This is a genomic window from Pelomonas sp. CA6, assembly GCF_022549225.1.
Lineage (GTDB): Bacteria > Pseudomonadota > Gammaproteobacteria > Burkholderiales > Burkholderiaceae_C > Roseateles.
The window spans coordinates 169,523-227,193 of sequence record NZ_JAKZFD010000007.1; the positions used below are offsets into that span (position 1 = coordinate 169,523).

32 protein-coding genes and 1 pseudogene (1 of these 33 cut by a window edge) are annotated in these 57,671 nt (G+C 68.6%); 27 read left to right on the forward strand and 6 right to left on the reverse strand.

All coding sequences use genetic code 11. The features are described from left to right. Positions 1-131 precede the first annotated feature (131 nt). The 3 genes from LZ017_RS13455 (at position 132) to LZ017_RS13465 (ending at position 24,743) form a co-directional block, all read left to right on the forward strand. Positions 132-7,604: a hypothetical protein gene (locus tag LZ017_RS13455; RefSeq protein ID WP_241397357.1), complete on the forward strand. Its 7,473-nt coding sequence runs from the start codon at positions 132-134 to the stop codon at positions 7,602-7,604. A 16-nt stretch (positions 7,605-7,620) separates the two neighbouring features. Next, complete coding sequence (locus LZ017_RS13460) at positions 7,621-23,823, forward strand: autotransporter-associated beta strand repeat-containing protein (protein ID WP_241397359.1); 16,203 nt, start codon at positions 7,621-7,623, stop codon at positions 23,821-23,823. Between the two features lie 98 nt (positions 23,824-23,921). Then, positions 23,922-24,743: a hypothetical protein gene (locus LZ017_RS13465; protein ID WP_241397360.1), complete on the forward strand. Its 822-nt coding sequence runs from the start codon at positions 23,922-23,924 to the stop codon at positions 24,741-24,743. Positions 24,744-24,758: 15 nt separating this feature from the next. Here the strand turns inward: LZ017_RS13465 and LZ017_RS13470 are convergent, their stop codons facing one another. Continuing rightward, the gene (locus LZ017_RS13470) at positions 24,759-25,208 is read right to left on the reverse strand and encodes a hypothetical protein (RefSeq protein WP_241397361.1); all 450 of its coding nucleotides are present in this window, start codon (positions 25,206-25,208) and stop codon (positions 24,759-24,761) included. A 325-nt stretch (positions 25,209-25,533) separates the two neighbouring features. Here LZ017_RS13470 and LZ017_RS13475 point away from each other — a divergent pair, with 325 nt between their 5' ends. The 5 genes from LZ017_RS13475 to LZ017_RS13495 all read left to right on the forward strand — a co-directional run bounded on the left by LZ017_RS13475 (position 25,534) and on the right by LZ017_RS13495 (position 31,938). Continuing rightward, complete coding sequence (locus LZ017_RS13475; protein ID WP_241397362.1) at positions 25,534-27,579, forward strand: HAMP domain-containing sensor histidine kinase; 2,046 nt, start codon at positions 25,534-25,536, stop codon at positions 27,577-27,579. A 265-nt stretch (positions 27,580-27,844) separates the two neighbouring features. Then, a complete protein-coding gene (gene earP / locus LZ017_RS13480) occupies positions 27,845-28,999 on the forward strand; it encodes an elongation factor P maturation arginine rhamnosyltransferase EarP (RefSeq protein WP_241397363.1) in 1,155 nt (384 codons plus the stop codon). Positions 29,000-29,005: 6 nt separating this feature from the next. Beyond that, entirely contained in the window at positions 29,006-29,383 is a 378-nt protein-coding gene (locus LZ017_RS13485) for a hypothetical protein (RefSeq protein WP_241397364.1), read from the forward strand. A gap of 82 nt (positions 29,384-29,465) precedes the next feature. After that, positions 29,466-30,182, forward strand: a complete 717-nt coding sequence (locus LZ017_RS13490) for an HD-GYP domain-containing protein (RefSeq protein ID WP_241397365.1) — start codon at positions 29,466-29,468, stop codon at positions 30,180-30,182. A 34-nt stretch (positions 30,183-30,216) separates the two neighbouring features. Then, positions 30,217-31,938 carry a hybrid sensor histidine kinase/response regulator gene (locus tag LZ017_RS13495; RefSeq protein WP_241397366.1) on the forward strand — a complete coding sequence of 574 codons (1,722 nt, stop codon included), beginning with the start codon at positions 30,217-30,219 and terminating at the stop codon, positions 31,936-31,938. 106 nt (positions 31,939-32,044) lie between these two features. Here the strand turns inward: LZ017_RS13495 and LZ017_RS13500 are convergent, their stop codons facing one another. Beyond that, positions 32,045-32,668, reverse strand: coding sequence for a hypothetical protein (locus LZ017_RS13500; protein WP_241397367.1), 624 nt, complete (start codon positions 32,666-32,668; stop codon positions 32,045-32,047). 574 nt (positions 32,669-33,242) lie between these two features. Here LZ017_RS13500 and LZ017_RS22275 point away from each other — a divergent pair. Further along, positions 33,243-34,010, forward strand: coding sequence for a LytTR family DNA-binding domain-containing protein (locus LZ017_RS22275; protein WP_241397368.1), 768 nt, complete (start codon positions 33,243-33,245; stop codon positions 34,008-34,010). 114 nt (positions 34,011-34,124) lie between these two features. Further along, complete coding sequence (locus LZ017_RS13510; protein WP_241397369.1) at positions 34,125-36,179, forward strand: HAMP domain-containing sensor histidine kinase; 2,055 nt, start codon at positions 34,125-34,127, stop codon at positions 36,177-36,179. Positions 36,180-36,195: 16 nt separating this feature from the next. Here the strand turns inward: LZ017_RS13510 and LZ017_RS13515 are convergent, their stop codons facing one another. Together LZ017_RS13515 and ychF are read right to left on the reverse strand one after the other, a co-directional pair. Next, positions 36,196-36,591 (reverse strand): response regulator, encoded by a 396-nt coding sequence (locus tag LZ017_RS13515; RefSeq protein ID WP_277604686.1) that lies wholly within the window; start codon positions 36,589-36,591, stop codon positions 36,196-36,198. A 19-nt stretch (positions 36,592-36,610) separates the two neighbouring features. After that, entirely contained in the window at positions 36,611-37,705 is a 1,095-nt protein-coding gene (gene ychF, locus LZ017_RS13520) for a redox-regulated ATPase YchF (RefSeq protein WP_241397371.1), read from the reverse strand. A gap of 164 nt (positions 37,706-37,869) precedes the next feature. Between ychF and LZ017_RS13525 the strand changes: the two genes are divergently transcribed. The 7 genes from LZ017_RS13525 (at position 37,870) to LZ017_RS13555 (ending at position 44,557) form a co-directional block, all read left to right on the forward strand. Beyond that, positions 37,870-38,988, forward strand: a complete 1,119-nt coding sequence (locus tag LZ017_RS13525; RefSeq protein ID WP_241397372.1) for an FAD-dependent monooxygenase — start codon at positions 37,870-37,872, stop codon at positions 38,986-38,988. A gap of 31 nt (positions 38,989-39,019) precedes the next feature. Further along, entirely contained in the window at positions 39,020-39,736 is a 717-nt protein-coding gene (locus tag LZ017_RS13530; RefSeq protein WP_241397446.1) for a DsbC family protein, read from the forward strand. A 25-nt stretch (positions 39,737-39,761) separates the two neighbouring features. Beyond that, a complete protein-coding gene (locus tag LZ017_RS13535; RefSeq protein ID WP_241397373.1) occupies positions 39,762-40,181 on the forward strand; it encodes a DUF3429 domain-containing protein in 420 nt (139 codons plus the stop codon). Between the two features lie 31 nt (positions 40,182-40,212). Next, positions 40,213-41,952 (forward strand): M61 family metallopeptidase, encoded by a 1,740-nt coding sequence (locus LZ017_RS13540; protein ID WP_241397374.1) that lies wholly within the window; start codon positions 40,213-40,215, stop codon positions 41,950-41,952. Further along, positions 41,949-43,091, forward strand: coding sequence for a DUF3108 domain-containing protein (locus tag LZ017_RS13545; RefSeq protein WP_241397375.1), 1,143 nt, complete (start codon positions 41,949-41,951; stop codon positions 43,089-43,091). Before LZ017_RS13540 ends, LZ017_RS13545 begins: the two co-directional genes overlap by 4 nt. A gap of 75 nt (positions 43,092-43,166) precedes the next feature. Beyond that, the gene (locus LZ017_RS13550; RefSeq protein ID WP_241397376.1) at positions 43,167-43,961 is read left to right on the forward strand and encodes an enoyl-CoA hydratase; all 795 of its coding nucleotides are present in this window, start codon (positions 43,167-43,169) and stop codon (positions 43,959-43,961) included. Positions 43,962-44,137: 176 nt separating this feature from the next. Next, complete coding sequence (locus LZ017_RS13555; protein ID WP_241397377.1) at positions 44,138-44,557, forward strand: DUF4148 domain-containing protein; 420 nt, start codon at positions 44,138-44,140, stop codon at positions 44,555-44,557. An 89-nt stretch (positions 44,558-44,646) separates the two neighbouring features. Here the strand turns inward: LZ017_RS13555 and lysS are convergent, their stop codons facing one another. Beyond that, positions 44,647-46,194 (reverse strand): lysine--tRNA ligase, encoded by a 1,548-nt coding sequence (gene lysS / locus LZ017_RS13560; protein ID WP_241397378.1) that lies wholly within the window; start codon positions 46,192-46,194, stop codon positions 44,647-44,649. 121 nt (positions 46,195-46,315) lie between these two features. Between lysS and LZ017_RS13565 the strand changes: the two genes are divergently transcribed. The 10 genes and pseudogenes from LZ017_RS13565 to LZ017_RS13610 form a co-directional block, all read left to right on the forward strand. Further along, positions 46,316-47,386, forward strand: a complete 1,071-nt coding sequence (locus LZ017_RS13565; RefSeq protein ID WP_241397379.1) for a Gfo/Idh/MocA family protein — start codon at positions 46,316-46,318, stop codon at positions 47,384-47,386. Positions 47,387-47,388: 2 nt separating this feature from the next. After that, complete coding sequence (locus LZ017_RS13570; RefSeq protein WP_241397380.1) at positions 47,389-47,976, forward strand: acetyltransferase; 588 nt, start codon at positions 47,389-47,391, stop codon at positions 47,974-47,976. 14 nt (positions 47,977-47,990) lie between these two features. Next, a complete protein-coding gene (locus LZ017_RS13575; protein WP_241397447.1) occupies positions 47,991-49,103 on the forward strand; it encodes a DegT/DnrJ/EryC1/StrS aminotransferase family protein in 1,113 nt (370 codons plus the stop codon). Between the two features lie 8 nt (positions 49,104-49,111). Next, the gene (locus LZ017_RS13580) at positions 49,112-50,362 is read left to right on the forward strand and encodes a lipopolysaccharide biosynthesis protein (protein ID WP_241397381.1); all 1,251 of its coding nucleotides are present in this window, start codon (positions 49,112-49,114) and stop codon (positions 50,360-50,362) included. Further along, positions 50,359-51,003 carry an acyltransferase gene (locus LZ017_RS13585; RefSeq protein ID WP_241397382.1) on the forward strand — a complete coding sequence of 215 codons (645 nt, stop codon included), beginning with the start codon at positions 50,359-50,361 and terminating at the stop codon, positions 51,001-51,003. The genes LZ017_RS13580 and LZ017_RS13585 overlap by 4 nt, the downstream gene beginning before the upstream one ends. Beyond that, positions 51,000-52,121, forward strand: a complete 1,122-nt coding sequence (locus LZ017_RS13590; RefSeq protein WP_241397383.1) for a glycosyltransferase — start codon at positions 51,000-51,002, stop codon at positions 52,119-52,121. The genes LZ017_RS13585 and LZ017_RS13590 overlap by 4 nt, the downstream gene beginning before the upstream one ends. Beyond that, entirely contained in the window at positions 52,118-53,356 is a 1,239-nt protein-coding gene (locus LZ017_RS13595) for a glycosyltransferase family 4 protein (protein WP_241397384.1), read from the forward strand. Before LZ017_RS13590 ends, LZ017_RS13595 begins: the two co-directional genes overlap by 4 nt. 12 nt (positions 53,357-53,368) lie before the next feature. Further along, complete coding sequence (locus LZ017_RS13600) at positions 53,369-53,926, forward strand: hypothetical protein (RefSeq protein ID WP_241397385.1); 558 nt, start codon at positions 53,369-53,371, stop codon at positions 53,924-53,926. Next, the gene (locus LZ017_RS13605) at positions 53,923-55,101 is read left to right on the forward strand and encodes a DegT/DnrJ/EryC1/StrS aminotransferase family protein (RefSeq protein ID WP_241397386.1); all 1,179 of its coding nucleotides are present in this window, start codon (positions 53,923-53,925) and stop codon (positions 55,099-55,101) included. Before LZ017_RS13600 ends, LZ017_RS13605 begins: the two co-directional genes overlap by 4 nt. 4 nt (positions 55,102-55,105) lie before the next feature. Further along, positions 55,106-55,693: pseudogene (locus LZ017_RS13610) on the forward strand (sugar transferase); the annotation flags it as partial. Positions 55,694-56,579: 886 nt separating this feature from the next. Here the strand turns inward: LZ017_RS13610 and LZ017_RS13615 are convergent. Beyond that, positions 56,580-57,671, reverse strand: partial view of a nucleoside-diphosphate sugar epimerase/dehydratase gene (locus LZ017_RS13615; RefSeq protein ID WP_241397387.1) — the 3' portion only. The gene runs 810 nt beyond the window's last position; only the last 1,092 of its 1,902 coding nucleotides appear in the window; its start codon lies off the right edge, out of view; the stop codon is at positions 56,580-56,582.

A 57,671-nucleotide genomic window follows, 5' to 3' on the forward strand; every position in this document is an offset into this window, starting at 1 on the left:
CGGCGGGCCAGGTCCTCCCTGCGGGGAGGGCACCCCAGCCGGCGCGAGGGGGCGGACGCCCCCTCCCTTCCCAAGGCGGCCCGAGCGCCGGCCGTCTCGGGAAGGGCCGTGCCCAAACGAGACGACGTGCCGTGACTTCTGCGACCACCTTCCCGTTCCCCCCGCAAGGCCGCCAGCCCTGGCGCCTGGGTGCCGCCTGGCTGATGGCGGGTCTGCTGAGCCTGAGCGCCGCGGCGCACGCGGCCATGCCCGCGGCCGGCACCGTGCTGCGCGTGCAGGCGCGTGCCAGCTATGCACCGCAGGGCTGGTCGCAGACCGAAAGTGTGCTCAGCAACGTGGCCGAGGCGCGCGTGCAGGCCGTGGACGCGCTGCAGCTCTCGGGCGATGCCTGGGTGGCGCGCCCCCCGGGCGTGCACGCCACCGTGCCCTATCGCGTGCTCAACACCGGCAACACCGTGCTGAGCCTGGTGCAGGCCGTGGCCAATGCCGGCAGCTGCAGCAATGGCAGCGACAGCACCGACCTGCTCAACCTGCGCGTCGTCTGGGACGTCAACAGCAATGGCGTGGCCGACCCCGCCGAGCTGGCCAGCAGCGCCGCGCCGCGGCTGCGCCCCGGCGAAAGCGCGTCCCTGCTGGTGCTGGGCGGCGTGCCGATGAGCAACGTCGGTGGCGCCTGCCTGCAGCTCAGCGTCGGCAGCAGCGCGCAGCCGCAGATGCGCACGCTGAGCACCTTCGTCAGCATCGCCGACAACCCCGTGGTGCAACTGGGCAAGACCGTGCGCTACGCCCAGGCGCTGCGCCCGGGCAGCGCCGACAGCGCGCACTACACGCTGACCGCCTCCAACATCGGCACCCGCATCGCCAGCCAGACGGCCCAGTCCGCCAGCGGCGAGGCCATCACCGTCAATGGCGTCGCGCAGCGCTTCCTGCTGCTGCGCGACGTGCTGCCCGCGGGCTCGCTGTACCGTGTCGGCAGCCTGCAGGCCAGCCATGCCGGCGCACGCAAGCTCTACCGCGTCGCCAACGATCCGGCCTTCGCCTACCGCGAGGGCGAGGACCAGGCCGCCGTCGAGATCGCCGTGGCCTACCCCTTCGACCTGGCGGTGGGCCAGACCATCAACGCTCAGTTTGACCTCGCCACCCAGGCCAGCGTGGGGCGCGAGCTGCTCAATGTCGCGCAGCTGCATTTCGGCAATGTGGCCGGCGCGGGGGCGGGCGTGGGCGGCGTTGCCGCCGTGCAGTCCAACGACGCCGTGGCGCCCGTGGCCGGGCAGCGCCTGGGCCTGGCGCATTGGGTGGTCGGCAGCAAGATCAACTACACCGCGGCCAACGCCCCCGACGGTACCGTCACCTACACGCTGGCGCTGCGCGTGCGCAACTACGGCGATGCACCGCTGTACAACCTGCGCCTGCCGCATCTGCTGGCCGCCCTGGGGTTGGGCAGCTACACCACGGCCGAGCTGCCGGCCGCGGGCCAGTACACCGTGGTGGCCGGCTCGCTGCAGGTCGTGGACCGCATCAGCAGTGACACCGTGCTCACGCCCAACGATGCCTTCACGGGGCAGGGCGGTCAGACCCTGCTGGCCAAGGACGGCGCCGTGCTGCCCGTGGGCGGCGACGTGACCCTGCGCTATGCCGTGCGCGTCAACGTCAGCGGTCGCGCCAACACCTCGTTGCCCAGCCAGATCACCGGTCAGGGCTCGCTGCATGCGTACGACAGCCTGAGCGTCGACGCCAGCGACGTTTCCACCAACGGCAGCGACCCGGACCCCGACCAGGACTTCAACCCCAACAACAACAGCGTCCCGACGCCCATCGTCTTTCCCGACGTCGCCGCGCTGGACCGCCTGGCCAAGGGCTTGGTCATCAGCAAGACCTCCGCCGATCCGGTGCGCGTGAGCCAGGGCGTCTACCAGCTCACCTACACCGTGCGCGTCAGCAACACCAGCGACGTCAGCGCTCCCTATGTGCGCGTGGTCGACAACCTGGCCTGCGCTTTTGACCCGAGCGATGCCGCGTTGAACATCGCCAGCTGGAAACTCGTCAAGCCGCCCGTGGCGCGCTACGGCGTCATGCCCGTCTCGCCGGCCTACACCGGCGAGGCCCTGTGCGACGACGCGCAGGCCAGCGCCAATGCCGAGGGGCTGTACCTGCCGCACGACCCGCGCATCATCCTCAACGACAGCAGCAAGACCCTGGCCCCGGGCGCCACCGAGGAGTACAGCTTCACCGTGCAGATCACCCAGCGCACGCTGGGGCTGCGCTCGCAGATCACCAACAAGGCCTGGCTGGCGGCGATGCAGGACAACGCGCTGGTCAATGCCGGCGTGCAGTTCGTCGCCACCTCGGCACTCACCAGCCTGCTGGTCGATCCGCAGGGCTACGTCTATGACAGCGTCAGCCGCCTGCCCGTGCCCGGTGCGCTGGTCACGCTGCGGCGCACGGCCTGCGACGGCGGCGGCACGCCACCGCCCATCGTGGCGGCGGAAGTCTTCGACGCCGAGAAGTTCAGCTTCAACAGCGATGGCAGCGTCAGCCTGCGCACCGGCGCCGACGGCCAGTACCAGTTCTTCTGGCGCGTGCCGCCGGTGTCCGACATCTGCACCTACGTCCTCAGTGTCACGCCGCCGGCCAGCCACAAGCTCAGCACCCAGATCCAGGGCCGTGCCAGCACCTACGCGGGCTGCGGCTTCGTCGTGCCCGACAACGGCATTCCCACCGGCAGCGCGCCCACCACCTGGTTCCCGCAGTTCCGCAGTGGCTACAAGGCCGGTGCGAGCCCGGCGAGCTGCGAGGCGCTGCACAACAACATCCCGCTGGACCCGGCCACGCTGAACTCGGCGCTGCTGCTGAACAAGAAGGCCAGCAAGTCGCAGGTAGAGCTGGGTGACTTCGTCGACTACCAGCTCACGCTGAGCAACCAGAGCGGCGCCACCCTGAGCCAGCTGCAGATCGCCGACGCGCTGCCCAGCGGCTTCCGCTACGTGCCCGGCAGCGCCTGGGTGGGCGGCACGCGCGTGGCCGAGCCGGTACGCGCGGGGGCCGATGCGCCCACCGCCTCCACCACCGCGTCGCCCGCGCTGCTGTTCCGGCTCGGCGAACTGACGCTGGCGGACAAGGGCGAGCTCACGCTGCGCTACCGCCTGGCCGTCGGCGTGGGGGCCGTCAGCGAAAGCGACGCGGTCAACAGCGCGCGCGCCTCGGCCGTTTCCGCCGCCGCGGCGCTCATGCTGCAGTCCAACCTCGCGCAGGCCAAGGTGCGTGTCAGCGGTGGCGTGCTGGGCAACCAGGCCTTTGCGATCGGCAAGGTCTATGCCGACTGCAACCGCAACAAGACCCAAGACGGCGCGGACGAGCCCGGCATCCCCGGCGTGCGCCTCTATCTGGAAGACGGCAGCAGCGTCATCACCGACCAGCAGGGGCGCTGGAGCCTGTATGGCCTCAAGCCCATCACCCACGTGCTGCGCGTGGACCGCTCCACGCTGCCCGTGGGCGCTCAGTTGGCGCTGCTGGACAACCGCCAGTCCGGGCAGAGCGACAGCCGCTTCCTGGACCTCAAGAACGGCGGCCTGATGCGCGCGGACTTCGCGTTGGACGGTTGCGAGGTGCCGGGGCTGCTGGCCGAGATCGAACAGCGCCGGGCCGCGTTCGCCAAGTCCGTGGACCAACAGCTGCAGGCCCTGGTCAACGCGCGCTTGCCCACCGAATCTCGAGTGGCCATCACCGGCGATGTGCGCTCGCTGCCGGCCAGCGGCAGCATCGAAGGCAGTGGCGCCGCCATCGGTTCCGCGCAGGCCCAGGTGGACGCCCAGCCCGTGCCGCTGATCGCGCTGCCCAGCGGGCTCAGCGGCCTGGGCGCGGGCGCGTCCGGCACGCCGGTGGTGCCGGCCGCGGCGAAGCCGGCACTGCCCCAGCCGGCGTCCTCCGCACCGTCCGCTGCACCGGCCGCCGCACCTGCTGCGTCCGCTGCACCTTCTTACGCACCTTCTTACGCACCTTCTGACGCGACCGAGGCGGCCGCGGCAAGCGCCGACCCTGCGGCCTCGGCGCCGGCTGCCGTTGCCTCACCCGCGGCCGCCACCCCTGTCCCGCCGCCGCCGCCCGCGCTGCCCGTGGTGCCGGCCAGCCCGGTGCAGGAGCAGGCGTGGGCGCAGCAGCGGGCCGTCGACCGGTTGCTGGGCCCCTTGCTGCCACGCCCGGCGGTCGACCCGGCACCGCTGGAGGCCCTCATCGAGTCGCTGGAGCCCCGGGCCGCCTTCCTGGGATTGCAAGACGGTGACGCGCTGGACAGCGACCAGATCCGTGTGCGCATCACCGGTCCGCAGCAATCCACGCTGCGCCTGTACGTCAACGAGGCCCTGGTGCCCGACACCCGCGTGGGCAAGAAGGCCGTGGTCACCACCACCGGGCTGGTGGCCTATGAGTACATCGGCGTCGAACTCAAGGCCGGCCTCAACACGCTGCGCATGGAGGCGCTGGACGAGTTCGGCAACGTGCGCCAGACCCAGTCCGTCACCGTGCGCGCCGTGGGGGCGCTGGCCCGGCTGCAGCTGACCACGCCCGAGCGGCTGGCCGCCGACCCGCTGCGCCCGGCGCGGCTGCGCCTGCGCCTGAGCGATGCCCAGGGCCTGCCCGTCATCGCGCGCACCGCCGTCACGCTGGAGGCACAGGGCGCGCGCTGGGTCAACGAAGACCTCAATGCCGGCGAGCCCGGCGTGCAGATCTTCGTCGAAGGCGGCGAAGCCGAGCTGCTGCTGCAGCCTCCCGCGCAGCAGGGCGTGGTGGGCGTGCGCATCACGGCCGGCCCGGTCGCGCTCAACCAGAGTCTCAGCTTCCTGCCGGCGCTCACCCCGCTGCAGGGCATCGGCATCGTCGAGGGCGTGCTGGACTTCAGCCGTGGCGGCCGCCTGGCGCTGAGCCAGCCCCAGGCCGCCAACGCCTTCGAGCAGCAGCTCAGCGGCCTGGCCCACGGCGACGACGCCGCGACCCGCGTCTCCGCGCGCGCCGCCTTCTACGTCAAGGGCGCCATCCGCGGCGACACCCTGCTCACCGCCGCCTATGACAGCGACAAGTCCAGCAAGGAGCGGCTGTTCCGCGACATCCGCCCCGATGAGTTCTATCCCGTCTATGGCGACGGCTCCGTGCGCGGCTTCGACGCGCAAAGCAGCGGCAAGCTCTATGTGCGCATCGACAAGAACCGCAGCTTCCTGCTGCTGGGCGACTTCGTCAGCGCCAGCAGTGCCGAGGTGCGTCAGCTCAGCCAGTACAGCCGCGCGCTGACCGGGTTGCAGCACCGCTACCAGGACGAGAACCTGCGCGTCACCAGCTTCTTCGCGCAGACCAACGCCGTGCAGCAGGTCGAGGAGCTGCCCGCCACCGGGCTGTCCTTCTACACGCTCTCCAACGTGGCCGGCGACATCAAGGCCGGCAGCGAGAAGATCGAGATCCTCACCCGCGACCGCTTCCAGCCCCAGATCGTGCTGGCCGCCCGCGCGCTTACCCGTGGCAGCGACTACAGCTTCGAGCCGCTGACGCGCCGCCTCTACCTGGTGCAGCCCGTTGCCAGCGTGGATGCCGACCTCAACCCGCAGTCCATCCGCGTCAGCTACGAGCTCGACGCCGGCGGCCCGCGCTACAAGGTCATGGGCACCGATGTGCAGGTGAAGGTGGGCGAGCGCGTGCAGCTGGGCGCGATCGCCGTGCGCGACGACAACCCGCAGAACGCGCGCACGCTGACCGCCGCCACCGCGCTGGTGCGCGCCGGCGAGCACACCGTGGTCAGTGCCGAGGCGGTGCAGACCCACACCGACCAGAAGGGCCGCGGCCAGGCCGCACGCCTCACCGTGCAGCACGACAGCGGCGCGCTCAAGGCGCAGGCCCAGCTGGTCAAGACCGGCGCCAACTTTGACAACCTCTCGGCCACCGCCGGCGCCGGCCGCACCGAACTCACCGCCAGCGCCGACTACGCGCTCAGCGAAGCCACCACGCTGCGCGCCCAGGCCCAGCTCTCGCGCACCGAGACCGGCACGGCCAATACCGGCACGACCGGCACCCCGACCACCGGCGGCGATACGCGCAGCAACCTCGCGCTGTCCGTGCTGCACAAGCTCGGCCCCCACACTGTGGTGGAAGCCGGCGTGCGCAGCGGCAACAGCAGCGGCACCGTCACCACGGCCAGCGACGCCGGCGTGGGCACGGGCGCTGGCACGGGCGTGGGCAGCGGTGCCGGCAGCGTGGGCCTGGCCGGCGGCGCCACGGCTTCCACCACGGCGCAAACCCCCGACAACAGCACCACCGTGCGCGCGCGCATCACCCACCGGCCCGAGGCCGTGGCTGGCCTGCAGGTCTTTGCCGAGGCCGAGCAGGACGTGCAGGACGGTCACCGCCACGCGCTGGTGCTGGGCGGCAGCTACGCGCTCACCGCCAAGACCCGCCTCTATGCCCAGCATGCCCCCGTGTCCACGCTGGCCGACCTGGCCAGCACCACCGGGCAGAACCTGCGCGGCGCCACGCTGATCGGCATCGACAGCGCATACATGGAGGGCGGTCGCCTCTACAACGAGTACCGCGCCGCCAGCAGCGGCGCCCCGGTGCTGGCGGCCGGCGTGCGCAACACCTACGCGATCAACGAGCAATGGCGCGTCAACGGCGCGCTGGAGCGCGTGCAGACCGTGGGTGGCGGCGGCAACACGGCCGCGACGACCACCGGCGCCAGCGCCGGGAGCAGCACCCCAAGCAGCAACACCGCCACCGCCGTGGCGCTGGGCGCGGACTATGCCGCCGGCCCCTGGCGCATGAGCGGCGCCGTGGAGCGGCGCCACGCCGCCAGCGGCGACAGCGGCCTGTACAGCCTGGCCGGCGCCTGGCGGCTGGGCGACGACCTCACGCTGCTGGGCCGCGCCATCCTGACCGAGACCGACGCCAGCGGCGCCAGCCGCCGCATCCAGCGCCAGCAGCTGGGCCTGGCCTGGCGCCCCGCGCTGGCCGACCGCTGGAACATCCTGGCCAGCTACGAGCACCGCACCGAGTCCGCCTCGGGCGGCAGCGACAGCGCCACCGGCGGCGCCCTCGGCGGCGCCAGCGGCTCCACGCTGGTGGGCAACGGCCGCCAGCAGACCCACATCCTCAGCGCCCACGCCAACTGGCAGATGGCGCCGGGGCAACAGCTGGCCCTGCGCTGGGCCGGCAAGCTCAGCCGGCTCGACGACAGCCTGGCCAATGGCAGCACCTGGGCCCAGCTCGTGCATGCCCGCTACACCCGCGACCTCACGGCCGACTGGGACCTCGGCGTGCAGGGCGGGCTGATGTGGGGCCGCGGCGCCGCGCGCCAGAGCACGCTGGGACTCGAGCTGGGCTACCAAGCCATGCCGGGCCTGTGGGTGTCTGCGGGCTACAACGTGCTGGGCCTGCGCGACCCCGACCTCACCGGCCAGAACATCACCAGCCGCGGCGTCTACCTGCGCCTGCGCTGGAAGTTCGACGAATCCGTGCTGCGCTTCGGCCGCGTCGCGGCGACGCCGGAGTCCTCCGCCACGCCCGTGGGCGCCTCGCCGGCGATGGCGCCCGTCACGGGCGCCACGGCCGCCTCGGGCGAGCAGCCCTGATGCCGATGCCGCGCCCATGAACACCTCCGCCCAGGTCCACCCCATGAAGCCCCAAGCCCGCAGGCCCAGTCCCTTCTCCCGAGACCATTGGTGGCAGCGCGCGCGAAGGGTCGCGCTGGGGCTGGTGGCAGGTCTTGCCTGCGGCTTTCTGGTGCCGCTGCCGACGCAGGCCCAGACCATCTACTGGAACGGTGCCACCACCAGCGCCACCGGTTCGGTGCTGGGCGGCACCGGCACCTGGGATGCGGCCACCACCAACTGGGTCAATAGCGCCGGCCTGCTCGCCGGCATCTGGCCTGGCAGCACCAGCATTGCGGTCTTCCAGGGGACCGCCGGGACCGTGACGGTCAGCGGTACGCAGAGCGCCGGCGGGCTGAGCTTCAATGTGGGCGGCTACAGCGTCAGTGGTGGCACGCTGAGCCTGGCCGCCGTGACCAACCCGCTCACCGTGGGCAGCGGGCTCTCGGTGTCCATCGGCAGCGCCATCACCGGCGCCAATCCGCTGACCAAGGAGGGCGCGGGCAGTGCCACGCTGTCGGGCTCCATCGGAAGCCGGGCCTTGACGGTCAACGGTGGCACGCTGACGCTGGGGGGCAGCAACTCCCTGGTGTCGGCCGCCGTGGCCGGCGGCAGCAGCGGCGCCACGCTGGTCAACAGCGCGGCCAACACCTTCACCAGCACCACGGCCGGCCTGATCGTCGGCAACGCGGGCACCGACACCGCCAGCAGCGTGCAAATCTCTGCCGACCTGACGACGCCCGTCGTCCTGATCGGCAATGCGAGCGGTGCGTCGGGCACGGTCACGCAGACCGCGGGCACGGTCACGACCAGCGCGGGAGGGGTGGCCACCGGTGGGTTCAATCTGAACATCGGCTATGCGGCCGGATCCACCGGGGTCTACAACTTCAGCGGAGGGGCGATCGGCAACGTCAGCGGCAATTTCATGGCTACTGGCACCTATGGCAACGGCACCTTCAACCAGACCGGCGGTACATTGACCGGCAATAGTTGGACCATCGTCGGCCGCTACCCAGGCAGCACCGGCAACTACAACATCAGTGCCGGCACGTTGATCCAGACCGGCGCCACCAGCACCGGCATCATCGTCGGCGAAGAAGGCACCGGCGTGATGACGATCAGCGGCAGCGCGCTGGTCGATGCCCAGGGCACCTTCTGGTTCGGGCACAACGGTGCCACCGGCACGGTGAACCTCAATGGCGGCACGCTGGCCGCCAACTATGTGTCCATGTACGGCAATGCCGCGGCGACCACGGGCACCACCGGCACCTTCAACTTCAATGGCGGCACGCTGCGCGCCAAGTCGGCCAATGCCACCTTCATGTGGGGCCTGGCCGCGGCCAATCTGCAAAGCGGCGGCGGCACCATCGACGACGGCGGCTTCGCGATCACCGTGCCGCAGGTGCTGGCCGGCAGCGGCGCGCTGAGCAAGAGCGGCGCGGGCACGCTGACGCTGAGCGGCGTCAACACCTTCAGCGGCGGCCTCAACATCAACGCCGGCACGCTGGCCATCGGCGGCAGCGGCCAGCTGGGCTCGGGCAGCTATGCCGGCGCGATCGCCAATGCGGCGGCCTTCCAGTACAACTCCAGCGCGGCCCAAACGCTGTCGGGTGTGATCTCCGGCACCGGCACGCTGAGCAAGAGCACCGGCACCGGCACGCTGATCCTGACCGGCGCCAACACCTACACCGGCTCGACCACGGTCAACGCCGGCACGCTGCAGGTCGGCGCGGGCGCGACGGCCGGCGACATCACCAGCAGCAGCGGCGTCAGCGTGGCCAGCGGGGCCACCCTGGCCTTCAACCGCAGCGACGCCTACAGCTTCGGCAAGGTGATCAGCGGCGCGGGCGGCGTGACCCAGGCCGGCGCGGGGGTGACCACGCTGTCGGCCACCAACACCTACACCGGCGCGACCACCGTCAACGCCGGCACGCTGACGATAGACACAGCGGGCTCGCTGGGAAGTGGCAACTACGCCGGCACATTGACCGTTGCGTCGGGTGCCACCTTGAATCACATCTCGGGTGTCAGCCAGACCTACAGCAACCTGGCGGGCGCCGGCACCATCAACCTCAACGGCACGGGGGGCAGCGCGGCCCCGGTGACCGTCAGCGGCAACCAGAATTTCACCGGCACATTGAACATTGGTGGCTACACCAAGTTCATCAATGGCACGAACGCGACCGGCGCCGGCGTGGGGAAGGCGGCGGCCGTGGTGGTCAACAACGGAGGCACGGCAGACCTGACGGCATCCGGCGGCAATGGCTTCATCGGCTGGCCCAGCCCCACAACCGTGGTCACCCTCAATGCCGGCGGCACGCTGCTGGCCGGGTCGCAGGTGATTGACCTGAGCACCCTGAATCTCAATGGAGGCACGCTGGCGAGTTCGGGCACTCCGGACCCCACGAACGGTAGCTACTTTCTGTTCGGCACCGTGAACGTCACCGCCAGTTCGACCCTCAGCGCCCAAAGCGTGGTGATGGGTGTCAGTGGCGGCGTCAACTTCAATGTCAGCAGTGGTGCGGTGCTGACCGTGTCCGGCACCATTGTTCGCCCGGGCAATGGCACCGACAACGGCTTCATCAAGAGTGGTGCCGGCACCATGGTCCTGGGCGCTGCCAATACCTACACCGCGGCCACTACTGTCAACGCCGGCACCCTGATCGTGACCGGTAGCACCGGTACCGGCGCGGTGAGCATCAACTCGGGAGCCACGCTCAAGGGCACAGGCTCGGTCAAGGGGGCGGCCACCATCGCCTCGGGCGGCACACTGAGTCCCGGCATGAGCCCGGGCACGATCAGCTTCACCAGCGGCCTGACGCTCAGCAGCGGCTCGACCAGCAGCTTCGAACTGGCGCAGCCCGGCACCGCCGGCGGCAGCTGCAACGACCTGGTGCAGGTCACCGGCAACCTGACGCTGGGCGGCACGCTGGTGGTGACCAAGGCCGACGGCGCGGCCGGCTGCGCCAGCAGCTTCGACGTGGGCACCTACACGCTGTTCACCTACACCGGCACGCTGGCCGGGAGCTTCAGCAGCATCACCATGCCCTCGGGCTATGTGGGCCGCATCGACACCGGCACGGCCGGCCAGGTCAAGCTGATCGTGGACACGTCGACCGACATGACCTTCTGGGACGTCACCGGCAACAACAACGCCATCAACGGCGGTACCGGCACCTGGGACGCCAGCACCGCCAACTGGACCAATGCCAGCGGCGGCGTGAACGGCGCCTGGGCCGGTGGCACCAGCGTGGCGAGCTTCCAGGGCACGGCCGGCACGGTGACGGTGAGCGGCACGCAGAGCATCGGAGGCTTGAGCTTCGGCGTCACCGGCTACACGCTCACCGGCAGCGGCACGCTCAATGGCGCGGCCGCGAGCAACCCGATCTCCGTCACCACGGGCACCGCGACGATCGGCGCCCACCTGTCCGGCGGCCCTTTGGTCAAGACCGGTTCGGGCACGGCGATCTCGACCGTCTCCAACACCTTCAGCAGCCTGCAGGTCAGCCAGGGCACGATGCAGTTTGGTACGGGCACTTCGGGCGGCGGCCAGGCGCAGGAGGCGCTGTCCTTCCCCGCCAGCATCCCCGTCACGGTGGACAGCGGTGCCACGCTGGCGATCAACGTCGCCTTCAACCCGAATTACACGCCGACCCAGCTGTCCGGCAGCGGCACCATCAGCCTGCAGTCTGGCGTCATGCTGAGCATCCTGGCCGACGTCGACTTCAGCGGCACGCTGAGCATGCCCGGCGGCACGCTGACCCTCGGCAATCCCAGCGACGCGACGGGCACCACCGGCACGATGAACAACCTGAGCCAGGTCAGCTGCTCCGGCAGCTCCGGCGTGCAGTTCTGGCGTGCGGGCAGCTACACCTTCCCGGCGGCAATGACCGGCACCTGCAGCATCTGGACCTATTCCACCTCGCCCGGCCCCATCCTCACCGGCAACAGCAGCTTCACCGGATCGGTCTACATGAACGCCGGCACGCTGCAGATCGGCAACGGCGGCACCACCGGCGACATCGGCAGCACCAGCGGCGTGGGGTCGAGCAGCGGCGCCATCCTGTCCTTCAAGCGCAGCGACGCCTACAGCTTTGGCAAGGTCTACTCCGGCGGCGGCGGTTTCTCGCAGGACGGCACCGGCAGCAGCACGCTCACCGCGGTCAACACCTACACCGGGCCCACCAGCGTCAATGCCGGCAGCCTGGTCATCGGCGGCACGGGCAGCCTGGGCAGCGGCAGCTATGCCGGCGCAATCAGCATCGCCAGCGGCGCGAACCTCAGCTATGCCTCCAGCGCGGCGCAGACCTTCTCCGGCGTGATCTCCGGCGCCGGCAGCCTGAGCAAGACCACCAGCGCCGCGAGCACGCTGACCCTCAGCGGCGTGAACACCTTCAGCGGCGACATCACGATCAGCGCCGGCACGCTGGCCATCACCGGCAGCGGGCAGCTGGGCGCGGGGAGCCACGCCGGCAACATCGCCAACAGCGGCGCACTGCAATACAACTCCAGCGCAACGCAGACGCTGTCGGGCGTGATCTCGGGCACCGGCAGCCTGAGCAAGGCCACGGGCACCGGCACGCTGACGCTCGCTGGCGTCAACACCTACACCGGTGCCACGACGGTCAGCGCGGGCAAGCTCAGCATCACCGGCAGCACCGCCAGCGGCAGCGCTGTCACCGTCGCCAGCGGCGGCACGCTGGGAGGCACCGGCACGGTCGGTGGCGCCACCACGGTGCAGTCCGGCGGCGCGCTGAGCCCGGGCCTGAGCCCGGGCACGCTCAGCTTCGGCAGTGGCCTGACGCTCAACAGCGGCTCCACCAGCAACTTCGAGCTGGGCCAGGCCGGCACCGCCGGCGGCAGCTGCAACGATCTGGTCCAGGTCACCGGCAACCTCACGCTGGGCGGCACGCTGGCGGTCACCGCCACCAGCGGTGCGGCGGGCTGCGCCAGCAGCTTCGGCCCCGGCACCTACACCCTGTTCACCTACACCGGCACGCTGAGCGGCAGCTTCGGCACGGTCACCATGCCCTCGGGCTACAGCGCGCGGGTGGATACCAGCACGGCGGGCCAGGTCAACCTGATCGTCGTCAACGCCAGCTCGCTGACCTACTGGGATACCACGGCGGGCAACAACCTGGTCAATGGTGGCACCGGCACCTGGGACGGGGTGACGTCCAACTGGACCGACGCCAATGGCATCGTCAACGGCGTCTGGCCCGGCAGCACCAGCCTGGCGACCTTCCAAGGCACGGCGGGCACGGTGACGGTCAGCGGCACGCAAAGCACCGGCGGCCTGACCTTCAACACCACCGGCTACACCGTCACCGGCGGCACGCTGAACCTGGCCAGCGCGAACACGCCGCTGACCGTGAGCAGCGGCACGGCCACGCTGAACAGCAGCATCACCGGCACCCAGGGCTGGCTCAAGAGCGGCAGCGGCACGCTCAACGTCGGCGCGGGCAACACCGGCATCACCGGCGGCCTCACGATCAGCCAGGGCAGCTTCGTCAGCAATGCGCTCACGGCAGCCGGCCCGACCAACTCGACGATCACACTGGGCGACGCCAGCACCGGCAGCAACGACGTGGCCTGGCGCTTCTCGGGGGGCATGACCAGCAACGGCGTCTACCTGTACCACAACGTCACCGTGGCCAACCAGGGCAGCGGCACGGTGACCCTCGGTCCCAATTCGGCCGGCCAGTTCAACGAGGTGCGCGGAACGCTGACCGTCAACCGGGCGCTGACCATCAACGACAGCTCGGGCGACCGCTTCAGTTGGGTCGGCAAGATCTCCGGCAGCGCGCCCATGACCTTGACCGGCACGCGCTTCCTGCCCTATCAGAACGCCTCGACCTCGGACTACACCGGCACCATCACGGTCAGCTCGGGCACCACGCTGCAGATCGGCGACTCGGTCGTGCCCAACAGCGATGTGGTGAACAACGGCACGCTGTGGCTCAACGGCGGCACGCCGGTGATCGGCGCGCTCAGCGGCGCCGGCAACGGCACGGCGATCAACGCGGCCTCCACCTTCTCGATTGGCAACAACAACGGTTCCGCCACCTACAGCGGCGCACTGAGCAACGGCACCGGGCTGAACCTGGTGAAGCTGGGCAGCGGCACGCAGATCTTCACCGGCGCCAACACCTATGCCGGCACGACGACCATCAACGCCGGCACGCTGCAGATCGGCAACGGCGGCAGCTCGGGTGACCTGAGCAGCAGCAGTGTCACCGTGGCCAGTGGCGCCAGCTTCGCCTTCAACCGCAGCGATGCCTCCTACAGCTTCGTCAACGTGATCGGTGGGGCCGGCACGGTGCTGCAGACCGGAACCGGGACCACCACGCTGACCCGCGTCAACACCTACACCGGCCCGACCACGGTGAGCGCGGGCACGCTGGTGGTGGGCGGGGCCGGCAGCCTGGGCAGTGGCAGCTATGCCGGCGCGATCAGCATCGCCAGTGGCGCCAGCTTCAGCTACGCGTCCAGCGCGGCGCAGACCTTGTCCGGCGTGATCTCCGGCGCCGGAAGCCTCGCCAAGACCACCAGCGCGACCAGCACGCTGACGCTCAGCGGCGTGAACACCTTCAGCGGTGACGTCACAATCAGCGCCGGCACGCTGGCCATCGCCGGCAGCGGCCAGCTGGGCAGCGGCAGCTATGCGGGCAACATCAGCAACGCCGGCACGCTGCAGTACAACTCCAGCGCCGACCAGATCCTGTCCGGCGTGATCTCGGGCACGGGGGCGCTGTCCAAGAGCACCGGCAGTGGCACGCTGACGCTCAGCGGCAGCAACACTTACAGCGGCACGACCACCGTCAGCGCCGGCAGCCTCAGCGTGACCGGTGCCACCGGCACCGGCGCGGTCACCATCGCCAGCGGCGGCACGCTCAAGGGCACCGGCACCGTCGGCGGGACCACCACGGTGCAGTCGGGTGGCGCGCTGAGTCCGGGGCTGAGCCCCGGCACGCTGAGCTTCGGCAGCGGCCTGACGCTGAACAGCGGCTCCACGACCAACTTCGAGCTGGCCCAGGCCGGCAGCGCCGGCGGCAGCTGCAACGACCTGATCGTGGTCACCGGCAACCTCACGCTGGGCGGCACGCTGGCCGTGACCAAGGCCGATGGCGCGGCCGGCTGCGGCAGCAACTTCAGCACCGGCACCTACACGCTGTTCACCTACACCGGCACGCTGAGTGGCAGCTTCAGCACGGTGACAATGCCCGCGGGCTTCAGCGCGCGGGTGGACACCAGCACCGCCGGCCAGGTCAACCTGATCGTTGTCAACGCCAGCTCGCTGACCTACTGGGACACCACCGCCGGCAATAACGCGGTCAATGGCGGCACGGGCACCTGGGACGGCGCGACCACGAACTGGAGCGACTCGGGCGGCACCGTCAACGGGGTCTGGCCCGGCGGCACCAGCATTGCAACCTTCCAAGGCACGGCGGGCACGGTGACGGTGAGCGGCACGCAGAGCATGGGCGGGCTCACGTTCAACACCAACGGCTACACCCTGACCGGCGGCACGCTGACCCTGGCCAACGCCAGCGGCAACCCCTTCACGGTGAGCAATGCGGGCGACACGGCCACCATCGCCAGCGCGCTGTCCGGCAGCAATGCCCTCAGCAAGGCCGGCGCCGGCACGTTGAGCCTGACCGGCAGCAACACCAGCAGCCTGACCGGCGCGATCACGGTCGGCGCCGGCACGCTGAAGGCCCAGATCAATGGCAGCTCCGGCCTCAACGCGCTGGGCACCGGGGCGGTCAGCGTGCCTGGTGGGAGCACGCTCTACCTGGACAACACGGCCACCGCGTTGAATGCGGTCATCTCGGTGAACAACACCATCACCGGCACCGGCACCATCACGCTGAACTTCGCCACCGATGCGAGCAACAACGCACGCAACACCTACCTCAACGGCATCAGCGGTTTCACTGGCACGCTGTCGCTGACCACGGCCAGCAGCACGGCCGACAAGTTCAACAACAGCGCGGGTGGAAGCTTTGCTGGCACCTTGATCGTGGGCAATGCCACCACGCTGTACACCAACACCGCCGCCAGCTTCACGGTCAGCGGCGGCATCCAGGTCACCGGGGTGGGCAACCTCGAAAACCGTGGCGCGCTGCGTGTCAGCAATACGCTCAACAGCAGCAGCATGGTGCTGCTGGGCAACACCACCGTCGCGACCGAGGGCGGCACCATCAATGCGCCGATCTCGGCGGGCAGCGCGGGCCTGAAGACGCTGACCTTGGGCGCCTCGACCTCGGCGTCCACGCTGACCCTGCCGGGTGTGATCAGCGACGGCAGCGGCCAGCTGGGCCTGAGCACCGCCTATGGCACCAGCACGCTCAGCGGCGTGAACACCTACACCGGCGCCACCAGCATCGCCTCGGGCAGCACGCTGATCCTCAGCGGCAGCGGGGTGCTGGGCAATGGCAGCTACGCCGGCGCCATCAGCAATGCCGGCGCGCTGCAGCTCAACACCAGTGCCGACCAGACCCTGTCCGGCGTGATCTCCGGTACCGGTACGCTGAGCAAGAGCACCGGCACCGGCACGCTGACCTTGAGTGGCGCCAACACCTACACCGGTGCCACCACGATCAATGCCGGCAAGCTGAGCGTCACTGGCAGCACCGCCAGCGGCAGCACGGTCAGCATCGCCAGCGGGGCCACGCTGATGGGCACGGGCACGGTGGGCGGAGCGACCACGGTGCAGGCCGGCGGCGCCCTGAGCCCGGGCCTGAGCCCCGGTACGCTCAGCTTCGGCAGCGGGCTGACGCTGAGCAGCAGCTCCACCAGCAACTTCGAACTGGCCCAGGCCGGCACGGTGGGTGGCAGCTGCAACGACCTGGTCGCCGTCACCGGCAACCTGACGCTGGGCGGCACGCTCGCGGTCACCGCCGCCGACGGCGCGGCCGGCTGCACCAGCAGCTTCGGTACCGGCGTCTACACACTGTTCACCTACACCGGCACGCTGGCCGGGAGCTTCACCACGGTGACGCTGCCCTCGGGCTATACCGGCCGGGTGGACACCACGGTGGCTGGCAAGGTGCGCCTGATCGTCTATGTGCCCGCCGCGATGACCTACTGGGACGAGGCCACGACCACCACGGCCAATGGCAACAACAGTGTGGTCAACGGCGGCACCGGAACCTGGGATGCGACCAGCAACAACTGGACCGACAGCGGCGGTGCGCTGAACGGTCCCTGGGCCGGCGGGACCAGCCTCGCGACCTTCCAGGGCACGGCCGGCACGGTGACGGTCAGCGGGACGCAGAGCACCGGCGGCCTGACGTTCAACACCACCGGCTACACGGTCAGCGGCGGCACGCTCACGCTGGCCGCCGCGAGCAACCCCCTCACCGTGGGCTCGGGACTGTCGGCCACGGTCAGCAGCGTGCTGGCGGGCAGCTCGGGGATGTCCAAGTCCGGCACCGGCACGCTGACGCTGTCGGGCAGCAATACCTTCACCGGTACGTTGAGCGTGGACCAGGGCACGCTGGCGGCCGCCAGTCTGGCCGCGATGGGCAACAGCGCGACCACGCGCAGCATCGCCGCCGGGGCCAAGCTGTCGTTCACCCAGGCGGGCACCAACACCTTCACCAGCGGCACCTACAACGTCAGCGGCACGCTGTCGCTGGATTCGTCGTCGAACAACGCCCACAACTTCGGCGGCACGATCAACCTGCTCAATGGCGGCACGCTGACCAGCGTCAACGGGCTGGCCGGTCCCGCCAATGACGGCGGCTTCGGCAACCTGCTGCTGAACGCGGGCACGATCAATGCGACCGGCAGCGGCAACGTGATCTCGATGACGACGATCAACTTCCGCACCGAGACCGCGATGACGCTGAACGTCAACAGCGGCGCGGACCTGGACATCCAGTCGAAGATCGTCAACTCGTCCGGCAGCAGCAGCGGCCTGACCAAGTCCGGCGCCGGCCTGCTGAAGCTCAGCGGCGCCAACACCTACACCGGCCCGACCACGGTGAACGCGGGCACGCTGCAGCTCTATGGCGGTGGCGGCCTGCTGTATCCCTACACCGGGACCGTCAGCATTGCCGCGGGTGCGACGCTGCGCAACAGCTCGTCGGCCAACTTCCAGATGAATGGTGCGCTGTCTGGCTCGGGCACGTTGCAGACCGATACCGATGCCAACGCCTACACCGTGGTCAGTGCGGCCAGCAGCTTCACCGGGCCAATCGTCGTGCAGGCGGGCATCTTCCAGCTGGCCTACACCGGCACGCTGGGCAGCGCGGGCACCTATGCGGGCGCGATCTCGGCCTCCAGTGGCACGCAGGTGCGTTTGTGGTCCAACACGGCGCTGACCTTCTCCGGCGTGCTGTCCGGCGCGGGCCAGTTCAATCTGGGCGGTGGCAATGGCACGGTCACGCTGACCGGCACCAACACCTACACCGGCGACACCGTGATCAGCACCAGCAACCTGCTCATCAGCGGCACCGGCGTGCTGGGCAGCGGCAACTACGCCGGGCAGATCACACTGTGTCCGACCCTGGTGTACAGCTCCAGCACGGACCAGGTGCTTTCCGGCGCCATCATCGGAGGCTTTTGCACCTCAGGCGCGATCTCCAAGAGCGGCAGCAGCACGCTGACGCTGAGCGGCACCAACACCTATGGCGGCACCACCACCGTCAGCGGCGGCCGGCTCAACATCAACGGCAACCAGAGCGCCGCGACCGGCGCGGTCACGGTGGCCAGCGGCGGCACGCTGGGCGGCACGGGCACGGTGGGCGGCGCCACCACGGTGCAGTCGGGCGGTACGCTGAGCCCGGGCATGAGTCCCGGCACGCTGACCTTTGCCAGCGGGCTGACGCTGAGCACCGGCTCCACGAGCAACTTCGAGCTGGCCCAGGCTGGCACCGCCGGCGGCAGCTGCAACGACCTGGTGGCCGTGACCGGCAACCTGACGCTGGCCGGTACGCTGGCCGTGACCAAGGCCGACGGCGCCAGCGGCTGTGCCAGCAACTTCGGCAACGGCACCTACACCCTGTTTACTTACACCGGCACCCTGAGCGGCAGCTTCGGCACGGTGACGCTGCCCTCGGGCTATGTCGGCCGCGTGGACACCAGTGTGGCCGGCCAGGTTCGGCTGATCGTCAGCAGCCTGAGCTCGCTGACCTACTGGGACATCGCCGCGAACGCGAACAACGGCGCGGTCAATGGCGGTACCGGCACCTGGGACGGCGTCACCAGCAACTGGACCGACAGCGCCGGCAACAACAACGGCGTTTGGGCCGGGGGTAGCAACGTGGCCGTGTTCCAGGGCACGGCCGGCACGGTGACGGTCAGCGGCACGCAGAGCATGGGCGGGCTGAGCTTCAATACCACCGGCTACACGCTGACCGGCGGCACGCTGTCGGCCGCGGCCAGCGCCGGCAACCCCATCACCGTGGCCAGCGGCCTGAGCGCCACCATGACCACGCTGATCAGCGGCAGCAACCCGGTGAGCAAGGAGGGCGCCGGTACGCTGAACATCAACGCCGAGAACACCGGCCTCACGGGCGCGTTCACGGTCAACGCGGGCACCGTGGTCATCGGTCCCAACGCGGCGGCCGGCTCGGTCATCCCGGGCGCGTACACGGTGAACAGCGGCGCCACGCTGGAGATGACCAAGCGCAATATCTGGGCCGTTCCGACCTCGACCTCGTCGGCGGTGATCACGGTGAACGGCGGCACGCTGAAGGCCACCAACTCCAGCAACACGATGTTCAACCCGGTGTTCACCAACGCCACGCTGATCTCCAATGGCGGCCATCCGGCGCTGAGCGTGCTGGGCACCTTCACGCTGCAGGGCACGGTCACCGTCAGCGGCACGACGGTGGTCCAGCAGCTCAGCGCCTTCCAGCCGTGGATCGCCATCGGCAATGGCTCGGTGCCGGGCAGCACGACCTTCAACGTGACCGACGGCAGCTTCACCGTCGGCGTGCCGATCTACAACATGGGCACGGGTTCCAGCACCTACCTGCAGTCCAGCCTGGTCAAGTCCGGCGCGGGCTCGATGATCCTGACGGCCGCCAGCGCCTACACCGGCAGCACCACGATCAACGGCGGCACCGTGCAGATCGGCGGGGGCTCGACCACCGGGGATCTGTCCACCACCAGCGGCATCAGCGTGGCCAGTGGCGCGCTGCTGTCCTTCAACCGCAGCAATGCCTACAGCCTGGGCGTGGTGATCTCGGGGGCGGGCGCGGTGTCGCAGATCGGCAGCGGTACCACGACGCTGACGGGCGTGAACACCTACAGCGGCGACACCAGTGTTACCGCCGGCGGGCTGACGGTGGGCAGCGCCGGTTCGCTGGGCAATGGCAGCTATGCGGGGGCGATCACCGTGGCCTCGGGCGCGACCTTCACCCATGGGTCCTCGGTCAACCAGACCCTGTCCGGCGTGATCTCGGGCGCGGGCAGCCTGAGCAAGACCACCAGCACGACCAGCACGCTGACCCTGACCGGCGCCAGCACCTACACCGGCGCGACCACGGTCAGCGCCGGCACGTTGCAGGTGGGCGCGGGCTCGACCACCGGTGACATCGCCAGCACCAGCGGCGTGGGCGTGTCCAGCGGCGCGCTGCTTGTCTTCAACCGCAGCAACGCCTACAGCTTTGGCCCGGTGGTCAGCGGCGCGGGGGGGCTGACCCAGGCGGGCAGCGGCACGACCACGCTGACGGGAGCCAACACGTATACCGGTGCCACGACCATCAGCGCCGGCACGCTGCAGGTGGGCGCGGGCGCGACCAGTGGCGACATCGCCAGCACCAGCGGCGCCAGCGTGGCCAGCGGCGCCACGCTCGCCTTCAACCGCAGCGATGCCTACAGCTTTGGCAAGGTGGTCAGCGGTGCTGGCGCGGTGTCCCAGATCGGCAGCGGCGTGACGACCTTGAGCGGCGCCAACACCTACACCGGCGCGACCACGGTCAGCGCCGGCACCCTGCGCATCAACGGCAATCAGAGTGCGGCCACGGGCGCGGTCACGGTGGCCAGCGGCGCCAAGCTGGGCGGCACGGGCACGGTAGGTGGGGCGACCACCGTGCAGAGCGGGGGCACGTTGGATCCGGGCATGAGCCCGGGCACGCTCACGTTCAGCAGCGGCCTCACGCTGAACAGCGGCTCGACCAGCAACTTCGAGCTGGCGCAGGCGGGCACGGCGGGCGGCAGCTGCAACGACCTGGTCGCCGTCACCGGCAACCTGGTGCTGGGCGGCACGCTCAACGTCACCAAGGCCGACGGGGCCGGCGGCTGCGCCAGCAGTTTTGGCGCCGGCGTCTACACGCTGTTCACCTACACCGGCAGCCTGAGCGGCAGCTTCGGCACCGTGACGCTGCCTTCGGGCTACATCGGCCGCGTGGACACCAGCGTCGCCGGTCAGGTGCGGCTGGTCATCAGCGCCAACAGTGGCCTGACCTACTGGGATGAAGCGACCACCACCCCGGCCAACGCCAACAACAACGGGGTCGATGGCGGCACGGGCACCTGGGACGCCAGCAACAGCAACTGGACCGACAGCAACGGCGCCAACAACGGAGCCTGGCCGGGCGCCAGCAGCGTGGCCGTCTTCCAGGGCACGGCCGGCACGGTGACGGTGAGCGGCACGCAAAGCGTGGGCGGGCTGACCTTCAATGTCGGCGGCTATGTGCTGCAGGGCAGTGGCAGCCTGGTGGGGGCGGCGACCGACAACGTACTGACGGTCAATGCCAGTGGGTCCGCGCCGTGGATCGCGGTGCCGCTGACCGGCAGCAACGGCTTCAGCAAGGCGGGCACGGGCGCGCTGATCCTCATCGCCGCCAACACCTACACCGGCCCCACCGCGGTGAATGCCGGGACCCTGGTGCTCTACCAGAGCGGCGACCTGGCCAACACCTCGGGCATCTCGCTGGCCAGCGGCAGCACGCTGCGCTTCAACAAGACCACGGCCTACACGCCGTACACCTTGGCCAAGGTGATCTCGGGTGCCGGCACGGTGGACCAGGGCAACAACGGCACGGTGACGCTGGGGGGCGTCAATACCTACACCGGTGGCACCACGGTGTCGGCCGGAACGCTGCAGGCTGGCGTCAATGGCGCACTGCCCGCGGGCACGGCGGTGACGGTCGCGCCCGGTGCGACGCTGGACCTCAACGGCACGACCCAGAGCCTTGGCACCCTCAGCAGCAGCGGCACGCTGGCGCTGGGCACGGGCGGGCAGCTGACGCTGACCAGCGGCGCGAGCAGCATCGGCGCGGTGACCGGCAGCGGCACGATCACGGTCAGCACCGGCGCCACGCTGACGCTGACGCAATCGCTGGTGAACTCGGGCCTGAACATCGTGCTCAATGGCGGCACCCTGCAACTGGGCGCGGGGCTCACGCACAGCCTGGGAGCCTTCACCGTGACCGCGTCGGGCAGCACGCTGGACTTCGCCTCGGGCGGCAATGCGCAGCTCACCGTCAGCAGCCTGGACCTGTCCACCGGCGCCACGCTGGCGGTGACGAACTGGAGCAATGGCAGCGACCTGTTCTCGGCCACCGCGGTGGCGGGCAACCCGGCGCGCATCACCGCCAACCTGGTGCCGCTGAACCGCATCACCTTCAGCGGCTACAGCGCGAGCAACACCAACTGGCGCAGTACGCTGGACGAGGTCACGCCCATCCTGCCGGTGCCGCAGGTCCGCGTGGCGGTGGTGAGCAACAACGGCACCGGCAGCTTCGTCTACGCGCTGGGCAGCCTGAGCAGCGCCAGCCTGACGCTGAGCACGACCACCGCCGGCACGGCCGTCACCTCCAGCACCTTGACCGGTAGCACCGGCGTGGCGGCGACGATCACGCAGACGGGCGTGCCCTCGGGCTGGCCCGGCACGCCGGCCAGCGCCAGCTGCGTGGACAACAACGGCAGCACCGATGGCAATGGCACGGGAAGCTTCGGCACGCTGGCCAGTGGCGCCTTGACGGTGCCGGCAGGCAAGATGGTGGCCGGCAGCGACATCGTCTGCACCTTCACCAACAGCCTGGGCGTCAGCGCCAGCGGCAAGGTGTTCAACGACGGCGGTGCGCCCAGCGGCGGCAGCAACACCGGCACGCCCAACAACGGCGTGCAGGACGGCGCGGAGGCCGGGGTGTCGGGCGTCACGGTGAGCCTGACCAACTGCGCGTCGACCACCTACGCCAGCACCAGCACCGATGGCACGGGGGCCTACAGCCTGAGCATCCCGTCGGCGCAGAGCGGGCAGACGGTGTGCGTGGCGGTGAGCCTGCCCAGCGGGACCTTGGCCACCGGCGCGAACGCGGCCGGCACGGCCACGCCGGACGGCGCGGCGACCACCGTGGGCGGCGTGGCCTACAGCTACAGCCGCGGCAGCCAGCGCCAGAGCTTCACGGCGCCGGCCAGCGGCGCGCTGACGCTGAACTTCGGCCAGGTGCCGGTGAGCACGCTGGTGAGCAACAGCAGCGCCAGCGCGGCGCCGGGCGGGGTGGCCACGCACAGCCACCGCTTCACGGCGGGCACGGGGGGCAGCCTGAGCCTCTCGACGCTGGCGGGCACGGCCTCGCCGACGACGCTGACCGGCTGGAGCGAGATCGTGTACGTGGACACGGGCTGCACCGGCACCTACCAGGCCGGGGCGACCAAGCTGGCGCCGCCCAGCACGCCGGTGACGGTGCTGCAGGGCGATGTGCTGTGCTTCGTGGTGCGCGAGATCGTGCCGGGCACGGCGATCACGGGCAACAGCTACAGCCTGCCGGTGCAGGCCCAGCTGGACCTGAGCAACGCGAGCCCCAGCCTGAGCGTGAGCTACAGCGTGACCGACACGACGACGGTGTCCAACGCGGCGGTGACGCTGCTCAAGCAGGTGCGCAACATCACCACGGGCGGCGCCAGCGGCGCCTGGTCGACCGGCAACAACGCCAAGTCGGGCGACGTGCTGGAGTACCAGATCAGCTTCACCAACACCAGCGCGGCGCCGGTGACGGAGGTGGTGATCCAGGACGGGACGACGAACTGGACGACCTGGACCAGCGCGACGGTGGGGACGCTGCCCAGCGGGCTGAGCTGCGCGCTGAACACGCCGGCCAACCCGGCGCCGGCGGCGGCCCAGGCCTGCACGCCGGCGGTGACGGGCAGCGGCAAGGGCAACCTGACCTGGACCTTCAGCGGATCGCTGCAGCCGGGCGCCTCGGGCACGGTGAGCTTCAAGGTCACGGTGGATTGACATAGGAGAAGACGATGCGGTTGATGTCCGATTTCCTTCGGGCCCGCCCTTGGCTCTGGCCGGGCCCTCTCTTTGCGACAGCGTTCGCAGGCCCAGCCTTGGCGCAGATGAAGGTGGGGAGCAACCCGACCACGCTGACCAGCGATGTGAACCTCCAAGCCGAGGCCACCGATGGTTCACAGGTGGTGGTGCGCAAGAGCACGGCACAAGTGGGTATCGGCACCACGTCGCCGGCCAACAGATTGGAGGTCAACAGTGGCACGGCAAGCGCCAGCGGAGTACGGCTGACCCAGCTGCCCAGTGCCAGCTTCCTGGGCACCAATGCCAGCGGCGACATCGTCAAGAGCACCGCCAGCGGCAACTGCACCTGCGGCCAGGTGACTGCTGCCGTGGTCGCGAGCCTTGGGGGCGACTGGAAACTGATGAACGGCAGCTACAGCGGGGGCAGCTGCAATGCTCCCGTGGTCAATGCCAGCAACGCCGTGCTCGTGATGGGCGGCACAGCGGGCACGACCGCATCCGCCACCACGATCGCCCGGAACCAGCTGCCCAGCGTGGTGCTGAGCGGGTCGACCAGCAGCGACAGCGCGGGAACGCCCAGCGGTTCCATCAGCACGAACAGCGCGACCACGGTTCAGACTTATGGCGTCACGATCCGGCCCTACGGTGCCAATCAGGGCAACGAAGTGATGACCAACAAGTGGAACAACATCGCCAATGGCGGCAGCTATGACGAGTATGGCTACGGCTATCGGAACGTGACCATCCCCAGCCACGGGCACACCTTCACGGGCAACGCCCTGTCCAATCACGCCCATACCTACAGCACGCCGGACATCAACGGCGGCGTGACACAGCAGGCTCTCAGCACGGCGAACCTGCCCAGCCTGGCTGTCAACTGGTTCATCTGCATCAACTGACGGAGGCGGCTCGCCTCACCTCCAGAACCAGAGCAGCTCCGAGCACGTCCTGTCGTGGTCGATGCCGATGGCGTAGCCGCCACGGCCGCCGGGAATGTCAGCGATGCCGGCCCTCAGCCGGGTGATCCACGCGCAGCCGAAGCTGAGCAGGGCCGGGTCCAGATCCGCGGGGAATGACCACTCGTCCGGGGCAGCCAGGAGTCGGATTCGCAGGGTCTCGGGCGCCACCCAGCGGGCCCGGTTGCCACGGTTGTTGGGCACAGCCAGCAGGCCTGGGGACGGGGGTGCGAGGGTGAGCGTTCTGCCGCCGGCGCCGTCCGTGGCCAGGGCCTCCATGAGCGAGAGCAACGAGGCGCAGCCCGGGGCATCGGCATGCAGATGCCAGCCCGGGTGGTGGTGCAGGGGTTCGGTGTAGCGCCAGAGCGAGATGCGTCCGGAGGGCTTCCAGGAGTTGACGTGCTGCATTGCTGAACACCTCCTGCTCATGCGGGGTCGCACAGAGTCTTGCGGAACAGGCAGTGTGTTGGAAATTGACGCTGCGACAACGGCTTCTTGTGTCGAAACAGGGCATCCGTCGCTGACAACGATGACGTTGGGCCCGCCATGGGCTGACGCGTGCCTGACGCCCCTGGCGAGACTCTCGACCATTGCGCCCGGCTTCATTCCCCGCTGATAGATTGAGGTCCAACACTTACCAAGCCGCCATCTGCGTTGAGTCGGTAGCCGCTGGCGGCCCACAAGGAGGGGCGGGTCTCCGCGGCGTGCCGGGGAATGAACTGAGGATCTCGACATGGCCATGAACGAGCACGGACCTCAGCAGGTCGGCCATTCGGCGTCGCAGGCGATGCAGGACTTGGAAGCCGCGCTGGGTCGCGCGTTGTCCATGCGTGGCAATGACGACGAGGCCGAGGCCCGTGTGATCGCGGAGGCCGTGCGTCGCTGTGACCGATGCGGCGAGCCCCGAGGCGCCTTGCTGTTCACTGCCTACCGGACCCTGCTGAGCGGCACGGGCTTGCCGGCCTCTGGCGGGGTGGTGCCCGTGCCGCCATGGTTCGTGATTCGCCTGGGTGGGCCCCTGCCCGCGGACGCGGAGGCTTCGGCATTGAAGGAGATCCAGGCGTCCTCCGATCAGCGGGCCATCTGGATAGCCCAGTTGAGCGCGAGCCATCAGAAGACCCGGACCGACGCGCAAACACCGAACATCGGCGAATGGATCCGCTTGCACCGGGCGCGTCAGCCGGATGATGTCAGTCCGCAGGAGCGCTTGCTGGCGGAGAAGCGCTACACGTTGATGCTCGCGCTGGACAGCCAGTTCGGCCCAGCGCTCGGACAGGCGGTGCGCTGGCGCAACATGGCGGTCCGCCAGGAAGACCCGCAATCCGAACTGCAAGCGGACAACACGATCAGCGCCTCGCTGATGAGCCTGGGCGATGTCGATGGCGCATTGCCCTTGCTGCTGCGGCTGCTGGACTCCCCCCTGATTGAGTCGGAGAGAGCACGGCAGGCCCTGTACTACAACGCCATGCTCTGCCATGTGCTGCGTCGCGAGTATGACCAGGCCTTGCATCTTGCTCGGCAGGCCCAGAAGCGCCTGCCCGCGACCGTCTTGGCCGGCGGGCCCGGTCTGCCCGTGCTGATGGGGTTCGTGTTCGTCCAGACCGGGCACCCGCAGGAGGCGGCGGACATGTTGCGCGGCCAAGCCGACTGGGTCGATGCCGTCGGGCCGACGATGGCGGGCAACCGTGCCTGGCTTCTTGCCCGGATTCTGCTCCGCCAAGGCCGGGCGAGCGACGCGCGGGCGCTGTGCCAAACGGCGCTGGACAAGTTCGCGGAGCGCGGCTGGTCGCTGTCGCCCTTGAACGGAACGCAGCTGCACGCAACCTTGGCGGATGCCTGTGAAGCGCTTGAGGCGCACGGCGATGCGCTGAGGGCCTTGCGCGAATCCCGGTCCTACTGCTTCAACTGGATCGTGGACAGCGTGACCATGCGTCTGCGCACATTGCTGGTCGATGGGGCGGATGGGGATGAGCAAAAGCTGAACCGCCGCCTCGAAGCCCTGGTGGCACTGGGCCACGAAAGCACGGCCGCAGCCAAGCCCGAAGCCGCGCCGCCCCACTATGTGGCTTATCTGGCGCATGAGATCCGCAACCCACTCAACGGGCTGGTCATGATGACCGAGTTGCTGCAGCAGACCCGGCTGAGTCGTCGCCAGAGCCAGTACGTGAACATGGCCAGTTCGTCGGCGCTGGCCCTGATGCACTTGTGCGACGACCTGCTGGACCTGGCGCGGCTGGACGCGGGCCGCTTTGACATGCATCAGGACGCCGTCGACCTTGGCGCGCTGGTGCGTTCGCTGGTTGGGGCGTTCCAGTTGCAGACGGCCGGCCGGCCCATTGTCCTGTCGGCCTCGATCGATGCCCGGCTGCCGCCGTTGCTCCGCTCGGACGAGCGGCGGCTTCGCCAGGTGCTGATGAACCTGCTGGGGAATGCCGCGAAGTTCACCGAGCGAGGGCGCATCGACGTGGAGGTCCTGTGGGAACAGCCTTCCTCGGAGGGCGGCGATGCGGGGACCCTCTGCGTGTCCGTGCGGGACACGGGTATCGGCTTCCCGGCCGAGGTGAAGGCGCAGCTGTTCGAGGAATTCTTCCAGGCCGCCGAGGCCCCCGAGTCCAGCCGCGCCGCAGGGACGGGACTGGGCCTGGCGCTGTGCCGCTCCATCGTCCAGCAAATGGGCGGTGCCATCGATGCGTCCAGTGTGCCTGGGCAAGGGAGCCGGTTCTGGTTCACCCTGCCCGTGGCCCGGTGGCAGGGCTTGCCTGAGGCCACCCCGGCCTGAATCGCTCCCAGGGTGCCGGTCCCCGAGACGCGCGCCGTGACGCGCCGAGAGAGGGGAAGCCCCAGGCCCCTTTCTCGACATGAGCGCGAGGGCATCGCGCCCGACCACTGACGTGGCGCTTGCTGCCGTTCGCTCCGCTGAGGCGACCGGTCGTGACAAGTGCGGAAAGAAGGGACGCCTGCGCCCGAACATCACCCACGTCATACAGGGATTGGTTGATGAATCCGTCACCCCCTGCCGTGCTTGCATCGAGGAAGCAATCACCATGGATCAGCAACGCTGGGACATCTTTTGCAGCAAGAACCACGCGGGTTCTATCTGGGCGGGCGTCTCGCTGGCGCTGGGCATAGGCAAACGCGGCCTCAATGTCCGGTTGTTCTGCGATGACGTCAAGGAACTGAGCATCGCGCTGGGCCAGATCGAGCCGGACCTGTGGATCCAGACCTATTGCAACGTGCTGGTGCTGGACGCCCGGCTGGCGCCCTGGTGCTCGCCGTCGTCGCAGATCGTGCAGGTCTTCGACACACCTTTGAACAAGTCGTATCTGTCGCGCTTTGTCTCACAGCCTCCGCATGCGCACTGGATCCAGCTGCAGGAGCCCTGGGCGGCGCAGGCGTCGGAGTCGCCGTTGCGCGTGGCCGAGCAGAACTCCACCTATACCCGCTATACGACCAAGCTGGGCAAGCTGGTGCCGGGCGCCGGCTTCCTGCGCCCGCCCGGGGGCTCCGCCGAGGAGTATCCGGACCGCATGGCCAAGCGCCACATGCTGATGGCCCTGCTGGACCTGTTCGGGCTGGAGCGCCAGCACTTCGACCATGCGGTCAACGTGCTGGCCAGCGGCGTGCGCGACGCGCCGATCGAGAACTGGCTGCGCCACATGGTGGACGACGAGGCCACCACCTGCCTGTTCGTTCCCTTCGGCCCGCTGCAGAGCCGCTTGTCGCGAATCTTCGCGCTGACACCGGGCGTTCAGGGCTTGTGCACCGTGGGTTCACTCACCATCGCCTTTCTGCCGCCGCTGAACTGGACCCTGGTCGACCAGCTGATCGCCTGCTGCACCGCCGTGGTGACCGAAGACGCCGACATGCTGTTGCGCGCCTCCATCGCCGCGGTGCCCGTGCTGTGGACGGCGCAGGCGCCGGCGATGCTGAACTGGTATCTGCAGGACACCGATTCCGAAACGGCCAAGATCATCCGCGACGTCTGCGAATCCATCGCCACGGCGGACGGCAGCATGCGCCCCTGGCGCACCTTCATGTCGCATCCGCAACGCACCATGAAGTTCACCTGTGCCTTTGCCGAGCAGATCCGCCGGGCGCCGCAGATCGATGAGGTCCTGGTTCAGGCCATCCACGGCAAGACGGAGCACTCGCTGGAGACTCTGTTCGCGCCCACGCAGCCCAGCGAACTGTTGGAGTGATGCGCCATGAACCCTCCGGCATCGCGCCCCCGCGTCCTGGCCAGCACCGATTCGTCGCGCATCGCCCGGGTGCTGCAGAAGTCCTTTCTGGGCGCCGAGATCGATTTCCTGGTTTCGCTGAGTCCGCAGGACTTGCTGGATTACGCGCGCTGGTCCGACCCGGACATCGTGATCCTCGCCTATCTGGACCATACCCAGAGCGCGGAGACCTATGAACTGCTGCGAGGGCAGGCCGCCCTTGCCAACAAGCCCACGATCATCGCCGTCGAGGACAGAGATGAGGTGAGCGCGGAAACGCTGGCTGGCCTGCAGGGCGCCAGCGTGGTGGACCTTCACCAGGGGAACGTCTATGGCCTGGCTCGACGGATTCAGTACGGCTGGTAATTGGCGCCAGTCCATGCGCTTGGCGCTGGGAGGAATGAGCATGCTTGCCCCGATCAAACTCACGGAACACGGGATGGACTCGATGAACAGCATCGCAACCGATGATGGCGCGACGCCACGAACGGTGGATACGGGCGCCGCCTCCGCCATCTTTCTGCTGCAAAAGCTGGCCGTCATTGCCAAGTTCCGCGATGTCGAAACCACCGCGCACATGTTCCGCGTGGGACAGATTGCGGGCCTGCTGGCCTGGCATCACACCCGCGACAGCCTGTATGCGCGGCTGGTGTGCCGCGCCGCGCCTTTCCACGACATCGGCAAGATCTGCATTCCCGACAGCATCCTGATGAAGCCCGGCCTTCTGTCCGGTGCCGAATGGGAAATGATGAAAAAGCATCCGGTGATGGGCGGCAAGCTGTTGCACTGTCCCGGCAGCCCGCTGTTGACGGTGGCCGAGGAGATCGCGTTGGGGCACCACGAGAAGTTCGACGGGTCGGGCTATCCGTCCGGTCAGGTGGCCGACCGCATCCCGCTGAGCGCACGCATCGCGGCGATTGCCGACTATTACGACGCGCTGGCTTCCGACCGCGTGTATCGCTCGGCCTGGCAGCGCGAGCGGGTGCTGGCCAGCATCCGCTCGCTGTCCGGCCAGGCCTTCGACCCCCAGTTGGTCGAGGTGGTGTTCCGCCGCCACGACGACATCGTCCAGGTCTGCGAACTCACCAACCAGCGCTGGGCCCAGGCGGACCAGGGGCCGTTCAAGTGGTCGGACTTCGAGCCGCTGATCGCCTACGAGGATTGATGCGTCGCGCCGTCGGCATTGCTGAAGCTTGGCCATGCATTCACGACTGACCCTGGCGCTGTTCCTGCTGTTCCTCTGCATGGCCGCGGCCGTGGCTGGCGGAGGCGCCGAACAGCCCTATCTGGGCGCGGGGCTGACGCTGCTGCAGGCCCTGCCCATCGTCTTCCTGGTTCAGGGACGCGCCGCGGATGCGCGCCGGTTCCGCTGGAGCGAGCAGGTGCTGGGTCGTTGGGCGCCGGTATGCCAGGCACTGTTGTGCCTGGGGGTGGCGGCGTTCCAGATTCGATGGCTGGATGATGCCTACTGGCCGGCCTATGTGCTGTCGCTGCTAGGCGGTTGTGTGTCGGTGGCGGTCGGCGCGGGCTGGGCGTTGGCCGTCATCGCCGTGGGGGCGGCCTGTCTGCTGGCCGCCTTCGCGGGGATGGCTATCTATGTCGGCTGGGGTGTGGCGATGCCGCTGCTCGCGGCGGCGGCGGCCGCCAGTGTGCTGGCCATACTGGCGGTGCTGATGTCCCGTGGCGGCGAGTTCACCGCCTGGCGATTCAGTCGCTTCGACTCCAACAACGAGCTGGCCACGGCACTGGGTCTGCGCAACCGTATGTTGCGCGAGGCGCATGAAGTCAAGGCCCGCGCCCTGAACGTGGCCAGCCACGAGATCCGCCAGCCCATTCACGCCATCGGGCTGCTGATCGAACGCATGCGGGTCGACGCCAGCAGCCCCGCGCTGCGCGAGCAGATCGACGCGGTGTCTGACATCGTGCATTCGGTCTCCGACGCGCTGGAGTTGCTGCTCGACATCGCGCGCCTGGACTCTGGAACGGTGCGCATCAGCCGCTCGCGCTTCGACCTGGCCGATCTGCTGCGCAAGGTGGCGCGCGAGCATGAGGCGGCGGCGGTGCAGAAAGGACTGAAGCTGCAGGTATCCGACAGCGATGATCTGCCCGTCTACACCGATCGCGTGCATCTGCAGCGCATTCTCAGCAACCTGTTGGCCAACGCGATCCGCTATACCGACCGCGGGGAGGTGCGTATCTCCTGCACACGGCCGAACGCCGACCTCGTCGCCGTCCATGTGGCCGATACGGGCAGTGGCATCCCGCAGGACAGCCTGGACAAGATCTTCAACGACTTCTACCGCGTGGACCGCGAGAACCAGTCGGCGCAAGGTTTTGGCCTGGGGCTGGCGATTGTGCGCCGCACGGCCTTGCTGCTGGGCCTGGATGTGTCGGTGAAGTCCGAGCTCGGCTTTGGCAGCACCTTCACCGTGACTCTGCCGAGAGCGGCCGAGACCGAGAAGAGCGCGGACCAGCCCAAAGCTTCGACGGTCAAACCTTCCACCGCCAGCCGCAGCCTGGTGGGCTGCACCGGCTTGCTGATCGAGAACGACACGGTGGCGCTGAAGGCCATGGAGGCCATGATCCGGGCCTGGGGCGGGAGACCGCTGGTGGCCACCGGCGAGCGCGAACTGTTCGCGAAACTGGCCCACCACGAGGACAAACGCTTCGACTTTGTCATCGCCGACTACCACCTGGGCAGCGGGCAACGCAACGGGCTGGAGCTGATCCAGGCGGTACGCGAACTGGCCAAGGGACGGGTGCCTGCCGCCTTGCTGACGGGTGATCTGAATGTTCGAGTGGCCAACGAAGCGGCCGAGGACATCCGCATCCTGCACAAGCCGGTGACGCCGGCGCGGCTGAAGGCGGCGGTGGACGAGATGGTGCGAGCCAAGTCCCGGACCGTGGCAGAGACGGCTTGAAGATGCGCCTTGTGGGCTGCCTGTTCTCAAAGCGGGCGCGGTGATTCCGCCGCGCGCTGCTCGCCGAGCCGGCGAGCGGAGGGCATTGTCCGGTCTTGCGGACGGTTCAGATCGCCAGTCGGCGCACGATGTGACCGGGGCTTGTCTGCTGCCAGCCAGTGAAATTCAATTCATGATCCTGTGCCTGCAGTTCGATTGCGATCACCACTATCGCCAGACCGGGCCACGGCACGAGACTCGCGCGTCGCGAGGCGGAAATATCAATCTGCGGCGGGGGGCTGGTGGGCAGGTCTTTCAACACCCCCTGGATCGCCAGAAAAATACTCAGACTGGCCCCCGGCCTCAAACGATTGGGCGCGTTGCGCCAGGCAAGATCTGAAATATCGCCCTGGGGATGACCATGCAGCCAGCAAAGAACACCTTGATACGCGCGCACCGCACGTACCAGCGCCGCAGGCTCAGATTGCGCGGGCGTCTTGAACAGTGTGTGGCAGGCCCGCATGTACTGGCTCAGAACATCGATACCATCCTGACTCTTGTCGTCGTGCGCCAGGGGAATTGATATTCTTCCCAAGAGATTGAAGATGGTGTGTAGGTCCAGCGGGAAAACGGCCAGCGTATCCATGCTGGCGACTGAATTCTTCGAACGACGCGCGCCCACGACAAGAACAATTCCTCCGCCCAAGGCAAAGGAAATTCCGCATAGATAATATATCAGTGCCGTTTCCATAAATTCCTACCTTAGACCTGATCTGAGGAAGTCGCGTGTCTGCTTCCTGTATCCCTGGTGTGAGGGGTCCGTTGCACGATATTTGAGCGAATGCCTCGCATTTCGAAATAATCCCGGACAAGGGTGGCTAAGGATGTCATCGTAGTGAGGGACATCCATCACCGAGGGGCCTTCCCAAGAATCCACGTCATGGCGATGGAAAAGCAAAGCCTGTGCGAAGCTCCTGGGTCGGCGAAGGGATGTGACATCTGAACACCTGACACGCGTCCCTGCACGGAAACGAAGGTCAGCTGATAAAAGGACTATCGTACCTAGCTGACAGGACAGTCAATACCAGCTGTATCAAAAAAATGAAATATATGATATAAATGATATTTATATGATTGATTTCAGTCAATTCTAAGAGGGCGCGTCAATTTTTGTGCGATTGATGAGCAAATGGGTGTAACCTGCGTGCGTTGCGTGGTGAACAAGTGGAGCAAGGTGACGGCCATAAGGCGTCACCTTCAATAGCGACACGGACCTCGTAGAGGCGCGTCCTGGTGCCCGTTGATGACAAGTAGCGAGAAGTGCAGTGACCAGGTCCAGCATCAAGATCGTCATCGCGGAAGATGACCCTGTGCAGCGAGATGCGCTTTGCGCGTGGATCGGCGAAGTGATGCCGGCATGGTCCATTGTCGCGACCACCACGACGCCGGAAGAGACGCTGGATGCGCTGGAAAACTGGGCGCCGGATCTCGCGCTGATCGACATCCATCTGCAAGGCAGTCCCTCTTCGGACTGGATCCAGCGGATTCCCGCAGACTTGCCCGTCATATACGTCACGGGCGATCCCGATTTTGCGATCCATGCGTTCGACCGCGCAGCGATCGACTATCTGCTCAAGCCCGTCACGATGCGGCGGCTGCGCACCGCGCTGGAGCGGGCCGCGTCCGATCCCCGGCTGCATCGCCCCTTGATCACGCCGCCACCTGATCCTGCCGCGGCGGCTGCCCAACTGGCCGCCGACTCGCGCTGGCTGGCGGTCAGCCGGGGCCAGGAACTGCTGGTTGTTCCGTCGGCGGACGTGATCTATCTGGTGGCGGAAGAAAAATACACGCGGGTGATCTCGGTTCGCGGCGAGGGGCTGGTGAGGTCGGGTATCAATGAATTGCGCCAGAAACTGTCCGACCAGCGCATGGCCAAGATCCATCGCAGCATCGTGGTCAACATGAAATATGTGAATTCCATCCAGCGTGATGAGCTGGGGCATATCAATGTCCATTTGCTGGGGCGGACCGACGTGCTGAGAGTGAGTCGAATGTACAAGGACGCATTCAGGGAATTTTTCGACGGCATGTAGCCCACAAGGCGGACCTTCAGAGTCCGGCGGGCTGAATCAACCAGGGACGGTGCGAAGAAACCCGATTCACGGGTCGTTTGAACGTGGCCATGTGGGCCACAGGAGCGCCGTGTCATGGGAAGGCCTGAGAACCTGGGGGAGTACCTGCAGTCCGCGCGCGGCCTGGACGCCTCGCCTCTGGATGCCCTGGGTGCTTTGCTCGCACAAGCCATTTCGTTGGCGCCCGCGGACGAGCAGCGCCTGTCCAAGCAGATCGCCGATGCACGGCGCCGCTGCAAGCTGAACGGCGACCCGCGAGGCGAACTGCTCTTTCGCGCCTACCGGCTGCTGCTGGGCGGCACCGGTGTGCTGGGGGTGATGCGGCAGCGCATCGAGTGCAGGCTCGGCGGCCCGCTGTCGGATGAGGAGCGCCGCCAGATCGTGCAGGCCTTGGCCGCTTGCGATTATCCGAGGGCACAGTGGCTGGCCGGGCTGACGGCGCTCTACCAGGGCGCGGAGCTGGAATGCGGGCGCCAGGACCTCAGCGGCCAAATCCGCGCACATCGTGACGCCAGGCCCGCCGACGTGACTGCGGCGGAGCAATTGCTGGCGGAAACGCGCTACTGCTTGGCGTTGGTGAAGGCCGAGCGCTTTGGCGATGCCTTGGAGCAGGCGGTCCGCTGGCGTGACGCGGCGGTCCATCAGGGATTGCCAAGCTCCGAGCAGAACGCCACCAATTCGATCGGCAGCATTCTGCTGAGCGTCGGAGACGTGGATGCCGCGCTGCCTCAGTTTCGCCGGTTGTTGGACGAGATGCCCTTGGGTTCGGTCTCCAACTGGATGGGGCTGGCCTGCAACGTGATGCTGTGCCATGTGCTGCGCAAGGAAGGGGAGGCCGCGCTGATGGTGGCACGCTGGATCCAGGAGCGCTCCGGTGGCCAGGATTTCGGACAGCATCCGGTGCTGCCGGCACTGATCGCGCTGGCACATACGCAATGCGGCGAAGACGAGCAAGCCAGGGCCTTGATCCTGCGCGAGCCGGTCTGGAAAGAGGGATTGGGCACGCTGCTGGCAGGCAACCGCGTCTGGTTGCTCGCCCGCCTCCATCTCCATCTGAGGCAGTACGAGCAGGCGCGCGAGGTCTGCGTTGAGGGGCTGGACCAGTTCGAGCGACATGGCTGGACCTTGTCGCCCTTGAACGGCACGCAGCTGTTTGCGGCGCTCGCCGACGCCTGCGAAGCCCTGGGCGATCTGCCTGGGGCGTTGAAGGCGCTGAGGCAGTCGCAACAGTGCTGCTTCAACTGGGTCGTCGACAGCGTGGCCATGCGGTTGCGCGGTCTCATCGTTGAAAGCGCGCAGGGCGATCTGGCCATGCTGGATCGGCGCATCGAGGTGGTGCGCGAGGCCGGGCGGGCCGCCCAGGACGCGCTGCCGGAGGATTTGTCGGCGCGTCGCCTGGCCCAGGTTTCGCACGAGATCCGCAATCCTCTCAGCGGCGTCATCGCGATCACGGAGCTGCTCAAGCAGACCTCCTTGAGCCGGCGGCAGAGCCGGTATGTCGACATGGCAGGCTCGGCGGCGACGAACCTGGTGCGCCTGTGCGACGACCTGCTGGACCTGGCCAAGCTGGAGGCGGGGCGCTTTCGCATCCGGCCGGCGCCGCTGCAGCTGCCGGCCATGCTGCAGTCGGTCGTGGATCACTACCAGCTGCTGCTGGCGGATCGACCGGTGAGGCTTTCACTGACGCTGCACCCGGCGCTGCCCTCTTGCATCATCGCGGACGAACTGCGGCTGAGGCAGATCCTGTCCAACTTGCTGGGCAACGCCATCAAGTTCACGTCCTATGGGCACATCGACATCGAGGCCCGCTGGCTCACCGAGGCCTGCCAGGATTGTTCGCAGGGGCGGCTGTACGTCAGCGTCAGCGATACCGGCATCGGCTTCCCCCTTGAGGTCAAAGATCAGCTGTTCGAGGAATTCGCGCAGGCGGGCCCACACATCGGCACGAGTTTTGGGGGGGCCGGCCTGGGCCTGGCTCTGTGCCGGTCCCTGCTGAAGGAGATGGGAGGCACGATCGATGCGTCCAGCGTGCCCGGCGTGGGCAGTCGCTTCTGGTTCACCTTGCCGACCCAGGGCTGCCAAGCCTGCAGCGCCCACAGTTTCGACGAGGCCTGTCATGCCCCCGGCTGAGCCCAGGCGGCTCCGGTCAGGGTGAGGCGGCCTGGCGTGCGGCGATGGCCTTCTCAAGCCAATCCAGCGCCTCAGTCATCTTGACTCGCGTCAGAGGCTTGAGCACCTGCAGCAGCGTCAGCAGGCCGCCCTGCCAGGCGCCCGTGTCGGTTTCGCCGGTCACGCATAGCACAGGCATCTGGGCGGCCAGGGCCTGGATCCATCGCGTGTCCCGCATGCCGCGCAGGTGCAGATCCAGCACGGCGGCATGGGCGCGGTGGGCCTTCACGGCCGCCTCGGTGTCGGCCACGGTCGCGGTGTCCGCCACGACGCGCCATTCGGGCTTCGTGGCCTTGATCAGATCGACCATGGCCGCCCGCTGGATGGGGTCATCCTCGGCCACCACCACGCGGATTCGGTTTCGATCGGGCATGGTGGGGCGGGGCGCGAGGTTAGACGTTGAACAGGAAGTTCATCACATCGCCGTCCTTGACGATGTACTCCTTGCCTTCGGCGCGCATCTTGCCGGCATCCTTGGCCCCCTGCTCCCCGCGGTACTGCACGAAGTCCTCGAAGGCGATGGTCTGCGCGCGGATGAAGCCGCGTTCGAAATCGGTATGGATCACGCCGGCCGCCTGCGGCGCGGTATCGCCGATATGGATGGTCCAGGCTCGCACTTCCTTGACTCCGGCAGTGAAGTAGGTCTGCAGTCCCAGCAGCTTGAAACCGGCGCGGATCAGGCGGTTCAGCCCGGGCTCGTCCTGGCCCATCTCGGCGAGGAACAGTGCCCGGTCCTCGTCGCTCATCTCAGCCAGCTCGGCCTCGGTCTTGGCGCAGATCGCCACGACGGGGGCGTTCTGTGCCGCAGCGTACTCCTTCAGGCGGTCCAGGAGCGGATTGTTCTCAAAGCCGTCCTCGGCCACGTTGCCCACAAACATCGCCGGCTTGGCCGTGATCAGGCACAGCGGCTTGAGCACCACCAGCTCTTCCTTGCTGAAGTCGATGGCGCGCACCGGCTTGCCCTCGTTGAGCGCGGCCTCGCACTTCTTCAGCACCTCGACCAGGCGCAGCGCGTCCTTGTCGCCACCGGCCTTGGCCACTTTGGTGTAGCGCTGCAGGCTCTTCTCGACGGTGGACAGGTCCGCCAGGCACAGCTCGGTCTGGATGACCTCGATGTCGGCGATCGGGTCGACGCGGCCGTTCACGTGGATCACATTGGCATCTTCGAAACAGCGCACCACGTTGACGATGGCATCCGTCTCGCGGATGTGCGAGAGGAACTGGTTGCCCAGGCCTTCGCCCTTGGACGCGCCGGCGACCAGACCGGCGATGTCGACGAACTCGACGATCGCGGGCACGACGCGCTCGGGCTTCACCACCTCCGCGAGCTGGGCCAGACGCGGATCGGGCAGCTCCACCACGCCCACGTTGGGCTCAATGGTGCAGAAGGGATAGTTCTCGGCGGCGATGCCGGCCTTGGTCAGGGCGTTGAACAGGGTGGACTTGCCGACGTTGGGCAGGCCCACGATGCCGCATTTGAGGCTCATGAGGGGGACTTTCGGTTCGTGACACGAGGCCCGGGCAGGCCGGGACTGGGCCGGGGGCGAACGCGCCCGGACCAGCAAACGACGGTGATTTTAAGCGGCCAGACGCGCCGCAAGCCGCCCGGCCGGCTGCAGAGGTCGGGGCGGGCTGCCTACAATGCCCGTCCATGAAACAAAGCGTGGACATCCTGGTTCGAGGAGACGGGGCCGTGGGCCGCAGCCTGGCGCTGGCTCTGAGCGCCCAGGGACTGCGCGTGGCCCTGCTGGGGCCCGGTGGGTCGGCGCAACTGCCGCGCGGCGAGGACGTCCGGGCCTATGCCTTGAATGCCACGTCGGTGGCCTTGCTGCGCGAGCTGCGCGTCTGGGAGGCACTGCCGGACGATGCGCGCACGCCGGTTTATGACATGTGCGTCCATGGCGATCAACCGGGTGCCAAGCTGGCATTCAGCGCCTGGCAGCAGGGGGTGCGCGAACTGGCCTACATCGTCGATGCCGCGGCGCTGGAGGCCCAGCTGGACATGGCGTTGCGCTTCGCCCCGCACGTGCAGCGCGTGCAGCAGCCGCTGCCCGCCGCGCTGGACGCGATCTGCGAGGGCCGCGACAGCGGCAGCCGCGCGGCCCGCGGTGTGCAGCTGGAGCGCCAGCCCTATGGCCATCGTGCGATCGCGGCCCGGCTGCTGGCCGATCGGCCGCACGATGGCGTGGCGCGACAATGGTTCCGTTCGCCCGACGTGCTGGCGCTGCTGCCTTTCGATCGGCCGGTGCAGGCGGCTTCGTATGGACTGGTGTGGTCCTTGCCGGAAGCCCGCGCGCAGGCGCTGCTGGCGTTGGACGACGCGGCGTTCGAGTCGGCATTGATGGAGGCCAGCGAAGGCCAGGCCGGCATGCTGCGCCTGGCCGGCGAACGCCAAAGCTGGCCCCTGGCGCTGAGCCGCGCCGAGCCGGTGAGCGGCGAGGGCTGGGTGCTGCTGGGCGATGCCGCGCACCAGGTCCACCCGCTGGCCGGCCAGGGGCTGAACCTGGGGCTGGCCGATGTGGCCGCGCTGCGCGATGTGCTGGAGGCCCGCGAATCCTGGCGCCCGCTGGGTGATGAACGCCTGCTGCGCCGCTATGCGCGGGCGCGGGCACTGCCCAACTGGGCCATGGGCGAGCTGACCGACGCGCTGCTGCGCGGCTTTGCCCTTGAACACCCCTTGCCGGCGCGCCTGCGCAACCAAGGTTTGAGTCTTGTGGACCGGCTGGGCCCGGTGAAGCGCTGGTTGACGGCCCGCGCCCTGGGACAGTGATTTCTCTACCGACCGATAGGACGATCCGATGATGCGACTTCGCACCGCCGTGCTGGCCACCGCGCTTTCCCTGCTGGGCCTGAACGCGCTGGCCAACGAGGCGGCCATCCGCAAGGCCGTGGGCGAGCGGCTGCCGCCCTCGATCAAGATTGACGAGGTCCGTCCGACCGGCATCGCCGGGCTGTGGGAGCTGCGCATCGGCAACGAGCTGCGCTACACCGATGCCACCGGACAGTACCTGATCGAAGGCGAGATTCTGGACCTGAAGGCGCGCCGCAACCTCACCCAGGATCGTCTCAACAAGATCAACGCGATCGACTTCGCCAGCCTGCCGCTGAAGGATGCGATCGTCTGGAAGAAGGGCAGCGGCAAGCGCCGCATCGCCGTGTTCGCCGATCCCAACTGCGGCTTCTGCAAGCGGTTCGAGCGCACCCTGCAGGACGTCAAGGACATCACCGTCTACACCTTCGTGGTGCCCATCCTGGGCGGCGATTCGCCGGACAAGTCCAAGGCTGCCTGGTGCGCCAAGGACCCGACGCAGGCCTGGCGCGACTGGATGCTGGACGGCAAGCCGCTGCCCAAGCCGGCGGCGGACTGCGACGACGGTGCGATCGCCCGCAACAGCGCGCTGACGCGCAAGTTCCACATCGGCGGTACGCCGTCCATCGTGTTCGAGGACGGCAGCCGGGCTCCCGGTGCGCTGAGCGCCGAGCAACTGGAGCAGCGCCTCGCTGCGATCAAGTCCTGACCCTCACGCGGACGCGCCCACCATCATGCTCAATCCTGTCGCGCTGCGCCTGGGCTATGCCGGCCTGATCCCCTTCGTGCTGGGGGCGCTGCTGACCTGGCTGGTCCGCGAGGACGCCCACTACTATGTGACGCTGGGCTTGTCGGCCTATGCGGCGGTGATCATCTCGTTCCTGGGCGGCATCCACTGGGGGCTGGCCTTCCGCCAGGAGGTTCCGTCTCCTCAGCCCTTCGTCTGGGGCGTGGTGCCCACGCTGCTGGCCTGGGTGGGCGTGATGATGCCGGCTTATGCCGGCCTGGTGGTGCACGGCGTGGCGCTGCTGGCCTGCTATGCCGCGGACCGGCGCAGCTATCCCGCGCTGGGGGCCGGCGCCTGGCTGACCCTGCGTTTCCGCCTCAGCGTCTTGGGCGCCCTGTGCTGCTTCGTGGCGGCCAAGGCCACCTGATTTCTTTCTGCCGGTCCCGTTTCGCTTCGCCATGATCCAGCACCGCATCGCTCTTGCCGATCCTCAGGCTCACCTGTTCCGGGTCAGCCTGACGCTCAGTTCGCCCGCGCCCATCCAGGAGTTGTCGTTGCCGGTGTGGATTCCCGGCAGCTACATGGTGCGGGAGTTCTCCCGCCACCTGAGTGGATTCAAGGCCCGCCAGGGCTCGCGCGAGCTCGCGGTGGAGCAGACGGCGAAGAACCGCTGGCGCGTGCAGACTCAGGGGCGGGCGGCGCTGGTGCTGGAGTACGAGGTCTATGCCTACGACACCTCGGTGCGCGCGGCCTTCCTGTCCAGTGAGCGCGGCTTCTTCAATCCCTGCTGCCTGTGCCTGTCCGTGCCCGGGCGCGAGAACGAGGCGCAGCGCCTGGAGCTGGCCTGCCTGCCGTCCGGTTGGCAGGTGGCAACGGCGATGCGCGAACTCGGCCCGTTGCTCTACGAGGCCCAGGACTACGACGAACTCGCGGACCATCCCTTCGAGCTGGGACCGTTCTGGCGCGGGCGCTTCGAGGCGGCCGGCGTGCCGCACGAGCTGGTGGTGTCGGGCGCACTGCCGGTGTTCGATGGCGAACGTCTGCTGGAGGCCACGCGGCGCATCTGCGAGGCGCAGATCGCCTTCTGGCACGGCCCCAAGGGCCGCCCTCCAATGGACCGCTATGTGTTCCTGCTCAACACCGTCGACGACGACTACGGCGGGCTTGAGCACCGCGCGAGCACGGCCCTGCTGAGCTCGCGCCGTGACCTGCCCCGGCTCGGGCAGCCCGAGCAGAGCGACGGCTATGTGAAGCTGCTGGGGCTGATCAGCCACGAGTATTTCCATACCTGGAACGTCAAGCGCATGCGCCCGGACGTGTTCGCCCGCTATGACTACGAGCGCGAGAACTACACCGAGCTGCTGTGGTTCTTCGAGGGCTTCACCTCCTACTACGACGACCTGATGCTGGTGCGAGCCGGACTGATCGACGAGGCGCGATACCTGAAGCTGCTGGGCCAGACCTTCACCCAGGTGCTGGCGGGTCCCGGCCGGCTGCGCCAGAGCGTGGCGCAGTCCAGCTTCGAGGCCTGGACCAAGTACTACCGCCAGGACGAGAACACGCCCAACGCGGTCGTCAGCTACTACGCCAAGGGGGCGATGGTGGCGTTGGCGCTGGACCTGAGCCTGCGCGGGGCCGAGCGGGGCGCCAGTTCGCTGGACGAGTTGATGCGCGCGCTGTGGCGCGCCAGCGAAGGCGGCCCCATCGGCGAGGCCCAGATCCTGGCCACGCTGGCCTCGCTCGCGGGCGAGGACATCGCCGCGCAGCTGCGCGGCTGGGTGCACGGCACCGAAGACCTGCCGCTGCCGGCGCTGATGGAACGCATGGGCCTGCGCTGGGGGCAGGACAAGCCCAGCCTGGCCCAGCGCATCGGCGTGCGGGTGGCGGAGGAGGGCGGGCAGGTGCGTGTTCGCCAGGTGTTGTCGGGCAGCGCGGCGATGGCCGCGGGTCTGAGCGCCGGCGATGAGCTGCTGGCCTGCAATGGCTGGCGCCTGACCCGGATCGAGGACGCGCTGCTGACCCTGGACGCGCAACAGCCACAGCAGCTGGAACTGCTGGTCTCGCGCGACCAGCGCGTGCGCGGCCTGAGCCTGCTGCTGCCGCTGCAGCAGGCCGCGGTGACGCCCATCAGCCTGAGTCCGCTGGACAAGGCGCCGGCGCGTGCGCAAGGCCTGCGCCGCGCGTGGCTGACGGGGTGAGGCTCACGGTGCGCCGCTGGACGCTGGTGGCGCTGGTCGCTGGCGTGCTGCTGGCCCATCTGTGGCTGGCCGGTCGCATGGTCGACATGATGCTGGACCTGCGGCCCGATGTGCGGCAGGCGCCACCGCGGCTCAGTGCTGCGTTCGTGCGCGAGCTGCGGCCGCAGGAGCCTGCGCCCGTGCGCGCGCCGCAGGCAAGGCCGCCGGTGGCGACGTCGCCGCGGCATGCCGCGGCCGAGCCGGTGGCACGTCCGGCGTCGGATGCCGCTTCGGAACTTGAGACGCCTGCCGAGGCCGCGGCGCTGGCCAGCGCGCCGGCGAGCGCGGTGGCGGCGTCGGAGCCGCCGCCGCTGTCCGCATCGCAGCCGTCACCCGCCGTGGAGGCCGGCGCGGCGGTGGCCGCAGCGTCGGCGCCGGCCGCTGGGGGCGAGGTGTCTCCCGAATGGCCGGCCGCCACCCGCCTCGACTACCGGCTGCAGGGCAATTACCGCGGTGAAATCCAGGGCGATGCCCAGGTGAGCTGGCTGCGTGAGGGAACGCACTACCAGGTGCATCTGGATGTGCTGATCGGCTCCCGTTTCGCGCCGCTGATCCAGCGCCGCATGAGCAGCGACGGCGAGATCACCACGCAGGGCCTGAGCCCGCGCCGTTACGACGAGCACACCAAGGTGATGTTCCGCAGTCCGCGCGTGGGCAGCGTGCAGTTCGAGGGCCAGGAGCTGCAACTGGCCAACGGCCGGCGCGAGGCCCAGCCGCCCGGCGTGCAGGATGCCTCCAGCCAGTTCGTGCAGCTGACCTGGCTGTTCCTGACCGGTCGCGAGCCGCTGCGCGTGGGGCACCGCATCAGCATGCCGCTGGCCATGCCGCGCCGGCTCTACCACTGGACCTACGAAATCATCGGCGAAGAAGTGCTGGACACCGCTCTGGGGCCGCTGCAGACCTGGCACCTGAAGCCCACCGTGCAGGACTCGCGCGGCGATCTGCGCGCCGAGGTCTGGGTGGCGCCGGCGCTGCAGTACCTGCCGGTGCGGCTGCGCATCAGCCAGGACGAGAACACCTACATCGACATGCTGCTGCGCCAGCCGCCGCTGCAGGCGGCCCCGCCCGGGCCGGCCTCGGCACCGGGGCGAGGCCTATAGTTGACGCATCGCGCCGGCACGCCACTCCCGCGGGACGCGCGTGCCGGCCCCCACCTCACGAAAGGAGACCGTTTCATGTCCAACAGCTACGAATGCATCCTGACCGAAGTCGTCGGCACCGGCGAGCGCAAGACCGGCCTGATCCGCCTGAACCGCCCCAAGCAGCTCAATGCGCTCAACGACATGCTGATGGATGAACTGGGCCAGGCCCTGCTGGCCTTTGACGCCGACGAGGGCATAGGCTGCATCGTGCTGACCGGCTCCGAGCGCGCCTTCGCCGCCGGCGCCGACATTCCGACCATGGCGCCGCACAACTTCATGAGCGCCTTCAAGAGCGGCCTGATCTCCAAGAACTGGGAGACCATTCTGCGCGTGCGCAAGCCGGTGATCGGCGCGGTGGCGGGCTTCGCGCTGGGCGGCGGCTGCGAGCTGGCGATGATGTGCGACTTCCTCATCGCCGCCGACAGCGCCAAGTTCGGCCAGCCGGAGATCAAGCTGGGCATCATCCCCGGCGCCGGCGGCACGCAGCGCCTGCCCCGCGCCGTGGGCAAGAGCAAGGCCATGGACATGCTGCTGACCGCGCGCATGATGGATGCCACCGAGGCCGAGCGTGCCGGCCTGGTGTCGCGCGTCGTGCCGGCCGACCAGCTGATGACCGAGGCCCTGGCCGCGGCCGAGGCCATCAATGGCTTCAGCGCGCCGTCGACGATGCTGATCAAGGAACTGGTGAACCTGTCCTTCCAGGGCGCGCTGAGCGATGGCGTGGCCGTGGAGCGGCGCTATTTCCATGCGCTGTTCGGCAGCGAAGACCAGCGCGAAGGCATGGGCGCCTTCCTGGAGAAGCGCGCCCCCAAGTTCCAGCACCGTTGATTTGTGCGGTGGCAAATGTGCGGCATTCGCTCGAATTATTTGTGAATTGCGAATAGTCACTTGCTGCTTTGCCCGTGTTTACCCTAGGTCTTCCTCACTAGAGTTCAGGCCATGGACTGCGGCCCGGTGATCCGGGACGAGGTCCAAGCCGACAAACCTAGCGAAAGGACCTCGCGATGAACACCCGTACCCTGAGCCGTCTGGCTGTTGTGAGCGCTACCCTGCTGTGGGCCGGTCTGGCCGCGGCGCAAACCACCCCGCTGACGCGCGAGCAGGTGCTGGCGGAGCTGCAGCAGGCGCGTGCCTCCGGCGAGATGGCGGCGATGTCGGCCGAGCAGGCCGGTGTCGGCGCGCTTGCGGCGGCCCGCCGCGACAACGCCCAGAGCGCCGTGGCCACGCCCTCCCGTCCGGCTGTCAAGCCGGCGGACGCCAAGGCCGATGCGGCCAAGCCCAAGACCCGTGCCGAGGTGGTGGCCGAGCTGGAGCGTGCCCGCGCCAGCGGCGAACTGGACCAGCTCTACCAGGAAGGCGGCCCCGGTACCCAGGGCCTGCAGCGCAGCCATGTGCCGGCCCAGCAGGCCGTGGCGGGCAAGTAAGCGGTAGTCCAGCCGCCCCGGCGTCGGGACCTCCTGCGGGGCCCTGGCTCTGGATGAAAGAAAGGGAGGCCTGGGCCTCCCTTTTTGCGTCAGCCCTCGCGGCGCAGCGCGGGGAACAGGATCACGTCGCGGATGGACGGACTGTCGGTCAGCAGCATGATCAGCCGGTCGATGCCGATGCCGCAGCCGCCGGTCGGGGGCATGCCGTACTCCAGCGCGCGGATGAAGTCGGCGTCGTAATACATCGCCTCCTCGTCGCCGGCGTCCTTGTTGGCCACCTGGGCGTGGAAGCGGGCGGCCTGGTCCTCGGCGTCATTCAGCTCGGAGAAGCCGTTGCCGAACTCGCGGCCGGTGATGAAGAGCTCGAAGCGCTCGGTGATCGCGGGGTTGCTGTCGGAGGCCCGGGCCAGCGGCGACACTTCCACCGGGTAGTCGATGATGAAGGTCGGCTGCCACAGCTTTTCTTCCACCACCGCCTCGAACAGGCCGAACTGCAGCTGCGCCAGGCCCCAGTGCGCCGGCGCTTCTTCGCCGGCGGCCAGGATGCGCTCGCGCAGCAGCGCGGCGTCGTCGGCCTGGGCTTCGCTGAGGCCGGCATGCACGACCAGCGACTGGCGCACCGACAGGCGCGCGAAGGGCTGGTCCAGGTCTACGTCGCGGCCGTTGTACTGCAGCTTGGCGCTGCCGGTGGCGGCGCGCGCGGCGTGGCGCAGCACCTCTTCGGTGAAGTCCATCAGTTCATGATGCGTCCAGTAGGCCGCATAGAACTCCATCATCGTGAACTCGGGGTTGTGGCGGACCGAGATGCCTTCGTTGCGGAAATTGCGGTTGATCTCGAACACGCGCTCGAAGCCGCCGACGATCAGGCGCTTCAGGTAGAGCTCGGGCGCAATGCGCAGGAACATCTCCTGGTCCAGCGCGTTGTGGTGGGTGATGAAGGGCTTGGCATTGGCACCACCGGGGATGGGGTGCAGCATGGGCGTCTCGACCTCCAGGAAGCCGTGCTCCACCATGAAGCCGCGAATCGAGGACACGGCCTTGGAGCGCGCGATGAAGCGCTCGCGCGCCTGTTCGTCGGTGATCAGGTCCACATAGCGCTGGCGGTACTTCTGTTCCTGGTCGGTCATGCCGTGGAACTTGTCCGGCAGCGGACGCAGGCTCTTGGTCAGCAGGCGCAGCGTCGTGACCTTGACCGACAGCTCGCCGGTGCGGGTGCGGAACAGCGTGCCCTCGGCGCCGAGGATGTCGCCCAGGTCCAGATGCTTGAATTCGTCGTAGGCGGCCTCGCCCAGCGCGTCCTTGGACAGGAAGAGCTGGATGCGCCCGGTGGCGTCCTGCAGCGTCGCGAAGCTGGCCTTGCCCATGATGCGCTTGAGCATCATGCGGCCAGCCACGCTCACCTTCACCGCCTGCGGCTCCAGCTCCTCGTTGGCGATGTCGCCATAGCGCTGCTGCAACGGCAGCGCGCGTTGCTGCGGTTTGAAGTCGTTCGGAAAGGCCGCTCCCCCCTGGGCCTGGGCCTTGGCGCGGACGGCGGCGAGTTTCTCGCGGCGCTCGGCGATCAGTTGGTTGTCGTCGTGGGCGGGAGTGGCCGCTTGCGTCTGCGAGGCCTGGTCGGGGGAGTGAGGGGCGTTCATCTTGGGGTTCTGTGGAGTTGGCGCATTTTAGCGAGCGGCCCCGCTTGGAGGCTCGCCGGACGACGAGTCGGCCATAAAATCCTTCGCTTCGCCCGACTGCCCGGGCACCGCCTGCCGCTCCATGCCTGATACCTCCCGCCCGGACTCCCCGTCGACGGATAGACGCATCCGCTTCGCCCTGGTGGGCTGCGGGCGCATCGCCAAGAACCACATCGAGGCCCTGGCCCGCCATGGCGAGCGCGCCGAGCTGGTGGCGGTCTGCGACAACCGGCCGGAGGCACTGCAGGCCGCGATGGCGCAGACCGGCGTGCCGGGTTTTGCCTCGCTGGACGCGCTGCTGACCGGCAGCGACGCCGACGTCATCGTGCTGGCCACGCCCAGCGGGCTGCACTCGCAGCAGGCCATCCGCTGCGCGGCGGCGGGCCGCCACGTGGTCAGCGAGAAGCCGATGGCCACCAAGTTCGACGAGGGCATGGCCATGGTGCGCGCCTGTCGCGACGCCGGGGTCAAGCTGTTCGTGGTCAAGCAGAACCGGCTCAACGCCACCGTGCAGCTGGTCAAGCGGGCGCTGGACCAGGGGCGCTTCGGCCGCATCTTCATGAGCACGGTGAACGTGTTCTGGACCCGGCCGCAGAGCTATTACGACGCCGCGCGCTGGCGCGGCCGCTGGGACATGGACGGCGGCGCCTTCATGAACCAGGCCAGCCACTATGTGGACCTGCTGGATTGGCTGGTCGGGCCGGTGGACAACGTGCATGCCTACACCGCCACGCTGGCGCGCGACATCGAGGCCGAGGACACCGGCGTGATGAGCCTGCGCCTGCGCCACGGCGGCCTGGCCAGCATCAACGTCACCATGCTGACCTACCCGCAGAACCTGGAAGGCTCGATCACCCTGCTGGGCGAGCGCGGCACGGTGCGCATCGGCGGCACGGCGGTGAACAAGATCGAGCACTGGGCCTTCGACACACCGCACGAGGACGACGCCCTGGTGGCCAACGCGAGCTACGAGACCGCCAGCGTCTACGGCTTCGGCCACGCCGCCTACTACGACAACGTCATCAAGACCCTGCGCGGCGAGGCACAGGCCCAGGTGGACGGCTACGAGGGCTTGCGCTCGCTGGAGTTGCTGATCGCCTGCTACCGCAGCGCGCGCGACGGCCAGCGCGTGGGTCTGCCGCTGGTGTTCTGACCATGAGCAATTCCTACTGGGCGCATGAGAGCGCCATCGTCGACGATGGCGCTGAGATCGGCGCGGGCAGCAAGGTCTGGCACTTCAGCCATGTCTGCGGCGGCGCGCGCATCGGCGAGCGCTGCTCGCTGGGGCAGGGGGTGTTCGTCGGCAACGACGTGGTCATCGGCCACGGCGTGAAGATTCAGAACCATGTGTCGGTGTACGACGCGGTGACGCTGGAGGACGAGGTGTTCTGTGGCCCGTCCATGGTCTTCACCAACGTCTACAACCCGCGCGCCGCGGTGGTGCGCAAGAACGAGTACCGCCGCACCTGGGTGAAGCGCGGCGCCACGCTGGGGGCCAACTGCACCATCGTCTGCGGCGCCACCATCGGCGAGTACGCCTTCATCGGCGCCGGGGCGGTGGTCAAGGGCGACGTCCGGCCCTATGCGCTGATGGTGGGCGTGCCGGCCCGGCAGGTGGGCTGGATGAGCCGCCACGGCGAGAAGCTGCCGCTGCCCGTCACCGGCCAGGGCCGGGCGAGCTGCCCGGCCAGCGGCGACGTCTATGAACTCCACGGCCAGGCGTTGAGCCTGGTGAACGCATGAGCCAGCCTTCCCCTCTGCCCTTCATCGACCTGCAGACCCAGTACGCGGCGCTGAAGTCCTCGGTCAACGCGCGCATCCAGCGCGTGCTGGACCATGGCCAGTACATCATGGGCCCCGAGGTCAAGGAGCTGGAAGCGGCGCTGGCCGCCCATGCCGGCACGGCGCACTGCATCACGGTCGCCAGCGGCACCGAGGCCTTGCTGATCGCGATGATGGCGCTGGACGTCAAGCCCGGCGACGAGATCATCACCACGCCCTTCACCTTCGCCGCCACCGCCGAGACAATCGTGCTGCTGGGCGCGGTGCCGGTCTTCGTCGACATCGAGCCCGACACCTGCAACATTGACCCGCGCGCCATCGAAGCCGCGATCGGCCCGCGCACGCGTGCCATCCTGCCGGTGAGCCTGTACGGCCAGGTGGCCGACATGGACGAGATCAACGCGATCGCGGCCCGCCATGGGCTCGCGGTGATCGAGGACGCGGCGCAGAGCTTCGGCGCGCGCTACAAAGACCGCCGCAGCTGCGGCCTGTCCACCTGGGGCGCGACCAGCTTCTTTCCCAGCAAGCCGCTGGGCTGCTATGGCGACGGCGGAGCGCTGTTCACCAATGACGCCGCGCTGGCTCAGGCGGCGCGCGAGATCCGCGTCCATGGCCAGAGCCAGCGCTACACCCACACCCGGGTGGGCGTGGGCGGGCGCATGGACACGCTGCAGTGCGCTGTGGTGCTGGCCAAGCTGGAGCGTTTCGACTGGGAACTCGAGCAGCGTCTCGCGATCGGGGCACGCTACCAGCAGCGGCTTGCCGAGCTGCCGGTGCAGCGCCTGGCCGTGCGTCCGGACCGGGACTGCGTCTGGGCGCAGTTCACGGTCTTGCTGCGCGACGCGGCGCAGCGCACGGCGGTGCAGGCCTCGCTGCAGGCCCAGGGCATCCCCACCGCCATCCACTATCCGCGCCCGCTGCATCAGCAGCCGGTCTATACGGCGTATGCGCCGACCTGGGCGCTGCCGCATTCGGAAGCCGCGGCGCAGCGCGTGATCAGCCTGCCCATGAGCGCCGACCTGTCGGCGGCCGACCAGGACCGCGTGGTCGCCGCACTGGGCGAGGCGCTGGCCGGGGCACGGGACTGACGCACGGGATGGTCGGAGTCCGATCAGTTGGAACGGCGGGACTGCTGCGCGCCACGGCCACGCTGCTGGCCGGCGGCGCACTGGCGCAGGCCCTGCCGCTGCTGCTGGGGCCCTGGCTGACGCGGCTTTATTCGCCCGCCGAGTTCGGTCACTTCAGCCTGCTGTGGACCGTGGCGACCAATGTCGCAGTGGTGGGTTGCGCCCGCTACGAGTTCGCGCTGCCGCTGGCCGACGACGAGCCCGCGGCCCTGGCGCTGGCGGCGCTGTGCGCGCGGCTGCTGCTGGCGGTGACGCTGGCCAGCGCGGGGGCGGGGCTGGTCTGGTCCATGTGGCGTGACGAAGCCCTGGCGCTGTGGCTGCCACTGGCCGTGCTGTCCGGCGCCGCGGCGCAGGCGATGACGCTGTGGGCCACGCGCGCGCAAGCGGTCGCGGCCATGGCCTGGGCGCGCGTGCTGCAGTACGGCGGAGCGGCGCTGTTGCAGCTGCTGCTGGGGCTGGCGGCCTTTGGGGCCGTGGGGCTGGTGCTGGGCCCGGTGGTGGCCGGGCTGGGCGCGGCCTTGTGGCTGGCCGCCATGACGGCGCCGGCGGGCGGCTGGGCCGCGCTGTGGCGCCAGCCGGGCGCGGCGCTGCGCGAGCAGGCCGCCCGGCACAAGGATTTCCCGCTGCTGAACACGCCGCACGCCTTTGCCTCGGCGCTGCAGGACAGCCTGTCCATGCTCCTGCTGGCCGCCTGGCTGGGCGAAGCCTCGGCGGGCTACTGGGCGCTCGCGTTGCGCTATCTGAAGGCGCCGGCCGGACTGGTGGGCGGCGCGCTGTCGCAGACGCTCTATCCCCGGCTGGCGGCGGCCACGCAGCCGGCGCAGGCGCTGTCGCTGGTCCGCCGCAGCATGGCCGCGCTGGCGGCCATCGCGCTGCCGTTGGCGGCACTGCTGATGCTCTTCGGTCCGCAGCTCTTTGCCTGGGTGTTTGGCGAACGCTGGGCCGACGCCGGCGCGCTGGCGCGCGCGCTGGCGCCGTATATTGCGCTGCATTTCGTGGCCTCGCCGCTGGCGGTCACCACCATGGTGTGGCGCGCCCAGGCCTGGGCGCTGAAGCTGGCGCTGGTGGGGCAACTGGCCTTCGTGCTGGGGCTGGGCGTGGGCGTACAGCAGGGCGGCCTGATCGGCGCCGGCTGGGGCGTGTCCGCAGCGATGCTGCTGTATTTCGCTTACTACTTCTGGGCGCTGGCGACCTGGACCTTCGACGAGGTGACGCAATGACGGTGGCGACAAGCACCGCGAAGCCGGCGCATGCGCTGCGCCGGCTCTGGCAGCCCTGCAAGCGGCTGCTGTCGCGGCTGTGGGGAACGCGCATGGTGGGCGGCTTCGTGCGTGGCGACGGAGGCTTCCTGCCGCACACGCGCGTCAGCAACACGGCCTTCATCTTCGCGCCCGAGCGGCTGCAGGTGGAGGACCATGTCTTCATTGGCCACTTCAGCGTGCTGGATGCCACCTACGGGCTGCGCATCGGCGAGGGCTGCCAGATCGGCTTCTTCACCGGCATCTTCACCCACTCCAGCCATGCGGCGATACGCCTGTACGGGCGCGAGTACGTGCACACGGCGGAGAAAAAGGCCTACTTCACCGCGCCGGTGGAGATCGGCCCCTACAGCTTCATCGGCGCTCATGCCACGCTGCTGCCCGGCACCCGGCTGGGGCGCGGCAGCATCGTCTCGGCCTACAGCCTGGTCAGCGGCGAGCATCCGGACTTCGCCATCCTGGCCGGTCAGCCGGCCAAGGTCATCGGCGACACGCGGCGCATGGACGCCCGCCTGCTGCGCGAGCATCCCGACCTGATGCCGCATTACCAGGCCTGGGCGGGCGAATTGCCGCCGGGGCTGGACGCGGTGGAGAAGCCATGAGACTGGTGCTGATCGGCGATGGCGAGAGCCCGCATCTGCTGAAGTGGGCGCGCGCGCTGGCGCAGCAGAAGCCGGCGATTGAACTGTGGGCGGCCTCCACGCGCGGCTTCGCGCCGGAGTTCAGCTTTCTGCTGCCCGAGGATCGGCGCCTGGCGCTCAACACCCGTCCGGCCCAGGGCGGCGGCAACATGGCCGTGCTGGCCCAGCTGCCGCGCCTGGGGGCCTGGCTGAAGCGCGTGCAGCCGGACTGGCTGCATGCGCATTACCTGACCTCACACGGCACCCTGGCCTGGGCGGCCAAGCGCGGCTGGGGCCTGCGCGCGCGCATCGCCAGCTCGGCCTGGGGCAGCGACATCCTGGTGGCGCCGCAGCAGGGCTGGGCCTATCGCTGGCTGACGCAGAAGGTGCTGCGCGAGAGCAGCCTGTGCAGTTCCGACTCGGCCCACATGAGCGAGCGCATGCGCGAGCTGGGCGCGGCGGAGGTGATGACGTTTCCATTTGGCCTGGAATCACTGCCCAAGCAGAACGCGCGCAAGAACCCGTGGCAGTTCTTCGCCAACCGCGGGCTGGAGCCGATTTACCAGCCGCAGCGGGTGATCGATGTCTTCCGAGGCATTGCCGCGCGCCAGCCCGAGGCCCGGCTGATCGTCGCCAACGACGGTTCGCTGCGCGCCGAGCTGGAGGCCGCCGTGGCGCGGGCGGGCCTGGCGGAGCGGGTGCAATTCGTTGGCCGCCTGGACCCCAGCACGCAGGGGCGCTACTACGCGCAGTCGCGCTGGTATCTGAGTCTGCCGCGCAGCGATTCGGCCTCGGTCTCGGTGCTGGAGGCCATGGCGCATGAATGCCTGCCGCTGCTGTCGGACCTGCCGGCCAATCATGAGCTGTTGCGGCTGCCGCCCGGGGCGCCGCGCCATGGCCTGATCCTGCCCGAAGACATGGGCATGGGTGAGGGCGGGGCACAGGACGCTCTGCTGGCCGCGATGCAAGACCTGACCCCCACACCGGAGGCCGCCGCGGCCGCCGGCGCCGCCAACCGCGCCTGGGTGGCCGAGCACGCGATGTTCGGCCCCGCGGTGCAGCGCTTCGTGCAGCGACTGCGCGAGATCCAACAAGAATGAAGATCCTGCTGATCAACCACTATGCCGGCGCGCCGAAGTACGGCATGGAGTTCCGCCCCTACTACCTGAGCCGCGAATGGGTGCGCCAGGGCCACCAGGTGCTGATCCTGGCCGCCTCGCACTCGCATGTGCGCAGCCAGCAGCCCGGCCCCGGCGGCGAGACCCTGGACGGCATCGCCTACTGCTGGTACGGGACACCGGCTTACCAGGGCAATGGCTTCGGGCGACTGCGCAACATCGCGTCCTTCCTGCGCCAGGTCGGCAAGGACGCCGACATCCTCGCGCGCGAGTTCCAGCCCGACGTGGTGATCGCCTCCAGCACCTACCCGATGGACATCTGGGTGGCGCGCAAGATCGCCCGCCTGGCTCAGGCCCAGTTGGTCTACGAGGTGCACGACCTCTGGCCGCTGTCGCCCATCGAGCTGTCGGGCATGTCGCGTTGGCACCCGTTCGCGATGCTGTGCCAGAAGGCCGAGAACGACGCCTACCGCGACGCCGACGCGGTGGTCTCCATGCTGCCCAAGGTGCACGAGCACATGGCGGCGCACGGGTTGGATCTGAAGAAGCTGCACATCGTGCCCAATGGCATCACGCTGGATGAATGGGACGGCACGCCGCCGGCCCTGACCGACCCGGCGCTGGTGCAGCACCTGCAGGCGCAGCGCGCGGCCGGACGCGTGGTGGTGGGCTATGCCGGGTCCATGGGGTTGCCGAATGCGCTGGACGTGCTGCTGGATGCGGCGGCGCAGCTGCGCTCGTCCCCGGCCGACGGGGGCGCGGCGCTGAGCTTCGTGCTGGTGGGCGGTGGACATGAGTGCGAGCGTCTGAAGGCCCGCGTCCAGGCCGAGGGCCTGGACTCTGTGGCCTTCTTCCCGGCCATCCCCAAGGCGCAGATTCCCGCGCTGCTGGCGCAGTTCGACATCGCCTACATCGGCTGGCAGCGCACGCCCATCTATCGCTTTGGCATCGCGCCCAACAAGCTGATGGACTACATGATGGCCGAGCGCGCGGTGCTGCATTCGGTGGAGGCGGGCAACGACCCGGTGGCCGAGGCCGGCTGTGGCCTCACCGTGCCGCCCGAAGACTCGGTGGCCGTCGCCCAGGGCCTGCGCCGGCTGGCCGCGCTGTCTGCGGACGAGCGCGCCGAAATGGGACGCCGGGGCCGTGCCTTCGTGCTGGCGCACCACACCTATCCGGTGCTGGCGCGGCGCTTCCTGCAGGCCCTGGACGCCTGAACGGAGACCCCCGTGCCGGGCCGCGAACCGCTGGAGCAGGAGCTGCGCGAGATCGCGCGGCGCTATGCGCGCCGGCAGACCGCCTCCGGCGATGCGCCGGGCCTGGACCGCTACAGCCTGCTGCGCCCCGAGGTCTGGCAGATGCTGCAGGAGCGCCAGCGCGAACTGCTATGCCTGCTCGGTGGCGATGCCTCGCGCGCCGACATCACGGCGGGCAGCCAGGACCTGGTGATGCAGTGCACCGTGTTCTCGTCCATCCTGGACGATGCGCTGCAGCAGCGCCTGGCGGAGGCGATGTGGTCCTGGCTCAAGCCCGGCGGGGCCGTGCTCTGGTATGACTTCATCGTCGACAATCCACGCAACCGCGACGTGCGCGGCGTGCCGGTGGGCCGGGTTCGCCAGCTGTTTCCGCAGGGGGTGTTCCGCTGGCGCCGCGTCACGCTGGCGCCGCCGCTGGCGCCGCCGCTGGCGCGCGCTGTTTGCCGGCTGCATCCGGCCGCCTACACCTGGTTCAACTGTCTTCCCTTGCTGCGCAGCCACCGGCTGGCCCTGATCACCAAACCCGCATGAGCACCTCTTCCGACAAGCTGCCCTTCCTGCCCTTTGCGCTGCCCGAGATCGGCGACGAGGAAATCGCCGAGGTGGTGGACACTCTGCGCAGCGGCTGGGTCACCACCGGCCCCAAGGCCAAGCGCTTCGAGCAGGCCTTCGCCGAGTTCCTGGGCGAGCCGCAGATCGAGTGCATCGCCGTCAACTCCGCGACGGCCGGCCTGCACCTGGCGCTGGAAGCCCTGGGGCTGGGCCCGGGTGACGAGGTCATCACCACGACGCACACCTTCACCGCCACCGCCGAGGTGGTGCGCTACCTGGGCGCGGACGTGGTGCTGGTGGACATCGATCCGGCGACGATGAACATCGCCCTGGACCAGATCGAGGCCGCCATCACGCCGCGCACCAAGGCGATCATCCCGGTGCATTACGCCGGCCTGGCGGTGGACATGCTGGCGCTGCTGGACATCGCGCGCAAGCACGGGCTGAAGGTGGTCGAGGACGCGGCGCATGCGTTGCCGACCACGCTGGAGAAGGAGCTGATCGGCACGCTGGGCAGCAATGCCACGGTGTTCAGCTTCTATGCCAACAAGACGATGACCACGGGCGAGGGCGGCATGCTGGTGACGCGCGACCCGGCGCTGGCCCAGCGTGCCCGCGTGATGCGGCTGCATGGCATCAACCGCGACGCCTTCGACCGCTTCACCGCCAAGGTGCCCAGCTGGTACTACGAGATCGTCGCCCCGGGCTTCAAGTACAACCTGACCGACATCGCGGCGGCGCTGGGCCTGCACCAGCTCAAGCGGCTGCCGGCCTTCCAGGCGCGTCGCGAGCAGATCGCGGCGCGCTACTTCGAAGCCTTCGCGGACCTGCCGCTGATCCTGCCCCCGCGAGCCCCCAACGAGGACGTCCACAGCTGGCACCTGTACGTGCTGCGCCTGAGCAACGCGGCGACGGTCACGCGCGACGAGTTCATCGAGCGCATGTTCGCGCTGGGCATCGGCTGCAGCGTGCACTACGTGCCGCTGCACCAGCACCCTTACTGGAAGGAGCGCTACGGCCTGACGGCCGAGATGTTCCCGGAATCGCAGAAGGCGTACGAGCGTTTGGCGAGTATCCCAATCTATTCGGCGATGTCGGACGCGGATGTGGATCGGGTGATCTCGGCGGTGCGTCGCACCTTTGGAGCGGCGTGAACTCATGTTGAAGCGGCTGTTCGATGTCGTGATCGCTGCGGCTGGCTTGCTGGTACTCGCGCCGCTTTTCGCGCTGCTGGCGATCGCGATCAAGGTCGACTCACCGGGCCCGGTCTTCTTTCGGCAGGAGCGGGTGGGGCGGCACGGCTGTCTGTTCCGGATCTTCAAGTTCCGCACGATGTCGATGGAACCGCCTCGCACCGACGCCCAGGTCACCGTCGCCGGAGATCCGCGCATCACAAGAGTCGGACGCGTATTGCGGTCGAGCAAGCTCGACGAACTGCCGCAGCTGATCGACGTGCTTCGCGGCACTATGAGCTTGGTCGGGCCGAGGCCGGAGGTGCCCCGCTACGTCCAGCACTATCCCGAGGACTGGCGGCTGCGTCTGCTGAGCGTGCGCCCCGGCGTCACCGACTTCGCCTCGGTTCATTTTCGCAACGAGAACGAGCTGCTGGCCGACGCGTCGGACCCCGAACAGGAGTACCTGCGCGTGATCCTGCCCAGCAAGCTGCGGTACTCGCTGCGCTACGTCGACAATCATTCGCTCGCCAGCGATCTCCAGGTGATCGGCCTGACGTTGAAGACGATCGCCGCGCCCGCGCTCTCGACTGCAAGGAATGCCATGACGATCACCGATGTCCGCTTCTGGACCGGCGTGGAACAGCGTCTTTCCACGCTGGGCCGATGGAACCGACTCCGCGCCGTGTGCGCCGATGCCGTCCTGGTGCTGCTTTGCTGGCACCTGACCTACTTGTTCCGTCTCGGCTTCGAAGGCTGGCAGCCCGGACGGCCGGCCTATGACGACTACGTCCTGGCGGGTGTCGTCGCGACTTACCTCATCTGTCTGGGACTGGTCGGCATCTATCGGAGCCTCTGGCGGTTCTTCGGCTTCGACGACTTCCGGCGCTTGGTGGTCGGCGCGTTGCTGGGCGGATTGGTGAGCGCGTTCTGGATCCAGATGGCGCAGTTGACCGCCGTACCGCGGGCAGTGTTGGTGCTGCACCCGGTGTTCAGCATTCTGGCCTTCGCTATCGCGCGCATGGTCTACCGCCTGCTGTGGGAGCACGCCCGGCGGATGGTGGAGGGGCCACTCTTCGATGCGCGTCGCGCGATCGTGATCGGCGCTGGGGAGCGCGCGCGACGCCTCATTGCCGCGATCCATGGCCGCGAAGGATGGCATGTGCTGGCGATGCTGGACGACGACGAGGCCGCCCAGGGTCTGCGGATCGCTGGCGTGCGCGTGCAGGGGCGCCTGTCCGATCTTGAGTTGCCGCACCTGTTGGCTGGCGCCACGCACATTCTGGTTGCGGACGAGCAACTGTCCGATCAGCAGCGTGCGCTGATCGCGTCGGTCGCGGGTCGTCTTGGCTTGACGGTGATGACCGTCGAGGAGGGGATGACGATGAAGGCCGAGGAAGTGGCGGCCTGAAACGCGTCAGACGGGCCCACGGTCGCGGGCCCGTTTCCTGCGCTTGGGATCAGCCCTGCTGCTGCATGCGGGAGATCATTTCCGCGTTGACGACGTTCGCCGCGCGGAACTCGGGAACCAAGTTGCTCAGTTGGCGCAGGATCCCGTCACGGTCGTTCTGTACGCAGGCGGCCTGCAGGGATGCCAGCATCTTCTCCAGCAGCGAGGGCTCGATGTGGCGCTCGCGGGCGCACATCACGCGGCTGTGGCCGCTGGGGATGATGTCGTCGCCGATGAGCAGCTCCTCGTAGAGCTTTTCGCCTGGGCGCAGGCCGACGGCCTTGATCTCGATGTCGCCTTCCGGATGCTCATCGGTGCGCTCGGTCAGACCCGACAGACGGATCATCGATCGCGCCAGGTCGGCGATGCGCACCGGCTCGCCCATGTCCAGCACGAACACCTCGCCGCCGGTCGCCATCGCGCCGGCCTGGATGACCAGCTGGGCGGCTTCCGGAATCAGCATGAAGTAGCGGATGATGTCCGGATGCGTGATCGTGATGGGACCGCCATTCATGATCTGCTGGCGGAACAGCGGCACCACCGAACCCGACGAGCCCAGCACGTTGCCGAAGCGCACCATCGCGAAACGCGTGCGGGTGCTGGTCAGCGCGGCGCCCTGGAAGATCAGTTCCGCGACGCGCTTGGATGCGCCCATTGCGTTGGTCGGGCGCACGGCCTTGTCGGTCGAGATCAGGATGCAGGTCTCGACCTCGGCGCGCGCACAGGCCTGCGCGACCTGCAGGGAGCCGAACACGTTGTTCTGCACGCCCTGCTGCACGTTTTCCTCGACGATCGGCACATGCTTGTAGGCGGCCGCGTGATAGACCGTCTGCACGCCTTCCGTGCTCAGGATGTGATCCAGCAGCTCCGCATTGAGGACCGAGCCGAGTCGCGCCTGCACCTTAATGCCGGTACCGACGGCCTGGAGCTTGAGCTCCTGTTCAATGCTGTAAAGCGCGAACTCTGAGTGGTCCAGCAACACGATGCTGCTCGGCTTCTGGGCCAGCACCTGGCGGCAAAGTTCGCTGCCGATCGAACCGCCGGCACCCGTCACCATCACGACCTTGCCAGTCACGTTGAGCCGGATCAGACGGGGGTCGGG

What these genes read in the sequence shown, in the direction of transcription:
- LZ017_RS13460 (WP_241397359.1), top strand. Translation starts at nt 7,621, where the DNA reads ATGAACACCTCCGCCCAGGTCCACCCCATGAAGCCCCAAGCCCGCAGG.
- LZ017_RS13470 (WP_241397361.1), bottom strand. Translation starts at nt 25,208, where the DNA reads ATGCAGCACGTCAACTCCTGGAAGCCCTCCGGACGCATCTCGCTCTGG.
- LZ017_RS13475 (WP_241397362.1), top strand. Translation starts at nt 25,534, where the DNA reads ATGGCCATGAACGAGCACGGACCTCAGCAGGTCGGCCATTCGGCGTCG.
- earP (WP_241397363.1), top strand. Translation starts at nt 27,845, where the DNA reads ATGGATCAGCAACGCTGGGACATCTTTTGCAGCAAGAACCACGCGGGT.
- LZ017_RS13485 (WP_241397364.1), top strand. Translation starts at nt 29,006, where the DNA reads ATGAACCCTCCGGCATCGCGCCCCCGCGTCCTGGCCAGCACCGATTCG.
- LZ017_RS13490 (WP_241397365.1), top strand. Translation starts at nt 29,466, where the DNA reads ATGAACAGCATCGCAACCGATGATGGCGCGACGCCACGAACGGTGGAT.
- LZ017_RS13495 (WP_241397366.1), top strand. Translation starts at nt 30,217, where the DNA reads ATGCATTCACGACTGACCCTGGCGCTGTTCCTGCTGTTCCTCTGCATG.
- LZ017_RS13500 (WP_241397367.1), bottom strand. Translation starts at nt 32,668, where the DNA reads ATGGAAACGGCACTGATATATTATCTATGCGGAATTTCCTTTGCCTTG.
- LZ017_RS13510 (WP_241397369.1), top strand. Translation starts at nt 34,125, where the DNA reads ATGGGAAGGCCTGAGAACCTGGGGGAGTACCTGCAGTCCGCGCGCGGC.
- LZ017_RS13515 (WP_277604686.1), bottom strand. Translation starts at nt 36,591, where the DNA reads ATGCCCGATCGAAACCGAATCCGCGTGGTGGTGGCCGAGGATGACCCC.
- ychF (WP_241397371.1), bottom strand. Translation starts at nt 37,705, where the DNA reads ATGAGCCTCAAATGCGGCATCGTGGGCCTGCCCAACGTCGGCAAGTCC.
- LZ017_RS13525 (WP_241397372.1), top strand. Translation starts at nt 37,870, where the DNA reads ATGAAACAAAGCGTGGACATCCTGGTTCGAGGAGACGGGGCCGTGGGC.
- LZ017_RS13530 (WP_241397446.1), top strand. Translation starts at nt 39,020, where the DNA reads ATGCGACTTCGCACCGCCGTGCTGGCCACCGCGCTTTCCCTGCTGGGC.
- LZ017_RS13535 (WP_241397373.1), top strand. Translation starts at nt 39,762, where the DNA reads ATGCTCAATCCTGTCGCGCTGCGCCTGGGCTATGCCGGCCTGATCCCC.
- LZ017_RS13540 (WP_241397374.1), top strand. Translation starts at nt 40,213, where the DNA reads ATGATCCAGCACCGCATCGCTCTTGCCGATCCTCAGGCTCACCTGTTC.
- LZ017_RS13550 (WP_241397376.1), top strand. Translation starts at nt 43,167, where the DNA reads ATGTCCAACAGCTACGAATGCATCCTGACCGAAGTCGTCGGCACCGGC.
- LZ017_RS13555 (WP_241397377.1), top strand. Translation starts at nt 44,138, where the DNA reads ATGAACACCCGTACCCTGAGCCGTCTGGCTGTTGTGAGCGCTACCCTG.
- lysS (WP_241397378.1), bottom strand. Translation starts at nt 46,194, where the DNA reads ATGAACGCCCCTCACTCCCCCGACCAGGCCTCGCAGACGCAAGCGGCC.
- LZ017_RS13565 (WP_241397379.1), top strand. Translation starts at nt 46,316, where the DNA reads ATGCCTGATACCTCCCGCCCGGACTCCCCGTCGACGGATAGACGCATC.
- LZ017_RS13570 (WP_241397380.1), top strand. Translation starts at nt 47,389, where the DNA reads ATGAGCAATTCCTACTGGGCGCATGAGAGCGCCATCGTCGACGATGGC.
- LZ017_RS13580 (WP_241397381.1), top strand. Translation starts at nt 49,112, where the DNA reads ATGGTCGGAGTCCGATCAGTTGGAACGGCGGGACTGCTGCGCGCCACG.
- LZ017_RS13585 (WP_241397382.1), top strand. Translation starts at nt 50,359, where the DNA reads ATGACGGTGGCGACAAGCACCGCGAAGCCGGCGCATGCGCTGCGCCGG.
- LZ017_RS13590 (WP_241397383.1), top strand. Translation starts at nt 51,000, where the DNA reads ATGAGACTGGTGCTGATCGGCGATGGCGAGAGCCCGCATCTGCTGAAG.
- LZ017_RS13595 (WP_241397384.1), top strand. Translation starts at nt 52,118, where the DNA reads ATGAAGATCCTGCTGATCAACCACTATGCCGGCGCGCCGAAGTACGGC.
- LZ017_RS13605 (WP_241397386.1), top strand. Translation starts at nt 53,923, where the DNA reads ATGAGCACCTCTTCCGACAAGCTGCCCTTCCTGCCCTTTGCGCTGCCC.